Genomic DNA, 54,541 nt, shown 5'->3' on the forward strand with positions numbered 1-54,541 from the left:
AAGCGCACCTTCGGATAGAGCGGTGAGGCCTCCGGGCGAGCGTGGCGCATGCGATCCTCCGGATTATGCGTGGGAATCAGCCGCGCCATCTTACCTCATCGCGGGCCTACTGCGGAATCCGGGCTCAATGTTCCGGTGTCGCGGATAACAGGAGCCGATGACCTTCCCTTCCAGCACGTTCAGCGCCGCGAACAGGCACGTGGTGCCGTGGCGCTTGTCGTCATGGGGCATGGTTTGGCAGCGCCCCTTCTTCATCGGCAAGCCGGGCTGCGTCCGGTCCAACGCCTGAACGTGGCTCTTCTCGTCCACGCACAGCACCACCACTTTGTCCGGCGGATTCAGGTACACCCCCACCACGTCCGTCAGTTTCTCGACAAACCGCTTGTCCGTGGACAACTTGAAGGTCTCGACCCGATGGGGTTGAAGCCCGTGCGCGTCCCAGGTCCGTTGCACCGTGGATTTGCCGACCCCCTGGGCTTGGGCCATCGACCGCACGGACCACTGCGTGGCATCACGCGGCGTCGTGTGGAGCGTCGCCCCGACGATGGCGTTCACCTGGTCCGGCGGCAGCGCCTGCGGACTCGATCCGTGGGGCGCGTCCTCGGCCAAGCCCATCGGCCCCTGTTCCGCGAAACGGGTGTCTACCACGAGGGGGCAGTATTGTAAATATATCACTGGGACACTACACTAGCTATAACCAGTTACACAGTTCACTGTACAGACCTCCCCCGTCCTCTGCCGCACCAGCGGATACGCCGCGACAAGCTCCCGGCGGCCGCCGCGGGCAAAATTTGTCACCGCCTCACCCTCGGGTTACAGGTGTGACTCAGCGCTCAACCGGTGGAGGCCGCGTACGAACCGCCGAAAAGCGTGCCAGCGGGGGCATGGATATTGCGTACCACAAATAGACTTCTGTATGCCCCGTTCCGTATCAACGTCTCTCCCGAGTCGCTTGCCGTCCTGGAGTCCCTCCGTTCTGCTCCTCCTCTTGCTTTCGATTGGCGGGTGCGGCGAGAGTCTGCACGCGGAGCAGGCGGGGGTCTATGTGGACTCGACGACTCAACGGTATCTGAAAGGGGCCTTCGATGAGATGAAGGCCTGCAGCGGTTTTGAGCAGGGAAGCTTCCAGGAGATGACGGTCGTACTGATGCCACCGATCTTCCCGTGTCCGCATTATGCCGAGGGATGCAGCGGCGAGTACATCGCTCCAACCTCGATCAAGGTCGGCAGTCTGGCAGTCTGGAATCACGAAGTGCTTCATTACTTGCTATACCTGAATACCGGATCGGCTGATCCCGGCCATCAAAACCCTCTATTCGACGCCTGCACGCCGGGCGCACACCAGGCCAAGCCCCTCGCATTTTGACAACCCGTGCGGCGCTCGCCGCTGGCTTTTCCTTGAGGCGGTAATTCCGTCCGGGTAGAAAATTTCTCCCCTCCGTGTAAATTTTTCTTGACTTAAGCTAAGCCGTTACACTACTCTAGCCTTACTCTTTTATGGTCTGTCCAGGGCTCTTCCCCTCCGCCCCGGATCAACTGGGTTCCTTTCTCCTATAGTGCACGATTGGTGGGCCGATAGCGTGGGACCATTGGCTCCGTTTCCGGAGTCACTTTTCAGGCGAAGCGTTCTCTGGTTAGCTTCCCGCCGAGCCGGGACAGTGCGGCACGAGTGCTCTCGAACATGAAACGGAGACTCCGCTCTCGATCCTGTCTGTTTCTGATACTGGGTCTATGGTTCGCCATGTGTACGCCCCGTCCCTTCGCTCAAACTCCGCCGTCGGTTCCGTTTGCGACCTACGATCTCTCTCTGACCAAAGGGCTTGCCCTCCTCAACCAAAAAAATTACCAGGACGCGATCGTCGAACTGAGGCGCGCGCTGGCCGTCAAACCGCACGATGTGCCGGCCACGTACCACCTGGGGGTGGCGCTTCGGAAGGATGGGCAATTTCGCGAAGCGGAGGCGGCGCTGGAGGAGGTCGTGCGACTCGATCCCGCGTTTCAGCGCGTTCACTTCGAGTTGGGCGCGGTCAAATACGAACTGGGCGACTATAAGGCCGCTCTTCGCGAGATGGACCTAGCCGAGCAAGCCGACCCCGATTCGGCGCTCACCTATTATTATCAGGGCCTCGCGCTCCACCGCCTCGGTGAGTATGAACGGTCGTCTCCCCGCTTCCTTCGCGCCATCGGTTTAGCTCCCGAGTTGGGGCTCACGGCGCACTATTACGCCGGCCTGGGGTATTACCGGCTCAACATCTTGGATGAGGCGCGGGACGCCTTTGAGGAAGTCATCCGCATCGACCCCCACTCGCCGATCGCAGAGTCCGCACGCGACCTCTTGGCACAGATCGAACGTCGCACGCCTGCCAAGCGGTGGTGGAACCTTCTGGCCAGCGCCGCGTATCAATACGACACCAACGTCATCTTGTTGCCGGGAGGTTCGGCGCTGCCGGCGGGCATCTCGCGGGAAAGCGACAGTCGGGCGGTCTTCTACGGCCGGGGCGAGATCCGCTCGCCGGAGCGGCGTCATCTGAGGGCGGGCGCCGCCTATACCGTGTATCAGAGCCTGCACGCGGAGCTCACGGAGTTCAACGTCCAGAGCCACCAGGGCGAGGTGTACGCCTCGTACCGCCGCAAGCCGATCACGGTGCGCGTGCCCTACCAGGTCTCCTACTCCTTGGTCGACGGCGAGGAGTTTCTGCTGACCCACAGCGCCCGACCGACCCTCTCGTTGACGGAGTCCCGCTTTACCGCCACCCAGGTCGAGTACGGATTTTCCGTGAAAGATTTCAGGGAGTCCACGCGTTTTGTCGGAAACGACGACCGGGACGCCGTCAACCACGCAGCGGGGATCGCCCAAACGCTGATCCTGGGCAAGGGTAACTTGATCCGCGCGGGATACCGCTACGACACCGAGTTGACGGGGGATTCGCCGACGGAAGATGATTGGGAGTATACCGGTCATCGGATATATGGGAATGTTCGGCTCCCCGTGTACTTCGCGATCGACCTGGAGGTGGGGGCGGACTACTATCGCCAGCAGTATGAGCACCCCAACTCCCTTTCGGCCCTGGGAATCAACCGGGACGATCGCCTCCAGGCGTATAACGCAAGCCTGTCCAGAACGTTTCTCGACTGGTTGACGGTGACAATCGAGTATCTCTATACCAACAACGACTCCAACCTCCCGGAGTTTACGTACGACCGAGGGGTCTCGTCCGTCATTCTGGCGGGACGGTGGTGAACCCGCTTCACGGAAGGAATATTCGATGATGAGGAATTCGCGAGTGTGGGCGCTGGGCTTGGGTGCGTTCGTGTTCACCTGGGTCGCGGTGGCCGAGGCCCAGCCGATTTCAAACATCGGCAGCGTGACCGCCGTCCAGCGCCAGGCCAACGTCATGCGCGCCGGCCGCGTGGAGGTGGAGGTGGTCAAGCTCGGAGGCCCGGTGCTTTTTAAGGATTTCTACGAGACCAAGACCGAGTCCAAACTCAAGCTGTTATTTCAGGACGACAGCGTTTTAAGCCTGGGCCAAAATACCAGGCTCCGGATCACCGAAAACATCTATGATCCCGGCAAGAACCGACGGAGCACGGTGCTCAACCTGATCCACGGAACCACCCGGGCGCTGGTGGGCAAGGTTTTCACCGGGGCCGGCTCCAAGTTCGAGATCCATACTCCCACCGCCGCCGCCGCCGCGCGCGGCACCTATTTCATCGTCTGGACCACGATCGAGAACGGCCAGACGATCACCGGCGTGGTCAACATCGGCGAGACTGGCCGGGTGGTGGTCACCAACCTCAGTCCCAAGATCCAGGGCGAGGTGGAGTTAGGTCGGCACCAATACACGATGGTGGACGCGGACAGTCCGCCGACCCCGGCCGCTACGATGGACGCCGGACTGATGCAAAGCTTGGTGGCCTCGACGCAGGTCGACGATCAGGTGGCCGACAACATCCCCACCGGGATGGAGCTGCCGGGCGCGGACATCTCGATGGATATCGATCCTCCCCAGCAGGTCGAGCCCGGCCAGGCCCAGAAGCCGGAGCCCGACTCCGGGGACACGGCGCTTGCCGAAGTCGAGTTGCAGGGCGACGCGACCGATTTTCCATCCACCCCGCCCATCTTCGAGCAGCCCGGCGATCGGATGGGAGGGGGTGCCCCGGCCACGTCGTCGCTTTCCACCACCGTGATCTTTCCCGACGCGCCATGATCCTCATATGCAATAAACCACATACCTTAAAAGGTTTAGGCGGTACGGACTAACGCGATGTTTGGTCACAACGGCAAGAGGTGGTGGGCCCCAATTCCGATGGTGGTGCTTCTCTTGGGGTGTGGTTCGGTCGGCGGCGATCAGCCATCGACCGCACAGGTGGGGGTCACGATGACCATTCCGTCCCTCGAGACGGGCGCCCAGGCCGCCCCGACCGCAAACCGGATGGCCCCGGCGCCCCCGTCGGTGGCTACCGTCCGCCTGGTGGTCACCGATGCCGCGGGCACCGAGCTGGCTTCGGCCACCCGGACCGTCACCCCCGGCGAGACCGTGACGATCGTGCTGGAAGGAGTACCGTCCGGACCGGCGCGCCGAGTGACGGCCACCGCGAGCGACGCCCAGGGCGCCGTGCTCTTCCAGGGCCAGGGCGGGCCGGTGGATCTGGACCCCGGAGTCCTCACCGAGCTCACCATTCAGATGACCGCAGTGAGGGTCCCGACCATTACCATCACGCCCCCCGGAGCCGAGGTACCAACCGAAGCAACACAAGCCTTTACCGCTACCGTGACCGGCCTTAGTGACGTCTCGGTGAGATGGAGCGTCAACGGAGTCGAAGGCGGGTCCGACACGTTCGGACGGATCACGCAGGACAATCCTGCCACGTACACCGCGCCGGTAGAGGTGCCCGTGGAGCAACCCATTACGATCACGGCCACCGCCGTCGCGGACCAGACCGTATCCGCCACGGTCAGTCTGGTCGTGTTCTCGTCCTCGATCATCCTTGTGGCCGTCGACGGCGTGGACGGACCCGCCTGCGGCACGCCGAGCAGTCCATGCCGAACGATCACCCAGGGGATGAGCCTCGCGTTGGCCGGACAGACCGTGGTCGTAGCCCCCGGAACCTATTCGTTCGGGGGGACCGGTGGAGAGCCGGCTCCACTGTTGATGAAGGCCGAGGCGGCGCTCGTCGGTGGGGGATCTAGCATCACAACCTTGGATTTTTCAGCCGCGAGTGCGCCGGGAGGAGGCATCGTTACCGCGGACGGGGCGGCACTGGCTGGGTTCACAATCGTCGGGGCCGACAGCGTCCCCTACCTCGTCGAAATCTTGAACGGGACCCCGCTCATCGCCAGTAACGTTTTCGCCGATCTCGCGGGAGGAGGACGCAACTGCTGTGGGATTGGCATCCGCGTGGCCGGCACGGGAACGCCGGTGATTGCAAACAACACGTTCGGCCAGGGCTCAGACGTGCTCTCGACGGCCATCCTGATTGAGGAGAGCGCGGTCCCCGTCGTCGAGGCAAACATCATCCAAGGAAACACGATCGGCATCCACGCTCGCGGAAGTGCGACGCCCACCATTCAAGACAACACGATCGTTGGAAACTTCACCGGGGTTCAGATCGACGACAGCGCGCTTGCGGATCTCGGTGGAGGAGCCGGTGGAAGCGCAGGAGGCAACACCCTGAGTTGTAATACCGACGCGGATCTGGTCTACAACAGAAATACCGGAACCGTCTCGGCTCGAAACAACGTGTGGGACCACGTCCCACCCACCGAAGCGTTCATCGGCGCACCATCGCCCCCCGGCATTGATATCCTGCTCGGTGACGCCAGCGCCGACACCACGGGCGCGGCGCTCGTGACTTCTCCCTGCAACACGACCAGCACCGTCACCATTGCGCTCACCGGTCCGAGTGGGACCAGGATCGGCGGCGTGGATCTGAGCATGGACTACGACGAGAGCCTGGTGGCGTTCAGCACGGCGGTTGCAAGCGGCGCCGCAAGTGGGGTTGAACCTGTGGTCAACGATGATCCGTCACTTACCAACCGTTTGGTAGTCGTCGGGCTGGTTGCTCCCAATGGATTCACCATCGACGGAAGCCCGACGGAAATCCTCACGCTGACTTTTCAGAATGTGGCCAATGGCCTGCCCTCTGAGGCGACGTATCAACCGGTCACGTTGATTGAGGTATCCGACTTGAGTGGCGCACCCATCACGGGGGTCTCGGCCAGCCTCACCATAACGAATCGGTAGCCCCGTGTGTGCGGCGTCACATCGACCCTGTGATGGACGACCGGGACTGAACATGCCCTTTGGTGTAGCGTAACGCCTCGAACCAAGGTGTAATCGCATGACCTCTCAACCATCACAATCCGCAATGTTTCGGCGATCGAGAGGCTGGTGTGCCCTGTGGGCGGCATTGGTGCTCGGCGTCGCCGCTCTCGTTGTGGGACCTTCGAGCGCCGCGGCGGAGACGGTGATCGTCGAAGTGACCGGCGCGCCGCTGATCGGGAGCGTGGCGCTGACGGTGGGGTTTGATCAGCGCCTCGTGGCGTTTGAGGGCGCGACCGCGAGCGGGGCGGCCGCCGGCGCGCTGACAGTGGTGAACCCTCAGCCCGGACAGGGCTGGGTCAAGGTCGGCATGATCAAGGCCGATGGTTTTGGGTCGGGGGAGATCTTGCGGTTGACGTTCCGGACGCTGGGAACTGAAGCGCAGGCTGCGGGCGTCTATCCCGTCCAAGCCTTGACGGTCACCGATCTCTCGGGACGCCCCCTGCCGGCGGCCCGCGCCGTCGTGTCCGTGTCTCGCTGAAATATAGGGGCGGGTTCAGACTCGCCCTATAGGCTGTCCGACAACGCCGCAGCCCCCTTTCCTGGACAGTGGCCCGGGATTCGATCCTCGTAAAGGTGTTCATATGAAACCAGTCACGCGCATCGTGAACCTCTCCGGTTCTTCCCTGGTCGCTTTCGCGCTCGGGGCGTTGATCGGTCTTCCAAATCAGGCCTTGGGCGCTGTCCCCGGGGACATCTCCCCGGCCGGGGCGCCGGATGGCGTGATCACCATGCCCGACGCGCTCCGCGCCCTGCGCATGGTCGTGGGCCTGGAGACGCCGACTCCCGAAGAACGCGTCACCGGCGATGTGGCGCCGCTCCTGGTGAATGGTGGGCAGGTGGCGCTCGATGCCAATGGCCAGGTGCTGTCCACCCCGGATGGCCGCATCGGCATCGGTGACGCGGTGGTGCTGGCGCGCGCCGGCGTCGGGCTCATCCGTCTCCCGGAAATCAGCCCGCTCGCCGCGGCGCGGGCCGGGCACACCGCCACGCTCCTCCCCAACGGACAGGTGCTGATCACGGGAGGGGACGGCGGCGCCGGACCACTGCCCACCGTGGAGTGCTTCGATTCCGCCACGCGCGCGTTCAGCCCCACGAGCGGCGGGCTCACCACCGCGAGAACCCAGCACACCGCGACCCTGCTCCCCGATCAGAACACCCTGCTGGTGGCAGGACGGGACTCGGCCGGCCCCACGCCGTCGCTCGACCAGATTCGCTTGTGCGGCGCCCCCACCAGCCTCTCCGCCACGTTGATCGCCCGCGAGGAGCACGCCGCCGTGCTCTTGGCCGACGGCACCCTGTTGATCACCGGCGGGCACAATGCCGACGGAGCGATCCTGGCCACCGCCGAGCGCTACAACCCGCGCACCCGGACCTTCACCCCACTGGAACCGATGACCAGCGCCCGAGCCGGCCACAGCGCCACGCTGTTGTCCGACGGCATGGTCTTGATCGTTGGTGGAGTGACGTCGGACACGTCCGGCAACTCGGTTGTCGTGGCATCCGCCGAGCGGTTCGACCCGACCACCGGCGTGTTCACGCCCCTCTCGACGCCCTTGCCCACGCCCCGCGCGGGCCATACCGCGACGCTCTTGCCTGACGGCCGGGTGCTGATCCTGGGCGGTGCGGACGCCACCCCGACGGTCCTCGCCTCGGCAGACATCTTCGATCCCTCGTCGGGATCATTCAGCGCGTCGCCGTTCGTTCTCCGCGAGGCGCGGGCCGACCACAGCGCCACGTTCTTACCGGATGGGCGGCTCTTGGTCGTCGGTGGCCGGAATGCCGCGGGCCCCCTGGTCTCGACCGAGCTGATCGGGCCGCAGGCCGACGCCACGGCGCCCACCGTGCTCGCCGTCATCCCACCCGACGGCGCGACCGGCGTCGCTCCCGATTCGATGGTCGCCGTCCATTTTTCCGAGCCGCTTCGCACGACGTCGGTTTCGAATGCCACGGTGGGGCTTGTCCCGGAGGCGAGCCCCACGAGCCGAGTCGACGGGACGGTGACCCCGGCCGAGTCCGGCCTGCTGGCGTTCTTCACCCCCAGCGCGCCGCTTGAGCCCGGCACCACGTATACGCTCACGCTGGGACCCGGGATCTCGGACACGGCGGGCAAGCCGCTCGCCACCACGACCCAGAGCTTTACAACCAATCATCCGCCCGTGCTGGCGCCGATCGGCAACCGGGTAGTCAACGAGGGGCAGGTCCTGCAGGTCACGCTGAGCGCGACGGACGTCGACGGCGATGAGCTGACGGTTTCGGCCGTTGACCTTCCCCAAGGAGCGACGTTCGATCCCGCGATCCGGACCTTTAGTTGGACTCCAGGATTCTCCGTCTCGTCGCCGACTGCCAACAACTTCTTCGATGTACTCTTCACGGTGTCGGACGGCCAGGTCGGCGGAACGGACAGCGAGACCGTGCGGATAACGGTGAACGACGTGACCACGCTGACCGGAATCACCGTTACCCCGGCCAATCCGACCATCAACGTCGGCGGAAGCCAACAGTTCACCGCCACGGGCAGCTTCAATGATGGATCGACCCAAGCGCTGACCAACGTGCTCTGGTCCAGTGATTCCGCTGCGGCCACGATCACCAATGACGGCCTGGCTACAGGGCGTGTTGCGGGGAGCGCCCTGATCACCGCCACCTCGGGCAGTGTGAGCGGGAGCACCACCCTCACCGTCGCGAACCGCTCTCCCCTCGCCAACGCGGGGCCCGACCAGACCGCGGAAGCCACATCGCCTACAGGGGCGACGGTCACATTGGACGGCTCGGGATCGACGGATCCCGACGGTGATTCACTGAGCTACTCCTGGGCCGAGGCCGGCGACGTCGTCGCCACCGGCTCCACGCCCACCGTCCCGTTCTCGCTGGGCAGCCATACCATCACGCTGACCGTGGCGGATCCGACAGGGGCAACCGGCACCGACACCGTCGTCATCACCGTCCGGGATACCACGCCTCCCGTGCTCGCGAACGTCCCCACCAATCAGACGGCGACGGCGACGAGCCCGAGCGGCGCGCTGGTCGAGTACCCGTCTCCCACTGCGAGCGACGCGGTCAGCGGCACGCTCCCCGTCTCGTGCGATCCGCCGTCCGGCACCACATTCCCCCTTGGCGCTACCACGGTAACCTGCACGGCCACCGATGGGGCCGGCAATGTTGGCCGGGCGTCCTTCACCGTGACCGTGGTCACGCCCACCACCCTTGCGGTGACCGTGCTCGGGGGTGGCCCCACCGGCCACGATCCGCTGCCGGGCGTCCGCGTGCTCCGACACGATCCGGCCACCGGCGCGTTGCTCGGCGATCTCCTGACCAATGCGAGCGGCGTGGCAGACTTCGGGGACATCGGCGCCACCCGGGCCACGATCTCGATCGTGACCACGCGCGCGCAGAGCACACCTCCGAGCCACGACATCTTCACCTACGTGGATGTGCCGGCCGGCGCCCTTGTGGCCGACGCGAACGTGAACAACGGGCTCGACCGCCCGGTGCTCGCCAATGTAGACGCGACGCTGTTGAACCTGCCGCAAGGCTCGGTATTCGCCAACCTGTTTGCCGGCGGGTTCACCTCCAGCGGCGCTCTCGTGCAGAACGGCTCGGCGCAGTTCCCCGCATATCCGATCGACCAGTTCCAGAGCGACCTGAAGTTCAGCCTGCTCGGTGCGGCGATTGACGCGACGGGTGCGGTGGTGGGATGTGGCTCGTTGGTCGACCTGGATCCCCAGACCTCAGGCAGCGCCGCCGTGTCGATCGACGCCGCCGTCGCTCCCGGTCTCATCCCCTTCACCGCCTCGGAGCCGGCGATCTTCGAAGGGCTCACGATGTTACGGAGAGGCCTGGTGTGGAACCTCTTCAATTTTGGTGGTCAAGGGGGCCCGGCCACGTCGGGTACGCTGGCCGTGTGTCCGTTGCAGGACGGCGAGCGATTCGAGCTTTCGTTCCGGGCGCTCGAAACGGCGACGTCGTCGTCGCGCGGCATCAGCCTGACCTCGTCAGTCCTGCCGGAAGCACTGGACGTCACCCTGCCCGCGCTCTCGATCGATACGCTCGGGCGCAGCACGGACGGTCGCACCATTAACTGGCAAATCTCCGGTGCGGACGCCGGCCAGCTCGACGTGGCGTACACGGAGCTGAACTGGGCCGGCACGGCCGCAGAGTACCGCTGGGGCCTGGTCGCTCCCCAGACCGCAACCGAGGTCTTGCTCCCGTCGCTGCCCGCGGACCTGGCCGACCGAGTGCCGCCAGCGACCGGCACCGGACTGTTTTTGTATCTGGGTGGATTCGATACGATCACCGGGTTTGACGATCTCGTGAGCCAGGTCTCGGCCGACCGCGGTGACTTCGACGCGACCTTCCTGCGAGCCGCCCAGGAGATCAATGTCGAACGCTCAAGCCGCTTGCTCGCCGTGACGGTCGAGGGGACGGGTTCGGGCCGGGTGGTCTCCGAGCCTGCGGCAATCGACTGCGGAACGGTCTGCACCGCCAACCTCCCAGGGGACACGCTGATCACCCTGACCGCCACCCCCGACCCCGGTTCCAGCTTTATCACCTGGGAAGGCAACGTGGGCTGTGGCAGCCAGAACCCCTGCACCTTCCGCCTGCTGGATGACGTGACGAGCGTCACCGCAACATTCGAGACGATCCCCAATCGGATCCCAGTCGCCGATGCCGGACCTGATCAGGTCGTGGAAGCCACGTCGCCCGCAGGCGCCTCGGTCACGCTGGACGGCTCGGGGTCCACCGATCCAGACGGTGATCCGCTGACGTATACCTGGAGGGATGCCGCAGGCGGTACCATCGAGACCGGGGTCTCTCCCACGCTCATCCTGCCGCTCGGCAGCCATACCATCACGCTGACCGTCACCGATCCCACAGGCGCGACCGGCAATGACGAGGTCATCATCACCGTCCAAGACACCACGCCGCCGGACACGATCATCGACAGCGGCCCAGCGGATACCCTGCTTATCACTGCCACGTTCACCTTCCACTCCACTGAAACCGGAAGCACGTTCGTGTGCGAACTGGACGACGGCCTCCTTGTCGCCTGCGCCAGCCCGGTGACGTACACCGATTTGGCCGAAGGCCCGCATACCTTCATGGTCCGGGCGACCGACCCCTCGGAAAATCCGGACCCCACACCGGCCACGCACAACTGGACGGTGATTCCGTCCACGATCTTTGTCGACGGAACCACCGGGATCGACAGCTCCACCTGCGGCACGCAAGCCGAGCCCTGCAGGACCGTGACCCAAGGTCTCGTCCGCGCCGTCGCGGGGCAGACCGTTTCCGTGGCGGCTGGATCTTACAGTTTCGGCAATATCGGAGAAGAGCCCCTTCCACTTGCCGTGAAATCTGGGGTGGCCCTCGTTGGGGCCGGCGCCGACTCAACCTTCCTGGATTTCAACAGTACGCAGGGCAACAACCCCGATATCGGAATCACGATGGCGGATCAGGCCACACTCTCTGGCTTTACCTTTCGTGTAAATGATTACTTCGATTACCTCATCGACCTCGTAAATGTGAGCATCTTCGGCACCACAACGATTCGGGACAACCTTTTTGTGGACCTCAACTGTGCCCGTTGCCTGACCGTCGCGATACGCGTCCGCGGGGGGGGAGAGGTCCCGCCGTCTCCCGTGATTAGCGGCAATATTTTCGGCCGTGTTGACGAGTTTGGCAATTCCGAGGGTTTTCTCACCGCCCTGCTCGTCGAAGTCTTCGCTAATCCACGAGTGGTGGCCAATACCTTCATAGGAAACGACACGGGGATCCGTACCGACCTTGGCGCGATGCCGATCATTGAAGGCAACACGCTCATCGGAAACTATGTCGGGATCTCTCTCGACAAAGAACCCAATCTTGTGGGAGGCGGCGTCGGCGCAAGCAACGGTGGTAATACTCTTGGCTGCAACCGGGACGCCGACATGGTCAACAATACGCCCAATGCCATCTCGGCTCGGAATAACGCCTGGGATCATGTCCCACCAACCACCGGGAGTGTCTTGGGAAACGGGGTCGACATCGCCAATACCTCGCAAGGAAGCGTCGATGCCACCGGGGCCACCCAACAGACCACGTGTTTTAATCTCGTCGTGGTCACGGCAGGAAGCGGCAGCGGGTCCGTCGGCGTAGAACCCGGAGGGATCGGCTCTGGCTCAAACGGCTCCACGTTCTTCATCGCCGGGACCGCCGTTACGTTGACGGCCTTCCCCAACACCGGGTCGGTGTTCGCCGGGTTCAGCGGAGGGTGCGCCAGTACCGCCACGACCTGCACCTTCACGATTACGCAAGACACGGTGGTCACCGCCACCTTCAACAATTCCACGCCGACGATTACGAGCGTGAACCCGACCCCGGTGACGTTCGGAGTCACGCCCAGCGGTGCGGTAACGATCGATGGGGCGAACTTCGTCGTGGGGGCGACGATCACTGTGGGTGGCCTTTCTGGGCCAACTGTGGCGGGCAGCACCGCGAGCGCCTCGACGCCGTTTGTGTTCGTCGACAGCACGCGATTAAGGTTTTATTGGCCCAACACCTCCTTAACCCCGGGTAGTTATGGAGTGCGGGTCACCAACCCGACTGCCGCAGGGGGCCTGTCGACTACGTTGGCGAACGGCTTTACCGTCAACGCGGCCCAGCCGACGATTGCGAGCGTGTCGCCCTCCTCGGTAACGTTCGGCGTCGATCCGAGCCGGTCGGTGACGATCCTGGGCTCCAACTTCGTCCTGGGGGCGACGATCACCGTGGGGACTCTCACCGGCGCGACCGTCTCGGGGACAACCGCAACAGCGGGGACACCATACGTGTACGTGAGCGATAATCAAGTCCAGTTTTACTGGCACAACACCACGCTCGCCCCGGGGGTGTACGACGTGGTGGTGACCAACCCCGTTGCCTCTGGAGGGTTGGCGGCGACTCTGACGAACGGCTTTACGGTTATTCAGAGCTTTACCCTCACATTGACCAAGACAGGGCCTGGGACGGGGACGGTGTCGAGCAGCCCGCAGGGGGTCAACTGTGGGACAGCCTGCACCAGCCAGTCCTTTACCTTTAGCGGCGGCACCGTGGTCAACCTCTCCGCCAGCCCGTTAGCCGGGTCGAATCTCATGGGGTGGAGCGGCGCCTGTCTCGGAACAGGAATCTGCTCCGTAACCATGGACGCGAACAGGTCGGTGGCGGCACACTTCAACCTGCAGGCGGTCCAGATCAGCACCGGCCAAGCTCATTCCTGCGCGCTTATATCAAATGGAACGATTAAGTGCTGGGGGAGCAACTCCAGTGGCCAAGTTGGAGGCCCATCCCTTTCCACCGTGACCGGAATCACTACCGCCACGTCTGTTGAGGCTGGAGCGAGTCACACTTGCGCCCTTCTGGCGAACCGCACCGTCCAATGTTGGGGATCAAATAGTAGCGGGCAACTGGGCGACGGGACCACCGGCGGCTCTACTACCACTCCGGTGACGGTCAGCGGCATTTCAAATGCCGTAGCGATTTCCTCCGGCGGAAGTCACACCTGCGCGGTGCTATCGACGGGGGCGGTGCAATGCTGGGGCTTGGGAACCAGCGGTCAACTCGGCAACAATGCGTTCAATAATTCCGCGACCTCTGTCACGGTGTCCGGAATCACGACTGCCGTGGCCGTGTCGGCCGGAGGGGCGCACAGTTGTGCCGTTTTATCGACTGGGGCGGTGCAATGCTGGGGGAGCAACGGCTCCGGTCAATTGGGGAGTCCAACCGCCAGCAGCGGGGCATCCCCAGTACCGCTTACGGTCAGCGGCATCTCAACTGCAGTCGCGGTCTCAGCCGATAACGCCCACACCTGCGCAACCCTATCGAGTGGCGCAGTCCAATGCTGGGGATCGAACAGTAGCGGCCAGTTGGGCAACGGGACCACCGGCGGTTCCTCTACTTCGCCAGTGACGGTCAGTGGTATCTCAACTGCAGTGGCGGTCTCAGCCGGTAACGCCCACACCTGCGCATCCCTGTCGAGTGGGGCTGTATCATGCTGGGGGGACAACGATTCGGGGAAATTGGGTAACGGAGACGAAACGTTGACAGACCGCGCAAGTCCCGTTGGGGTTTCGGGCATTTTCACCGCCACTGCCGTGGCCGCTGGCGGAAGCCACAGCTGCGCCGTGAGGTCTGACGGGAGAGTTCAGTGCTGGGGCTCGGGAGGCTTCGGTCAGCTCGGCAACCAACTTGCCGGTGGCTTCTTCTTCACATCGCCCGTGGGAGTCATCAGTCTATTCGGCTTTACTCTCACCGTTGACCGGTCGGCGTCTGGGGTAACCATCACGTCGTTCCCCTTCGGGATCGGCTGCTCTGACGTGTTTGGTGGCCCGACAACCGTGACGTGCGCGGCCTCGTTCCTGAGTGGGACCAGGGTGACGCTCTATGCAAGACAGACCGCAAATCCAGCAGACAACGTGGCTTTCCGGCAATTAACCGTTGGCGGGGATACAACAGTCACCGTCACGCGGTCTGATCTTCCGTTCTAACGGAAGCGCGAAAGAATACCGGCTGCCTCCTCTAGTAGAGTGGGCGCTCACGATTTATCACGCCGCAGTGTTGGGCATTTGTCATAGTTCGGTCATCGAATCTTCACATGAGCTTGAGGAAGAATCCTTGGGAGGTTGGTCCCGACTATGGGAGGCAAGCGGCCTCGATCATCACTCGTTCACCGAAAGGAAACCTATGCGTACGATGAGGAGAATTGTCTGGCTACTCGTATTGGGGTTGATCATGAGCGCGTCCCCGGCAGCGGCGGGCGACAAGGAGAAGACCGCGCTGAAGTTTACGGCCGGCGTATTGAGCGGCGACGCGCAGGGGCATGGCCGGGTGGAATTTGAGAACGGGGCTGTGAGTGGCAAGATCTCGGCCAAGGATCTCCCTGCCCTCCCGACAGGGCAGTTCTACGTGGCCTGGTACACCAATATCGAAAACGGCAACGCCGCGTTCCTCGGCGCATTGGTGAGCCATGACTCGATTCTGTTTACTGAGGACGAATCCGAAGGCGCGCTGCGGTTCTCGGCCGACGCCTACACTGTGCACCTGCCGTTCCCAGGGACGGGCGACTTGGTCGGCCAGCCCATTTATCCCGCGTCACCGGGGGGGAATCAGATCGTCGTGTTGGTGGAGCGAGCCATCAACGGGAGGACGCCCGCGCCCATCAACCCGCCGGCGAGTTTTCCGCCCGGGCCGGTGGAATCCGCCGTGTTGGTCGTGAACTTCTAGAGTTTGACCCATAGCGAGGAGGGCACGGAGCGTGCCCTCCTCGCGGTAACCGAAGGCAACACCGCAACGACGCTACAAGCTCAAACCCGGGCTTGACAAAGCCCATTCGGTCGTAGTAAGAAGCAGTTCCATTTGTGTCACCTCATCCGGGGCACACGTGTTCCTACAATCTTCGACATTCACGATCGACCATCGCAAATCGATGGCCCCTCCCCTGCCGCTCATAAGCGGACTCAAAAATGAGTCTGACGGAACTTCCATGAAACGGTCGCTAAACCGCGTATCTGGTTGCAGAATGCTGCGTTAGTCGTATTCACCCAAACCGGACGGAGGTGCTGCCGTGGATCAGACAATCGTGAGAAGCGAGAAGTACGAAAACGGGAAGACGATTATCGAGGAAGGAACCTGGGCCTTTTCCGCGTACATTATCAAGTCCGGTAAGGTCAAACTCTGGAAAGTAGTCAATGGAAAGCAAGTCCAATTCGGCACCTTGAACGAAGGCGAGATCTTCGGAGACATGGCCTTCTTGGGCGGCTCAAAGCGCACCGCTTCGGCAACCGCTGAAGGTCCGGTGGAAGTCGGGGTGATTTATCAAGACATGTTTATGGACGCGTTGCATAATCTCCCAGAAGATCTGCGCCACAAGGCCCAGCTTCTCGTCAGCGATTTGAGTGGGCTTACCGATATCTACGCCCGGTTGACCAGCGCGCTCCAGGACGCAAAAGAGATCAAGGCGAGGATGGAAGACTTCAAATCGCTTGAAAAACAGTTCGAGAAGGCGCCCGAATATCTGCGTGCGGTGCTAGTCGCCTTGATACGGCGTCTTCATGGGGCCATCGAAGGCTGTGCAAAGCTGGCAGCCGAGATCGACTCCGGGAACAAATCGGTCGACTCACTCGCAGCCCCGCCTCGGCTGGCGGCCGTGGGGCACTGATCAACCAGGTCTCGATTCTCTTTTCCGAAGACGAAACCGCGGCACGTTGCAGTTCTCGGCAAACGCCTATGGTGTGACCTGCCATTCGCGGGACGGGCGACAAGTCCAGCCCGTTTACCGCGTCACGGGGGCGGAACCAGATCGTCGTGTTGGTGGAGCGAGCCATCAGCGGGAGGACCTCTGTGTCCATCAATCCGCCAGCGAGCTTCCACCCGGCCAGGCGGAATTTTGCTTGATCGGGATCGTGTACCGTGCTATGGTGTTCGCTCTCGGCGAGGACAACTATGTCCCGAGCCCTCCAGAAAGTCGCCTTTCTTCGCCAAACGACGTTGTTCTCCGAGCTTCCCTCGAACGACCTGGAGGCGCTCTCGCTTCGTGTCCGGGAGCGCACCTACCGAAGGCACGAAACGGTATTCCACCTCGACGATCCGGGTACCGCCCTTCTGTTGATCCGGACCGGCCGGGTCAAGGTCACGCTGACCAGTAAGGAAGGAAAAGAGATCATCCTCCGCATCGCGGGGCCGGGCGAGATCGTCGGGGAAGTGGCCCTGTTGGACGGCCAGCCCCGCTCCGCGACGGTCGTGGCGCTGGAGAAGATCGAGGTCTTTCTCCTTGACCGGGACGCCTTGATCGAATTCATCAGCCAACACCCCAATGCCGCACTCAGGCTGCTGGCGGTGTTGAGTTGGACCATTCGCCGAGCCAACGACCGGATCGGCACGCTCGCGTTCGCCGACGCATATGGAAAGGTGGCTCAGGTCCTGCTCGATCTCGTCAAAAAACACGGGCAGGCGAACGGGACCGGTATCGAGGTCGCCGTCGATCTCACCAGGCAGGAGATGGCGTCGCTGGCCGGCGTCTCGAGGGAAACCTTTACGCGCATCCTGAAACTCTACGAACAGGCCGGATTACTCAAGGTCGACCGGCGTTGTCTCCACATCCTTTCCAAGGACCGCTTGAGCCTCGAGGTGCTCTGACCGAGCGCGTCGCGATTGCCCCTTCGAGGGACGGGCCGTGATTCGGGTCACAGCCCTGCTGTGAGCGGCGATGCCGTTTTCCCCCTCGCGTCGCGATACAAGGGAGGAGGGCAACCGTGCTACTCGGAAAGCGCATCGTTTCTGGCCTTAAGGAGGAGAACATGACGACGGGGGGGTTGTGGGGCGTGGTGTTGGCGGGGGGCGAGGGCACCCGGGTTCGCCCGCTGGTCGATCGACTCGGGGGTGGACGCTGTCCCAAGCAGTATTTCGCGTTCACGGGCACGCGCTCGATGCTCCAGCACACGTTGGACCGAATCGATCCGTTGATCCCCATGGATCGCGTCTTCACGGTCGTCCTTCCCACGCACCTGGATTACGTGCGCGCCCAGTTGACCGACCGTCCCGCCGACCGCATCGTGGTGCAGCCCGAAAATCGCGAGACCGCGCCCGGCATCCTCCTCCCGCTCACCCACATCCTGGCGCGAGATCCCGATCCAGTGGTCGCGGTCTTTCCCTCCGACCACTTCGTACTCGAGGTGGATACGCTCCTGCGCTATATCCGAGCCGCCGAGCGCGTGCTGCGTGATCACCCCGACCACCTCCTCCTCCTCGGCGTCGGCGGCGATGGGCCCGAGGCTGATTATGGGTGGATCAGCCCCGGAAGGCTGGTCGCGTGTGCGGACGGCGTGGAGGCCCGAGCGGTCGGCGGATTCGTCGAGAAGCCGCCGCCCGCGAGGGCTCGTCGGCTCTTCGTCGCGGGAGCGCTGTGGAACACGATGATCGTCGTCACGCGGGGCCAGACCCTGCTTGAGATGGCCCGCCGCTCGTTCCCTCGTCTGTACGCCCAATTCGGACGTATCCGCCGCGCGATGGGAACCGCCGATGAGACCGCGGTGATCCGGGCGGTCTACCGCCGGATGGACACCGTCAACTTCTCACGTGACCTCCTGGAGCGTCACCCCGACCGGACGCTCGTCATCCCGATGCGCGGGGTCTCGTGGAGCGACTGGGGCAGCGAACGCCGCATTCTCGACACATTGGCGCGGACCGGCCTGCGTCTGGCCGGCGCGATCCCGGGCATGGCGGCGACGCCATCTCCCACCCTGACCGCCTCCCTGTGACGCTGATCGGTCAATAGGGATCCATCTGCCGCGTTGTGACGGCGGATTTGACAGCGGCCGTTTATTCCCGCTACCATGGCCTTCTACACCAACACGCCGGTGTTCCGTGAGTCGTGGGTTCGGCCCGCGGCAACCGCCGGCGCTCGCAGAGGTCATGCCATGACGGGTGAAGACCAGAGCGCCGAGACCAGGAAACTCGGGAGCTACCTTGACTGCCCGCCGGAGGCCATCGACCGAGTCATCTCCTACCAACAACAGCTCGCTGCGGAGGGCGTGAATAAACCCTTGGGACGTTTGCTCGTGGAGTGTCGGACGGTCTCCACCCAATCGATCGAGACCGCCCTCCGCGACCAACGGGTGGACCGCCTCCGAGGCTGCTGGCTCTTCTCCGAACTGGACGACGACGAACTGCGGGCGCTCGCACCCCTCGTGCATGAACAGAGCATTCCCCCAGGCGAGGAGTTTCTGAGCCAAGACCGGCTCGGTGACGGCTTGTACGTCCTGGCATCGGGCCGCGCCCTGGTGTTTCGGCGGGAGGACGATGGGCAAGACCTCACGCTCGATACGATCGGCCCGGGCGAGAGCGTGGGTGAAATGGGGTACTTCTCCAGCGGCCGGCGGTCGGCCTCGGCCCGCGCCATCGAGGAGCTCCAGGTCCTTCGGATGGCCTACACCGAGCTTGATCAGGCCATCGATGCTGCTCCTCGCCTCGCTCGACGCCTGCTCGAGCTGGTAACCGGCCGGTTGCGTCGGCTCAACCTCCGCTTCCAGGACGTCACCCACACCAGCCGGGACGCCGAACACTCGCTCAAGGGCCTCCAGAGTTTCCTCGACCTCTCAGAGGTCTTGGCCCTTCGGATGGATATCGAGGGCCTGATCGACCGGGTCGTCCGGACCGCCAGCCAGGTCATGCACGCCGAGCGAGCCTCGCTCTTTTTGATCGACGCGGCAACCGGCGAGTTGTGGTCCAAGGTCGCCGAGGGCGAGGAGCGGCGCGAAATCCGCTTCCCCATCGGCGCCGGGGTGGCCGGCTGGGTCGCCCAGCACGACCAGGTGTTGAATATCGCCGACGCGTATGAGGACGCCCGCTTTAACCAGGCGGTGGACCTCGCCACAGGGTATCGCACGCGCTCGATCCTCTGCGGGCCGGTGAAGAACCTCCAGGGGGAGCCGATCGGGGTCATCCAGGTCATCAACAAGCAGGGGGGGGGATTCGGACCGGACGACGAGCTGCTGTTTCGGGCATTCGCCTACCAGACCACGATTGCACTGGAAAACTTCTCGCTCTACCGCAAAATGCGCGCCAGCCATGAGAAGATGGCGATCCTGCTCGACGTGGCCACCTCCGTGGCCCAGACCCTCGACCTCGATGTCCTGGTGGCCAAGATCATCCACAAGGTCTCGGACCTCTTGGACGCCGAGCGCAGCACGCTGTTTTTGGTCGACCCCGAAACCGACGAGCTGTGGTCGAAGGTCGCCGAGGGCAGCGGCGAGTCCGAGATCCGGTTCCCCCGCTCCCTTGGCCTGGCGGGAACCGTGGCCACCACCGGTGAGATCGTCAACATCGAGGACGCCCACCGCGATCCGCGGTTTAACGCCGCGATCGACAAGCAGACGGGGTTTCGGACTCGCTCGGTGTTGTCGGTGCCGGTGCGCAACCGCGAGGGGACGATCATCGGCGTGACCCAGGCCATCAACAAACGCCGGGGCGTGTTCGACCGTCACGACGAAGATCTCCTCCAGGCCCTGGCGTCGCAGATCGCAGTCGCCATCGAGAACTCCCAGCTCTACCAGCGCACCGTCGGCATGAAGCGGTACCTGGAGAGCGTGCAAGAGAGCATCTCCAACAGCATCCTCACGCTCGACAACGCCTATCGCGTGGTGACCGCCAACCGCGCGGCGCTGAAGATGCTCGGAGAACCGACGGAGACTATCCTTAAACAGGATATTCGGCAGTTACTGTGCATGGGGAACGACTATCTCATCCGCCTCATCGACCAGGTCTACGCCACCCGCCGAGCCCTGGTCGAGTATGACGTCGACCTCAACTTTCTGGGGGGACGCGTGGCCTCGTCGAATCTCAACTTCCTTCCCCTTCTCGATCATCAAGGTCAACACCAGGGCGTGATTCTGATTTTCGAGGACATCAGCCGCGAAAAACGCGTGAAGTCCACGTTGATCCGGTACATGGCCAAGGACATCGCCGAGCGGGTGCTCGATGATCCCAACCAATCCGCCTTGGGCGGCACCCGCAACAAGGCCACGATTCTGTTCTCGGATATTCGAGGGTTCACCACGCTGGCGGAAGGATTGACCGCCGAGCAAACGGTTGAACTACTCAACGAGTATTTCGGCCGAATGGTCGACGTCGTCTTCCGCCAACGGGGCGTGCTGGACAAGTACATCGGCGACGCCTTGATGGCGGTTTTCGGCGTGCCTTACCAGCATCCGGATGACCCCGAGCGCGCCGTCCAGGCCGCGATCGAGATGCTCGGCGCGCTCGACGAGCTGAACACGCAACGGAGAGCCGCGGACCTGGAGCCGATCGAGATCGGCATCGGCATCAACACCGATGAGGTCGTCTCGGGCAACATCGGATCCCAGAAACGGATGGACTTCACCGTCATCGGCGACGGAGTCAATCTTGCCTCGAGGCTGGAGGGTTTAAACAAACTGTACGGGACGCGGATCTTGCTCAGCGAATCCACTCATCGCGAAATGGGGAAGCGATTTGTGGTCCGCCCCATCGACCACGTGCTGGTCAAGGGCAAACACCAACCGACACAGATCTTCGAGGTGCTCGGCGAACGCGGCTATCATCTGTCTCGGTCGGAGGAGCTGTTCTGCGAGGGACTCACCGCCTACCGTCGACGGAACTTCGCGAAGGCACGGTCGCTGTTTGAGCAGGGCGCCAAGAACGACCCGCCATGCTCGGTCTTCGCGGCCCGGTGCGAGCACCTTCTCCGCGAGCCTCAACCGCCGGATTGGGACTTGGTATGGGTGTGCGAGGCGAAATAGACCTCGCCGGTCCATGAGCGGTCGTCTGCGGCGTTGCCGCTGCGGGAATCCCTCGTCACGTAGAACCCAGTACGCTCCGGAGGGAGCCCTTGCGGCGTCTTGCATCCGGCCGCCCCTGAACAGACTCGAACGGCCCAATACCGGGGAAGATTCCTAACCGTCCTCTTCCCCGCCCATCGGCCGACCAGGATACCCGTCAGTGAATCTCCTTAAACCGGTACGACACACGACGTCACGTGACCGACGGGTTGCGCGATGGGCCTGGGGCTTGAGCGCTGCTATCACGCTCGTGTTTGCCCTCGTCGAGGTGGCTCGTCCTCCGGTGATTCGTGACGTGGCCGATCTGCTCGAGATGAAGACGCTCGACATTCGGTTCCGTCTCCGATACGCCCATCGCGGCGCCGAGCAGCGCCCCGACGACGTGGTCATTGTAGGGATCGATGAGGCCAGCTTGGCCGCCGTCGGCCGCTGGCCGTGGCCGCGCGCCGAGATGGCGCGTCTGGTCGATGCCATCGCCGCCGGCCATCCCCGGGCCGTCGCCCTTGACATTCTGTTCGCCGAGCCCGAGGTCTCCGAGTCGGCGCGAACGATCGAGGCGGTGCGGCGCGACTACGCGGCGCTCGGCTCGCCGGATCCCCGATTGCTCGACGTCATCGGCCGTCGCGCGATCGAAGGAGATGCCGACCTCCGGTTCGCCGACGCGCTGGGCCGCGCGGGCCGCACGGTGTTGCCGGTGGCCCTGGTGGTCCCTCCCACATACCAGACCGATCCCGCGGGCCCTCCACCGGACGCGCCCCCGGTCGTGGTCGAGTCATCGTTCGGTCTGGTCAAGGCGGCGAGCCGGGCCTCGCTGTTCCGGCCAATCGAGGCCGAAGCGATGATCGCGCCGATCGAGCCGCTGGCTCGGGCGGCCAGCGCGCTGGGGCACGTGTACTACCAGCCAGACCTCGACGGCGTGCTGCGTTGGGAATACCTGATGCTGCAATACGGCGACGAGTACTACCCGTCGTTCGGGCTCCAGATTGCTCGCGCAGCGCTGGGACTTCCCCGCGAGGCGATGCGGCTGGTGGTCGGGGAGGCCATCGAGCTGGGGGCGATCCGGATCCCGACCGACGAACGCGGCAGGGTGCTGATCAACTACGAAGGCCGCGAGGGCGAGTTTCTCACCATCCCGGCGATCGAGGTTCTCAGCCGACCCGAGGCGGCCGAACAGTTTCGGGACCGAATCGTCCTGGTCGGCGCGACCGCGCTCGGCACGCACGACATCAAAGTGACGCCGCTGTCGGCCAACCTCCCCGGCGTGGAGAAGAATGCCACGGTGGTGCACAACCTCCTGCATGGGAACGTCCTGCGCCGGACCGACGCCATGAAACTGCTGGACGCGGGCTTCGTGCTGATCTTCGGCGCCTCCCTAGGCATGATCCTGCCGCGAGTCAGCGCGTTGCGTGGGGTCTCGGTCGCCGCGGGACTGCTGCTCGGTTACGGCCTGATCGCCCAGGCGTTCTTTGAACTTGGCGGGCTCTGGATCAATGTCCTCTATCCGTCCATGACGATCGTGCTCTGCTACACCGGGCTGACCGTCCTCCGCTTTATGACCGAGGAACGGCGCGCGCAGGAGATCCGCCGCCTCTTCGCAAGCTACGTCAGCCCCAAGATGGTCGCGGAGTTGGTCAAGGATCCGGATAAGGCGAAGCTCGGCGGCCAGCGAAAGGAACTGACCGTGATGTTCTCGGACGTGCGCGGGTTCACCAACTTCTCGGAACAGAACCCGCCGGAGCGGGTGGTGGCGATCCTCAACGAATACCTCACCGCCATGACCGAGGTCGTCTTCCGTTGGGACGGCACGCTGGACAAGTTCATCGGGGACGCGATCATGGCATTTTGGGGAGCGCCGGTCGACCAACCCGATCACGCGGAGCTCGCCGTCCGGTGCGCCCTGGACATGCGGCGGCGCCTGGCCGAACTCCAAGCCGCGTGGCGCGCCGCCGGCACGCCCCAGCTTAACGCCGGTATCGGGATCAACACCGGCGAGATGGTCGTCGGCAACACCGGCGCGGAGGGGAAGAAAATGGACTACACGGTCATCGGCGACCACGTGAATCTGGCCGCCCGGGTCGAATCGCTCACCAGAAAATACAATGCCGGAATCCTCGTCAGCGACTCGACCTACCGGAAGATCAAGGACCTCGTGCTCATCGCGGAACGCCATCAGCCCGAGCGGCGACGGCTCGCCCAGCCGATTATCCACCCGAACCGAAGAACCGGGCCCATGGCCGTCGGGCACGTCACCTTCACCCCGTTGGGAGAGGTGGAAGTGAAGGGCCGAGCCCAGCCGGTGGGGCTGTACGAGGTCATCGACGCACGGAAGGAGCCATCGTGAACATACGGGTTTTGGGGTGCCACGGGGCCGAGCTCGCGCACCGCGACACATGCGGGTTTCTCATCAATGACACGGTCTTGCTCGACGCGGGAACGATCTGCTCCGCGCTGACGCTGACCGAGCAACGGAACATTCGGGCGATCTTGATCTCGCACATCCACGCCGACCACATCAAGGGACTGCCGTTTCTGTCCGAAAACGTGATCGGCGAGCCGGGGCCCCCGATCGTGATCTATGGCCTCGAGCCCGTGCTCGAGGGCCTGCACCGCTACCTGTTCAACGACCACCTCTGGCCCGACTTCACCCGCATTCCGGCCTCGAACCCGCTGTTTCGGTTGCAGCCGATGGCCGAGGGCGAGACGGTCCAGATCGAAGGGCTGGCCGTGCAGGCGTTCGCGGTCAACCACACCATACCGTGCGCCGGGTTTGTGATTCGCCGCTCCAGGACCGCGTTCCTCTACAGCGGGGACACGTACCAGACCGAGCGGATCTGGCACGTCGCGGCCCAGACACCGGACCTCAAGGCCGCGATGATCGAGACCTCGTTCCCCAACGCGCTCGACGATCTGGCTCGGCGCAGCAAGCACCTCACCCCCGCCCTGCTCGCGCAGGAATTCGCGAAGCTGGGCCGTCCCGAGCTGCCGTTGTACATCTATCACATGAAGCCCCGGTACCTGGACACGATCCGCCGCGAGCTCGACGCGCTGGGGATCAAGAATCTGGAGGTTTTGGCAGATGGCCAAGTCTTCGAAATCGCCTGACCCCCTCGGCGACCCCGCGCAGATCGAAATCGGGCCCGAGGTGTTGGGCGACTATGAGGCCGCCTCGCGCCGGGAGTGGCTCGTCACCAACGGGATCGGAGGCTATGCCTCGGGCTCCCTCGCCGGATCCAACACCCGCCGCTACCACGGGCTGCTGGTGGCCGCGCTCACGCCCCCGACCGGGCGCGTCGTGACCTTGAGCAAGCTGGAGGAGACCCTCTCGGTCGGCGGGGAGTCGTTCGCGCTGAGCACGAATCAATATCCGGGAACGATCTGGCCCCAGGGCTATCGCCTGCTGGCGGCGTTCCGGCGGTTTCCCGCGCCCACCTTCGTGTACCGGCCGCGCGAGGGCGTGGAGCTGGAGAAGGCGATCTGGATGATCCCTGGAAGGAATACGACCGTGGTTCGGTATACCCTGCGAGCCGCCCCGTGGCCGGTCGCGATCAGCTTCGTGCCGCTGGTCGCGTGGATCGACTACCACGCCCAGTTTCACCGGCGCGAGGGCTTCCCCTTTGCCTGGTCCTGGCAGGAGCCCGAGTGTTGTCTCGTCGCCTATCAAGGCACCCCGCCGTTGCGGATCGTGGCGCCACGCGCTCGCTTCATCGCCGGCGCGGCGTGGTATGACAACGTCGAGCACTTGCGCGAGCTGGAGCGAGGGCTTGACTTTCGGGGCGACCTCTACGCCCCGGGTTCGTTCGAGGCGCGGCTCTCGCCCGGCGAGAGCCTGACCGTCACCGCCACGATCGAGACGACAGCCGCTCCTCTCACCGAGGCCGAGTTGGCCGAGCGCCAACGCCGGTTGATCGCTCTGGCTGGCCTCTCCGATCCGTTCGGCCAACAGCTCGTGCTTGCCGCCGACCAGTTCGTGGTCCACGTTCCCGAGACACCGGCGATCCGCTCCACGATCATCGCGGGGTATCCCTGGTTCACCGACTGGGGGCGCGATACCATGATCTCGCTCCCAGGCCTGTGCTTGGCCACCGGCCGACCCGAGGTGGCGCGCGATATCCTGGCGGCGTTCGCGGGCTTTGTGAGCCGTGGCATGCTGCCCAACCGCTTTCCGGACGTCGGCTCCGAGCCCGAATACAACACCGTGGACGCCACCCTCTGGTACGTCCACGCGGTCTACCGCTACCTCGAGGTCACGGGTGATGCCGTTTTCGTTCGCACCCTGATGCCGACGCTGGACGCCATTATCGAGCATCACCTCGCGGGCACGCGCTACCACATCAAGGGGGATGCCGATGGCCTGCTCGCGTCGGGGGCCGACGGTGTTCAACTGACGTGGATGGATGCCAAGGTGGGTGATTACGTCGTCACGCCACGACGCGGCAAGGCGGTGGAAATCTGCGCCCTCTGGTACAACGCGCGCTGCATCATGGCCGAGCTAGCGGAGCGGTTCGGGCAGCGCGACATCTCCCACGGCCGCGCGGCGGCCCAGACCCGCGCTTCGTTCGCCCAATTTATCAGGCCGGACGGCCACGGCCTCTTCGACGTGATCGAAGGCTCCACGGAGACCGATGACTCGATCCGGCCCAACCAGATCTTCGCGGTCAGTCTGCCCTTCTCGCCACTGGACGACGAGGTGGCTCGCCGCGTGGTCGACACCGTGGCACGCCACCTGCTCACCCCCTACGGGCTGCGCACGCTCTCGCCAAAGGACCCCCACTACCGCGGCCGCTGCGAGGGCGACGCGTGGCAGCGGGACTGCGCCTACCACCAGGGCACGGTCTGGCCGTGGCTCCTGGGTCCGTTCATCGACGCCCACCTGCGCGTGTACCGCGATCCGAAGGCTGCGCGCGAGTTGCTCACTCCCCTCCGCGAGCACCTGAGGCAGGCCGGGATCGGGACCATCTCCGAGATCTTCAACGGAGCTGCCCCATTCGCGCCGGGCGGCTGCATCGCCCAGGCGTGGAGCGTGGCCGAGATCCTGCGTGTCTGGAAGCGACTGGCCCTACCCGATCCTCAAGACAACGGTAACGACGGCTAATCGTCTCTCCCGGCATGTCTTGAGCACGCGCCTCGGGTCGGTCAGATCCCCGCATACCACTCGTAGCCTTGGTCCTCCCAGTACCCGCCCTTGCCGCCGGCGATGTGGTCGAAGCGGTCCGTCAATTCGATGCGCATCACGTACTTGGCCATCTTGTAGCCAAGCTGGCGCTCGACGCGCAGCCGAACCGGCGCGCCGTTGGGGATCGGCAGGGGCGCGTCGTTGAGTTCGTAGGCGAGGATCGTCTGCGGGTGGAACGCGTCGTCGAAGTCGATGCTCTCGTAATAGTAGTGCCCGTCTTCGTCGGGGTCGGCGCACGAGAACACGACGTAGCGCGCCGCCGGGAGCGGTTTGGCGCGGACGAGCACCTCGCTGAGCGTGACGCCCTTCCACTTCGCGATGGCGCTCCACCCCTCCACGCAGTCGTGCCGGGTGATCTGGGTGCGCGACGGTAGGCCGCGCAGCTCGGCCAGCGAAAACTCGGTCGGTCGCTCGACCAGACCGCCGATGGTCAGCCGCCAGTCCGCGAAGTCGTTCGCCGCCAGCGCCCGGTACACCGGATCTTCGGGATCGGTGTTGCCGTTCGTGGGGAAGACCGGCGACCGATCGGCTTCGGTGTATTCCTTGGCCATCGCCCGCCGTGGCGTGATCGCGCGCTGGACGCCACGGGTGAGGGTCTCGGCCCGGCCGAGCAGCCTCGGGAACCAGTCGGCTCGGGACAAGCTGTCGCAGCCAGCAAGCAGCATGACGGTTGCGGCCTGAGCGGCGCGGACGACAAATCGGCGGCGTGATAGGTCACCGTTGGTCATGAGACTCCTCCTCGGGCGCGCGATACCACCCGACCACCATCGATCGCAGATTGTTCCACAGGCCCGTCGTCGCCACCATCAGCACGTGGACCAGGGTGTATCCGATGAACGCGAAACAGGCGATGAAGTGGATCGTGCGGGCGGATTGGCGCCCGCCGAAGAGCGTCAGCAACGCCGGAAACGCCGCGTCCATCCGGGGCGACATCGCCAGGCCGGTCAGCACGATCAACACCCCCAGCCCGAAGACCACGCCGCTGTAGGCTAGCTTCTGCAGGACATTGTAGCCGGCCGTGACGTCGTCCGGGGCATGTCGAAACAGCACATGGTCCTTGAGCGAGCGGCCGAGTCCGCGGAGGTCTCGCCAACGCGGGAGGAGGTCCTTGGTCAGGTGCCGGCTGAGCAGCGCATAGGCCACGAATATGACGCCGTTGAGCACGAAGAGCCAGGCGAAAAACAGGTGCCAGCGCCGGCCCATGGCGAGCCACTGGCTGCTGGGCAGCGTGAGCCACGAGGGAAATCCCCGACGCCTGATCTCGCCGGAGCCGTCTTCCGAGACGCCGAAGAGGCCGGTGGTGTCGAACTCGCGCCCAAGAATCGTCGTGATACCTCTGAGTTCCCCGTCGCGCACCGCCCGCATCGAGAGGACGGCTTGCTCGGGATCCGAGCGGTCCCCCCAGTACAGCGCCGGGTGGGCATTGAAGATCTGAAAACCGCTCATGATCAGGATGGGCAGGCAGAGGACGTTGATCCAGTGGCCGAGGCGAATCGGCAGGGAGTGCCGGTAGACCATCCCACCCAGGCTTGTTTTCTTAGATCCGAAGGGCATAGTGGGCCGCGCCAAGGAGCGGGGCTTTGGTATTAAGGACCACAGTGACGGGGATCGACCGCAGCAGCTCGGTGTACCGACCCTTGGCCAGGTACGACCGGGTGAACGTCCCGTCCGCTAACTTATCGAGCAACTTGGGCGCGATCCCTCCGCCCAGGTAAACTCCACCGCGCGCCAGGACCTTGAGGGCGAGGTTGCCGGCCTCGGCGCCGTAGATCGAGGCGAACAGGTCGAGGGCTTCGACGCACAGCGCGTGGCCGCGCGCCAACCCCACGTCCCCAATGACCGCACCGGGATTTCCCGCGTCCACCCGTTCGCGGAGCCATGCGGGCTCGGGGACGCCCGAGGTTTCGCGGAGGAACCTGTAGATATTGAAGAGGCCGGGGCCTGAGAGCACCCGCTCGTAGCTCACGTGGCCGAACTCAGCTCGGAGGAAGCGCAACAGCTCGATCTCGCGATCGGTCTGGGGCGCGAAGTCGGCATGCCCGCCCTCGGAGGCGATCGGCGCGTATTCCTTCCCATCCCAGTGGAGCACGGCTTCACCTAACCCCGTGCCGGCCGCCAGCACGGCGATGTGACCGCAGGGCCGTGTCGGTGCTCCTTCGTGAAGCACGGCCATGTCTGGTTTCTCGAGGAAGAGCATGCCGAACGCCGCGGCTTCAAGGTCGTTAAGGAGCTTGACCTTGGGCACGGCAAGGTCTTTGGCAAGCTGGCGCTCATCCAGGAACCAGGGGAGGTTGGTGGTCCGACACTGTCCGTCGCGCACGGGTCCGGCCACGCCAAAGCAGGCCGCGGTGAGCTCACCGGAAGCCACGGCGCCAAACACGAACTGGCCGAGGAGGTCTTCAAATCGGCCCGCCTCCCGGCTGGGAAACACGGCCTCGCGTACCACCTCCAAGCGGTCCCTCTCACTCCGGTAGAGCGCCAGCACGGTCTTGGTACCGCCGATGTCACCCGCTAAGATCACGGCGTCCCGGCCTCACGCCGCCGCATCGGCGTAGATCTTCATCATCTCGGTCAGCAATCGGATCGCGTCGCCCCGGGGTCGCTGGAAGGCGTTGCGCCCAATGATCGACCCGAAGCCGCCGCCGCCGCGGATCGCCCGCGCCTCATCGAGCACCGCCGCATCGCTCTCTTTGGTCGCCCCGCCGGAAAAGATGACGACGCGCCGGCCGTCGAACGTGCTCTGGACCACGTGGCGCACCCGATCGGCCAACGTCGCCACCGGGATCTTGGTTCGCTCGTAGACTTTCTTGGCCTCCGGCTGCTCGAGGTGCGCGGACGGGAGTTTGACCTTGACGATGTGAGCGCCCAATTGCGCCGCGATCTGGGCGGCGTACGCGATTACATCGATTGCCGTCTCGCCTTCCTTGCTCAGCGTCGAGCCGCGCGCATAGGACCAGACCACCGCCACCAGCCCCGCGGCCTTGGCCTCCGCGACGATCTCGCGGAGCTGCTGGTACATCTCGGTGCGGTGCGCCGAGCCAGGGTAAATCGTGAACCCCACCCCCACGCAGCCCAGTCGCTGGGCGTCCCGCACCGAGGCGGTGACCGCCGAAATGGGATCATTCTCGTCTTGGAGCACGTCGTGGTTGTTGAGCTTTAAGATCAAGGGGATCTCGCCGGGAAATTCGGCGGCGACCGCTTCGATGAAGCCGAGCGGCGCGGCGTAGGCGTTGCATCCCGACTCGATCGCGAGCTCGAAATGGTAGCGGGGGTCGTACGCGGGGGGGTTGACGGCGAAGCTGCGGGCCGGACCGTGCTCGAAGCCCTGATCCACCGGCAGGATCAGCAACCGGCCGGTCCCGGCCAGCCGCCCGTGATTGAGCAACCGAGCCAGGTTGGTGAGCGTTCCGGGACTATCGCTGCCGTACCATCCCAAAATTTCTCGAACAGGTTTCTTCATCGGAACCTCCTTTCCTCGCTTGCGAAGCGCAACGTAGGCGCGCTGTGTGCGCCGAGGCTGCGAGACGGTGTTGATTGGTATCCGACTAACGGCGTCCTTGGTAAAAGTCCTCCGCCAGCGTGACGTCATCGGCGCTCCCGACAATCAAGGGCACGCGCTGATGGTAGGTCGACGGCTGAATATCCAGGGTTCGCATGTCCCCCGTGCTGGCTCGCCCTCCGGCGGTCTCGGTGATCAACGCCATCGGCGCCGCTTCATAGAGCAGCCTTAATTTTCCGGTCGGCCGTTTGGGATCGTCCGCGTCGGCCGGGTAGAGGTAGATGCCTCCCTCCAACAGCGTCCGGTGAAAATCGGCGACCAGCGACCCGGCGTAGCGCAGTGAGTAGGGCCGTCCCGACGGCTGATCCACCGCCCGCAGATAATCGACCACCCGCCGCGTCTGCGGGTGCCATCGATGGTAGTGCCCCTCGTTCACGCTGTAGGTGTCGCCGCGCTTGGGAATCCGAATCGCCCGGTGCGAGAGGAGAAACTCCCGCGTGTGGGGGTCCAAAATGAAGGCATCGACGGTACGACCGGTGGTATAGACGAGCACGGTGCTGGGTCCGTACATCACGTATCCCGCGGCGATCTGTTCGGTGCCCTTGCGCAACACGTCCGACGGGATATGCCTGCTCTCTCGGCCCCGCCGGCTGCGCACGGAGAAGATAGTGCCGACGATCCCGTTGACGTCGATGTTCGAGGAACCATCGATCGGGTCGAAGCAGACCACGTACCGTCCCCGCTCGCAGGATTCGGCGAAGTGGAGCGGCTCCTCCATCTCCTCCGACACCAGGGTACAGGCGGCTCCGCTCTCTTGGAGCATCTCCACGAAGACGTCGTTGGACCACTGGTCGAGCTTCTTGACCTGCTCTCCTTGCACGTTCACCAATCCGGTCGAGCCCAGCCGGTTGACCAACCCCGCCTGGTTGAGCTCCCGCGCGATGACGTTGGCCGCCAAGCTGATCTGAGTCATGAGCGCGGTGAACTCACCGGTCGCCGAGGTGAAGGCCTCCTGCTCGGACAAGACATGGCGAACGAACGTCATCTTGGCATGCCCCATCGTTTATCCCCCTCGCACCGGTCGTAAACCGGCCGCGGCATCCCGATCCACCAGCCAGAGCATCTTCCCCGTCGTCGGGCGAATCGACTGGGCCGGAAGCCGCTCCGGATCCCACGGGCCTTCGAGGACCTGCGCCAAGGTCTGGGCTTTCTCGGCTCCGGCCGCCAGCACGATCACCCACGAGGCCCGGTTGATGATTGGAATGGTCAGGGTCAGCCGATGGGCTCCGAGCTTGAACACGGGATTGGCGACCACCCATCGGACGGTTTCCATCAGAGCCGGGGTCTCCGGGAAGAGCGAGGCGGTGTGCCCGTCCGACCCCATCCCGAGCAATACCAGGTCGAAAGACGGGGGAACGGTCCGAGTTCCCCAGTTGAAATGCCGCCGGATATCAGCCTCGTACTCGCGGGCCGCGGCATCGGGATCGCTCGACTCGCCGCGCATCCGGTGGACGTGGGTCTCGATGATGCCCAGCGGGGCGAGCAAGGTCTCGCGAGCCGTTCGATAGTTACTGTCGGGATCATCCGGACCGACGCACCGCTCGTCCCCCCAGAAGAAATGGACGCGGTTCCAGAACCCATCGGACCGAACCCCATCGCGCGCCGGGATGTCGTACAGTCGCTTGGGCGTCGATCCCCCCGACGGCACCAGCCGAAACTCCCTTCCCGTTCCCAACACCTCCTCGGCGATCTTCGTGATTTGGACGGCCGCCTCGCGGGCCACGTCTTCGGGCCCGGAGAGCACGAGTCGGTCCGACGGGCGTATCATGGGTTCGGTCTGTATGGATCGTCGTGCAACGGGAGAGACATCATCCCGTTACAGCATCCTCCACCGGCTCCCGTCCTGCTCGATCAATCGATCGGCCTCCACCGGCCCCCAGCTTCCGGCGCTGTACTCGGGAAGCCATTTGGACCCTTGTTGTCGCCACCCCTCCAAGATATCGGTCACCCATCCCCACGCGGCTTCCACCGCGTCTCGCCGCATGAAGAGCGTGGCATCCCCGGCCATCACGTCGAGCAACAGGCGCTCGTACGCCTCGGGCGAGGCGGCCCCGTAGGCCGTGCCGTATTGGAAATCCATGTCCACCGGATGGATCCGCATCTTCGATCCGGGGAGTTTCGACGTGATCCGCAGCGAGAATCCCTCCTCGGGTTGAATGCGCAGCGCCAACACGTTGGGTTCCAGCGGCGCGGACGGGCTCGCGTTGAACAGGATTTTCGGAATGTTCTTGAGCTGCACCGCGATTTCGGTGGCGCGTTTGGGCATGCGCTTGCCGGTGCGCAGATAAAACGGGACGCCCGCCCACCGCCAATTCTCGACGAACACTTTCAGCGCGACGTACGTCTCGGTGGTGGATTCCGGTTTGACGCCGGCCTCGCGTCGGTATCCCGGAACCTCTGTTCCGTTGAGCAGCGCCGGGCTGTATTGGGCCCGGACCGTGTACTGGTTGACCAGGCTCCCGGTAATGGGGCGGAGCGACCGGAGCACCTCCAACCTCGCGTTGCGCACCACGTCGGGGTCGAGCGACCACGGCGGCTCCATGGCCACCAGACAGAGCAGTTGCAGAATATGATTCTGGACCATGTCCCGAAGCGCCCCCGCCTCCTCGTAGTAGAGGGATCGGGTTCCCACCCCCTCCTCTTCGCTCACCGTGATCTGGACGTGATCGATGTATTTGTGGTTCCACAACGGCTCGAAAATCCCGTTCGCGAATCGCAGCACCAAGAGGTTCTGCACCGTTTCTTTCCCGAGATAATGGTCGATCCGAAAGACCTGCGTTTCGTCGAACGCCTTGCCCAGAATGGCGTTGATATCCTGGGCGGACGCGAGGTCGCGGCCGATGGGTTTTTCCACGATCACCCGAGAGAAAGGGCTCGCGCCGTCGACGGGTTGCACCAGTCCCGCCTGCTGGAGGCCCTGCGACGCCGCGCCGATCAACGTCGGGGGAATGGCGAGGTAGAAGATCCGGTGGCCGGGGAGCGCGAACTCTTGCTCGATCTTCTCAGCGCGGGTTTTGAGCTCCTGGTAGGTCTTGGGATCTTGGAATGCGCCCGCGAGGTAGAACAGGCGTCGCTCGAATTCGGCCCACCTCTTCTCGTCGATACCCTGCCGGGAATGCTTGACGATTCCCTCCCGCGAGACCGATCGAAACTCCTGATCGCTCAGCGGACTATGGCCGATGCCCAACACCGCGTAATTCGCGGGGAGCACCCCGTCCAGCAACAGGTTGTAGACCGCCGGGATGAGTTTGCGGCGGGCCAGGTCGCCGGATCCGCCGAAGATGACGAGGAGACAGGGTTGCGCCGCGTTCCCCCGCTTCGAATCCCCGCCAGCCGCCTCACGGCCATCCATCTCTGCCATCATCTTCTCCCCGATCCGAGTGTTATTTTCTGACCGCATGTCCCCCGAAGGCGTTCCGCAGCGCCGCCAGCATCTTTTCGGCGAATGACTCCTCCTGGCGAGAGCGAAACCTGGTGAACAGCGCTGCGGTGAGAGTGGGCACCGGCACATCTTTGTCGAGCGCGTCGAGGATGGTCCAGCGCCCTTCGCCGGAATCCTGCACGTATCCCTTCAGCTTCTCCAAGCGCGGGTCTTGCGCGAGCGCGCCGGCCGCCAGTTCCAGCAGCCACGACCGCACCACGCTCCCCTGCATCCAGAGGTTGGCGATCTTGGCCAGGTCCAAGCCGTACTCGCTCTTGGACATCAGCTCGAACCCCTCGGCGTAGCCCTGCATCATGCTGTACTCGATCCCGTTGTGGACCATCTTCACATAGTGTCCCGCCCCATGGCCCCCCATATACGCCCATCCGTTCTCGGGCGCCAGGGTCGCAAAGATCGGCTCGAAGCGCCTGACGGTCGCCTCCTCCCCGCCCACCATCATGCAGTAGCCCAGCTTGAGGCCCCAGACGCCGCCGCTGGTCCCGACATCCACGTAATGAATGCCCTTCTTCTTGAGTTCAGGGGCCCGCCGCACATCGTCGTGGAATTTGGTATTGCCGCCGTCGATGATCGCGTCACCGGGCTGGAGCAGCGCCGCCACGGCCTGCACCGTCTCCTCGGTCGGCGCGCCCGATGGGACCATGACCCACACCGCGCGGGGCGCGGCGAGCTTCGAGATCATGTCGGCGAGCGACGACGCTGCGACGCATCCCGTCCCTTCCGCCTGCTTGACCAGATCCGTCGTCCGGTCGTACACCACGACGCGGTGCGCGCCGCGCTGCAACCGCGTGACCATGTTCATGCCCATCTTTCCGAGGCCGACAAATCCGAGTTCCATCGCCGATCCTTTCTTTGAGCGCGAGGGTTCGACCCTCGGCTACTTCGACCAGTCGTGCTCCAGTTTCTTCACCTTCTCCAGCCGCCGAACGTGTCGCTCCTCCCCGGTGAAGGTCGCTGCCAGAAAGACCCGCACCAGTTCCGCAACCAGTTCCGGCCCGACGATACGCGCACCGAGCGTCAACACGTTCATGTCATCGTGCTCCACGCCCTGATGCGCGGAGTACGTGTCGTGGCACAGTCCGGCTCGGACGCCCCTTATTTTATTGGCCGCCACGCAGGCGCCCACCCCGCTGCCGCACAGGAGCACCGCCCGATCGGCCTTTCGCAAGGAAATCGCCTCTCCCACCGCCTTGGCGTAATCCGGGTAATCCACCGGCTCGGTCGAGTGGGTACCGAGGTCGAGCGCCTCGTATCCCGTGTTCCGGATGACTTCGATGACCACGGCCTTGTGGGGATACCCCCCATGGTCGCATGCGACGGCGATCTTCACCGGTCCTTCACCGGCGGTGGGGTCGTTCCGGCCCGCACTTAGAGCGCCTTGTCCAGGGCCTGTCGGAGGCGCCGCAGTCCGGCGTCGACGTCCGCACCCAGATGGACCCGAATGGCTCGGCGGTCGCGCTTGCTCAGGCTGACGAAATCCCCCAGGGCCTGAGCCGCCTTGAGCACGCCGAAGGTATACGGTTCGCCCGGGATCGGCAGATCCTCCGCGTCATCCGCGGTGATCTGGATGAACACGCCCGAGTTCGGACCGCCCTTGTGGAGCTGCCCCGTCGAATGGAGGAAGCGCGGGCCGTACCCCAGGGTCGTGGCCACCTTCTTCTTTTCGCGGATCTTCAGCCGCATCTCCTGAAGCGCGCGATGCGCGGCGTCGGTCCGCTCCACGTACGCGGTCAGCGCGACGTAATCGCCCGTCGTGACCCGCGTCAAATGGGCCGCGAGCGCCGCTTCCAGAGTCGACGTCCCGTCGAGCGCCTTCCGATTGGCGGCGTCGCCGTAGATTCGAACACCGTCGGCGGTGAGAATCGGCTTCTCCTCGAGCAGCGTGCCGGTCTTCTTGAACTCTTCCAAGAAGCTCTTGGTGTAGTCCTTGCTCTCCTGGACGTTGGGTTGATCGAAGGCATTGATGCCGAGGACCGCCCCGGCGACCGCGGTCGCCATCTCCCAGAGGAAGAACTCCTCGCCCAGGTTGATCAACTCCGAAAGATCGATGCGGATCACCGGGAAGCCGGCGCGTTCCAGCGCAGCCACATCCTTGTCCTGTTGAGCGTCCACGCCGGCCGCATACCGGATATACACGAAGAGCCGGTCCATCCCGTAGACGTCCGGGGCCCCGAGCGGCTCGTCATCGATGGGAACGATCCCCTTGCCTTCCTTGCCGGTGCTCTCGGCGATCAACTGTTCGAACCAGGCGCCCAGGTCGCTGATCGCGGGGGAGGTGACGAACGTCACCTTGTCCCGCCCCTGCTTGGCCAGTTCACCCAAGGTGACGCCGAGCACCACGCCTGGGTTGTCCTCCGGCGGGACGCAGGAATCGCAGCTATGGCGCATCCGCTCGGCCCGATAGAGTAAGTGCTCGACGTTCACGCCCATGAGAGCGGCCGGCACGATTCCGAAATTGGAGAGCGCGGAGTATCGTCCCCCGATCTCGGGAACCCCCGGCAGAATTTCCCGAAATTTGCTTTCCCGGGCCAGATTCTCCAACAGCGAATGGGGGTCGGTGATGGCGATGAAATGGTCACCGGCCTGCTCGCCCTTGATCCGCCGCATCCGGTCGAAAAAGTGCTGATAGAAGACGATCGGCTCGGTGGTCGACCCGGACTTGCTGGAGACGATGCAGAGCGTTTTCGCCAGATCCACCCGCCGCTCGAAGCTCTTGACCTGCGACGGCACGGTGCTGTCCAGCACGTGGAGTTGGGGATAGCCGGGAATCACGCCGAACGTCATGCGAAAGACTTCCGGACAGAGGCTGCTCCCCCCCATCCCCAGGAGCAAGAGGTGCTCGAAACCCTCGGCGCGAACCGACTCGACCAATCGCTTGATCGGCGCCAGCTGGTGCACCTGTTGTTCGGTGATGTGCAACCAGCCCAGGGCGTTGCGGATGATCCGATGGTGCACGGGGTCGCGGTGCCAGAGGCTGGGGTCTTTGGCCCACAACCGCCGGACGAACCCTTGCTGTCGAAGCTCCTTGAGCTTCTCCGGGATGCCCTTGCCGAACCCGCCCAGCGCGTAGGTCTGCTGATTGAGCTTGGCGCCGAGCAGCTCTCTCCGCTTCTGACTGACGGTGCTCATGAGCTGGTCGAAGGATTCGACGAAGATTCGGACCCCGTCCGCCAGCAGCTTGTGCGTGACCTGGGTAAAGTCGATCCCGCACTCGGCCAGGAGACTCATAGTCTCCTTGGCCTCGTCGAGCCCGGTCAGCAGCGTGCCGCTCACCGTGCCGTGGTCGCGGAAAGCGCTGAACGTCGCCGCGGGGATCGTGTTGACGGTGTCGGGGCCGATCAGCGCGTCGACGTAGTAGGTATCGGAGTAGCGGGGATTTTTGGTGCCGGTGCTCGCCCAGAGCAGGCGCTGAACCTTGGCGCCCCTGTTCTGCAGGGCCGCAAATCGCGGGCCGGCGACGATCGCCTCGAATGCGAGGCGGGCCAGCTTGGCGTTGGCGATGGCCACCTTTCCGATCAGGCTCTGCAACGCCGCCCGCTTCCGGGGATCGGTGGTCCCCTTGATCTTGGCCTCGAGTTGACTATCGACCAGGCTGTCGATTCGGCTAATAAAGAAGCTGGCGACCGACGCCACCTTGCGCACGTCCCCGCCCTTGGCGGCGAGCTGTTCGAGCCCCGCGATGTAGGCCCAGGCGACCTGTTCGTAGGCCTCGACGCTGAACAGCAGCGTGACGTTGAGATTGATCCCACGACTCAGCAAGGGTTCGATGGCGAGAATCCCTTCGGGGGTTGCGGGGACCTTGATCATGACGTTGTCCCGGCCGACGGCCTTGTGCAGCCGCACCGCCTCTTCGATCGTCCCGGCCGTATTGTGGGCCAAATCGGGCGAGACCTCCAAGCTGACGTACCCGTCGCGGGTCTCGGTCTTCTGGTAGACCGGATACATCAGGTCGGCCGCGTCCTGGATATCGCGCACCGCCAACGTCTCGTAAATCTGTTTGACCCCGGTGACGTCGGCGGCGATCTGCTTGAGGGCTTGATTGTAATCGGTGCTGCCGCCGATGGCCTTTTCGAAAATCGAGGGATTGGAGGTCACCCCGAGCAACCCGTCCTGATCGATCATCGCCTGCAGTTCGCCCGACGTGATCAAGCCCCGGCGGATGTAGTCGTACCAGGGGCTCTGCCCGAATGCTTGAAGTCGGACCAGCGGATTCATGGCGCGCTCCTTGTGAGGTCTTTACGTTCTCACGTTTTCGCGTGGTGTTTCAACTGCTCCTTGGCCGCCGCGACGACCCGGTCCGGGGTAAAGCCGAACTTCTTGACCAGTTCTTTCAGCGGGGCCGACGCCCCGAAGGTCTTCATGCCGATCGTCTGGCCGGTCGTCCCCACGTACCGGGCCCATCCGAAGGTGGACGCCTGCTCCACCGAGACCCGTGCGGTGATCGAAGGAGGAATGACGCTGTCACGATAATCTTGGGATTGCTGTTCGAAGAGTTCCCACGACGGCATACTCACCACCCGCGCCTTGATCCCTTCGGATTTGAGCTGCTCGTACGCCTCGACGCAGAGCGAGACCTCGCTGCCGCTGGCCAGGAGCAAGACGCCGGGTCGTCCGTCGGCGGCGTCCGCCAACACGTAGGCGCCCTTCTCCACCCCCTTGGCCGGGGCGTACACCGAACGATCCAGGGTCGGCAGCGCCTGGCGGGAGAGAATCAGTGCGACCGGTTCGTGCCGCAATTGCATGATCACCCGCCAGGCCTCGGCCACCTCGTTGGCGTCCGCCGGCCGCAGCGTGATCAGGCCGGGGATGGCCCGCAGCGAGGCGAGCTGTTCGATCGGCTGGTGGGTCGGCCCGTCTTCGCCCACCCCGATCGAGTCGTGCGTGAAGATATAGATCACCGGGATTTCCATGATCGCGCTCAGCCGAATCGCCGGCCGCGAGTAGTCGCTGAAGATCAGAAATCCCGACCCGTAGGGGCGAATCTTCGACAGCGACAGCCCGTTGAGGATCGAACCCATCGCGTGTTCCCGAATCCCGAAGTGCAGGTTGCGTCCCGCGGGATTCTCGGCCGTGAAATCCCCCGCCCCGTCGAACGTCAGCCGGGTCTTGGTCGAGGGGGCCAGATCGGCGGATCCCCCGACCAACCATGGCACGCGTTTGGCGACGGCATTGAGGACCTTGGCCGACGCGTCGCGCCCCGCCACCCCCTTCGCGTCCGCCGGAAACGGCGCGATCTCCTGGTCCCAGCCGTCGGGAAGCCGCCGGTGTTGCATCTTGTCGAGCTGGTCGGCCAGCTGCGGGTTCGCGACCGAGTACTCCTTGAACAGGGCCATCCACGCCTCGCGCAGCTTACGCCCGCGTGTCCCAACCCCGTCCCGGAAATGCTCCCGCACCCCATCGGGCACCAGGAACTTCGCGTCCTCGGGCCACCCGTAATTGCGCTTGGTCAGTCGAATCTCTTCCTCGCCCAAGGGCTCGCCGTGGGCGGCGTGCGTGTCCTGCTTATTGGGCGACCCGAACGCGATGTGGCTGTCGACGATGATCAGCGTTGGCCGGTCGGGCGTGTTCTTGAAGGTGGTGAACGCCCGTTCGAGCATGGCGAGATCGTTGGCGTCGCCCACGCGCGTGACGTTCCAACCGTAGCCGATGAAGCGGGTGGCCACGTCTTCGCTGAACGCCCACTGGGTGTGGCCTTCGATCGTGATCTTGTTGTTGTCGTAGATCCAGCAGAGGTTGGCGAGCTTGAGGTGGCCGGCGAGCGACGCCGCCTCGCTTGATACCCCCTCCATCATGCAGCCGTCGCCGCACAAGGCGTACACGTCGTAGTCGAACATCTCGAAGCCCGGACGGTTGAAGTAGCGAGCCATCCACCGCTGGGCCGTGGCCATCCCGACGCTGGTCGCCACCCCCTGCCCGAGCGGACCGGTGGTGGTCTCGATGCCGGAGGTCCAGCGGTACTCGGGGTGGCCGGGGCACTTGCTCTCGAGCTGGCGAAATCGCTTGATGTCATCCAGCGGCACCGACAGCTCGCCGAGTCGCTCGTACTTGCCGTTGACCGCCTTGACCCCGCACAGATGAAGGATCGAGTAGAGCAGCATCGAGGCGTGGCCGATCGACAGCACGAAGCGATCGCGGTTGGGCCAGATCGGATCGTCCGGGTCGAACCGCAAAAACCGATTCCAGAGACAGTACACCACCGGTGCCAAGCCCATCGCGGTGCCGGGGTGGCCCGAGTTGGCCGCCTGCACCGCGTCCATCGCCAGCGTTCGAATGGTGTTGACGGATTGCCGCTCGAGATCCCCTGTTTGGTTCATGGTTGTTTCCCCTTTCGACGCCCGCCGCTCTTGGCCCGTCCCTTCGGAGCCTCGAACGACCGGTACCTGCTGGCATAGATCAGGGCGGTTTCGACGTACGCGGCGTGGCTCCAGGTCAGCGGCGAGATCGAAACCGGCTCCCCGCTATAGGGATGAAGCTGTTCGGCCAACACGCCGCTGGGCAGGGCGTGGTTGGCCACCCACTCCAGAATGTCCTTCGGCCGTCGTAAATCATCCCTCGTCTTGGCGGTCTCGATGAACCACAGCGCGAGCCACAACGTGCAGATTGGCCAGGGGTTGCCCGCCACGCGACCGATATCGCCGCTCTTCTGATGGTAATAATCGTTTTCATACCGGGCCACCCCGCCCACCTCGGTCTGAATCCAGAGGCGCTGTTCGATGGCCCGCATGGTATCGACCACTTCCGCCTGATCGGCCGGAAGGACGCCGAACGCAAAGACCCCGTAGAGGCTACTGTCGATCGTCGGATCCACCGAATACTCATCGCCGGACGTGAAGGTGATCATTCGGGCGAATCGGCCCAGATCCGGCCGGTAGAGGTGCGTGAGCGCGGCCGCCTTCATCCGCTGCGCGCCCTCGGCACACTGTTTCTCGAGCTCCGCGTCGCCGAACAGGGCGGCGAACCGCGTTCCCGCTTCGAGGCCGGCGCAGACCGCCGCGGTGGTGAAGGTCAGCACCCCGTACCGTTCCTCCCACAGATCGTAGGATTCCAGCGGCAAACCGGTCCCCCCGTGCCGGTAGGTCAGCATGAACTTCGACGCCGGACGGATCATCCGGTCATACATCGATTTCGCGAAGGCTCGGTCTCCGGACAGCTCGTAATGCGACCACAGCGCCCAGAGCACGAGCGCGGTCTCATCTTCCTGGATCGGCAGCTTGGGCACCCCCCCGCGGATCCAGGGATGCCAGGAGCTGCCGAGCGAGCCGTCGGGGTTGTACTTGTGGAGCAGGTAGCCCTCGGGATAATAGGTGGGCTTGGGCATGAGGCCCGCGCAGAACTCGAAGAACTTCGCGGTCAGATCGTGGTGCCCGGCCAGATCGAGCGCGTGGGCCACCAGAGCGCCGTCGCGGGGCCACATGTAACTGTAGGTATCCCGGTTGAACATCGACGAATCGCCGTCGTTGGCGGCCAGGATGGCGCCCCCGTTGTCGATTTGGGTGCGGATGATCAACAGACTCCTGCGGTAGAGCTCCCGCGCCCGGTCGGAGAGGTCGTAGAGTTCCTCCGGGCGTTTGGTCACCCAGATCCGCCAATGGGTCTCGGTGGAACGCAAGAGCGACGCCGGATCTTGCTGGAGCACCCACGTATTGAGTTCTTTGACTTCGAAATAACCCTGCTCGGCCGCGATCCAAAACCGGAACCGCACCGTCTCCCCGGCCGGAATCGTCTGGCGAAGGCTGACGGTCGAATCCACCGAGCCCTGAGCGATCGGGTTCATGCCGAGCTCGCCATCCTCGGCGTCCCGCCAGGTCCCCTCCGCGCCACCGTTTTCCTTCGTCCCGATGGCATACTGGTAGATTCCCTTCCCGTCCTCGCTTCGCCCGTTGACCAGAAAATAGCGCTTGCCCTTGTAATGAATCAGCACGTCGTTGACGGGCTCGTAATAGGCGGTGTCTCCGCTCTCGGTCTCTCCAATGTGAAAATCCTGCGAGAAGAGCAAGCGGACGTCTCGGGGGTGATCCCAGTGATTGGTCACCGCGATCGACCGCAGGAAGATGGTTCGTTCGGAGTCGACCCAGTCGTGGCAGTGGAGCGAGAGCCCGAGATCGCGGTGGCTCAGGTGGACGTCGGTGACCAGCGTATCGGGGAGGTAGGTCATCTTCCGCTCCCACCCCGGGTCGTGAAACCACGAGAACCGGCCGTTCACCCAGATGCCCACCCGACTGGGATGGCCCACCGTGTTATTGTCGCGCCCCACGCGCGGGAAATAAAAATCCCGCACGCAGTAGGCGCCGTCGAAGTTCACCAGCAGCGACCCATTCCCAATCGCCAGATCCCGAGGCATCCGCGCCCTCTCTTACAGCGCCTTCAGGAAGTTGACCACGTCCTGCTGCTGCGCCTGGGTCAACGCGCGCCACCGGACCATCACGTTTCGCGCTTCGCCCCGGTTCGCGCTGGCCGCCGCCGGGCAGACGTCGGCAGCCACCGCGCCCGAATAGGTCGGCGTCGGGCACCCGGCTCCCGACGGCGGCAAGTCGTGCAGTTCGATCGCTGCCTCCAACGCCGCGTCGAAGCTGTCCACCACCAACGGCACATTCGTTCCTCCATCGCTGCTGGACTCCACCGTTCTCGCCCGGACTCCCCCCCGAGAAAAACTCGAGAGAAAGACTCGAGCATCGTGCAGGAAGGGAGGGCCGATCACGCCGATCCCCATCAGGGGCGGGGTCCGCCATTCGGTCCCGAACGCCAGCCCCTGGCCGGGAATGGAGAAATCAGCCAGGTTGCGCTGGATCTCCACGGTGCCCGCCTGAAGCGAGAAGGGCGGCGGAGGAACCGGGTTCGACTTGCCCTGCGGAATTTGCCCCATGTCATGAAGGAGAAGATCCGAGAAAATCGGGAACCACTTATTCGAGAGATGGCGTCCCCCCACCGCGGCCGGTGACTCCCCCGTCCTCATGATCGGAATATGGCAGCCGACGCAGTTGACCTTCCGATCGGTCTGATTGATCCCGTGATCGTCCCCGGTCGGCGTCAGGTCCGATCTGAGCCGGCTCCGAAAGGCGGCGAGGTCGACCCCGAAGAGATCGGCTCCGGTCTCGATGCTCGTGGCCTTTGCGGCGTCGGTGCAGTTGACGCCGTCATTGCCGAAGAGCAGGCACGGATCCAGATCCGGAAGCGAGATCATGCGGATCAGCGAGCGGAGATTCAGCACCTCCTCGGCCGTCAGCTCCGGATCAGCCGCCTTGTCGCAGTTGCGGCCGACGTTCTGGTTGTTGTTCTGCTCGATCGGCGCAAAGGGACTGGTGACCCCGATCTCTCCCTGGGTCCCCCCGATCATGAACTGGAAGAGCGTCGGCCCCGCCGCCCGCAGACCGAACCGGGACACGCGAATGACCGGGTCCCCTCCCGTGAAGGCGATGTCGGCGCGATTTTCGTTGTGTCGCCCGGAGATGCAGTCGCCGACGCACTCCGGATTGGTGACCGAGGGGGCACCAAGGGTCGAGTTATGCCCCTGGACGTCGCTCGGGTCGTCGTTGGCCGCGATATCCCCCGCGTAGATCGCTTCCATGAGCCCGCGCCCGATGTACGGCGGCGCCGCTCGTTCCCCGATCGCCCTTCGGCCGCCGAGCGCGCTGAGCCCCGTGGTCGGGTTGATCCCTCCCTGAAGGAACGGATCGATCGATTCCGGGGGGATGACGTCGGGCTCGCAGTCCCCCGTGGCCCGGACGTGCTGGATCGGCCCTCCGAATTCGGCTAGGGGATTGAACGCGCCGGCCGCCGGGAAGAAATCCCCAAACAGGGTGAAGGCGGCTGTGGGGGGATGCTCCGGATCGTGCTTGCCCGGGCGGGCCGGATTGCTGTTGTTGGCGGTCGCTTTCGTAATCAGCGAGTGATCCGTCACCCCGGAGCGGGCCGCGCGGGAAGGAGGGGTCGGCTTGGTCCGAAGGGGCGCACCGGAGTTGGAGAGCGTCGGGTCGTCCGTCGCGAAATCGAGCTGTTCCGCGCTCCGGTGACAACCCAGACAGATGTTCTGGTTGAACACCGGACCCACGCCGTTCTCCTCCGTCCGATCGGTGATAAAGAAGGTAAGCGCCTTCTGAAACACGGACCGTTCCTCCCCGCTCACACTAGGATAGGCGAGCGCCTCGACGGTGTTGTCCGTCGCGAAGGTCGCACGGGGAACCCGTTCGACCGGCGCGAGCTTGGAGGTATCCGCGGGCCCCGCGATCCCGGAGAGATCCCGGTCATCCGCAACGCCGACGGTCTCGGTCAGGTTTCCGCCGGCGTCGCAGCGCACTAAAGCAAAGGTAAAAAGAAGTCCACCCAGTAACCACAGCCCGCTCGAAAACACATCGCGTACACGTTTCATGCTTCCTCCGCGTCAGATATCGTCAGCCGATTGTGTGAGTTCGATTCGCACCCGATCCCGTCCGTCAAAACGTCCTCACCAGGTCGACAAACCACCGAGTGACCCCATTGTCCTTCCGGGGAAAGCCTTCGAAATCCAAATACACGGCTTGGAGGATGAGATCGGGCTGGAAGCGATAATTCGCCCCCACCTCGTAGCCTTTATAGGCGGTTCCCCCGCCGAGGTCCGAGTCGGTAAACGTGGACAGGGTGGCGTCGGCATCGACGTCGCGATAGGTGTACCAGAGGTTGAACGCGCCTACGCTCCCCTGCCCTCCGCCGCGCAGGCCGGCGGTGATGCCGTACCCCTCGTCATCTTGGCCGACGCTCAGGTTCTGCACATAATCCCCCAACACAAACACTTCGGGCGCTAGACCGGTAAACGGAAGGCCGATGTGAACCTGGGCCGTCAAATTCACCGGCGTGAACCGGTCGTCGGGGAACCCATCCGCCCCCGGGCCGAAGTTCACGCGATTATTGGTCCGCTGCAGGCCTTCACGAACGAGCAGCGCGCTCGTCCCCGGCGCCACAAAACCGCCCGACCCGGGCGTAAAATTCGGCGCACGCAGTCCGGCGTTCAAATCGTTGTAGTCATAGATAGCGGCGGCCAGCGTGGCCCCAATGGCCTCGGCGTTGACCCGGAGGCGCAGCTGATCGGCCAAGAGGGTGGTATCTCCGGTCAAACCCGCGAATCGATCGTCGGTGACCTCGTTGACGATGAAGTATCCCGCCGTATTCTCGATCTGTAGCAAGGAAGACCCGCCAGGGATGGTGATCTGAAAGATGGCGCCCTCCGGATTGACGTCGTCGTCCCAAACGAGTTCGGAGCGCCAGGAGCCACGGTCACCGCGCCAGAACGGCAGGGGCATCTTCCCGAGCGTCACGGAGAGCGGGTCAAAAGCCGGGAGAGGTCTGACCACGATATAGGCCTGGTCGAGATTGAACGACTTGGAGCGGAAGGCGTCGCCCAGGCGGATGAAGGGAGAGGTGGGGTTGGGATTTTCTCCGGTGCTGATCCGGACGCCCGCGGCGACCCGCTGGTGCGGGCTGTATTCCACCGAAAGGCGGACGCGGGTGCGAAGCCCCTCGATCTCGCCATCCTCCAGCAACAGGTCGGTCTGGTCCTCCAACTCGGTACTGTCGTAGCGCACGGTGACGCTTGCGCCGACTTTGACCGGCGATTTCTGGGGCTCCTGGGCGGGCGGAGGCGCCGCCTGCTCGTCCTTTTGGATCTCTTGGACGGCCTGCCGGAGTCGTCCCTGTTCCTCCCGCACCTTGGCCAGCTCTTCTTCAAGCTGCCGGATGCGCTCGGTATCGGCGGTCGTTTCTTCAGTCGCCTCAACGGCTTCTGTACCTTCAGGGGGCTCCTGGCTCCATCCCGGGGCGGTTTGTAGAGACACGCTGAACACCACAGCCACCGCAGTTGCGACACAAGATCTGGTCATTAAGCCTCCTCTCCTGCGTGCACCCACATCTTGGACTCCGTTCATTTGGCGCTCACCCACGCTTAGACAACCCCGCTCTTCATTCGATCCGCCGCGATCAGCTCAGGTCCGTCGTCGCCTCCACCGTCACCGGACGTTTGACCTCCGATATCCGCCCCGCCATCCTCGCTTTAAGGGCGCTCCCCAGATCGCGGTACCCCTCGGCCAGGGTCAGGAATTGATCGCGGGGGAGCACCACCACGTCCACCGGCGTCAGACACTTGACGGTTGCGGTCCGCGGAGTGTCGGCGAGCAAGGCGATTTCTCCAAAACAGTCCCCGGACTGCAGTTTCGCGATGTGTTCGGGTCGTCCGTTGGTCTGCCGAAGCACCTCCACCTCGCCCGCGACCAACAGGTAGGCGCAGTCCCCGCGTTCGCCTTCCCGCACGATCTCGTCGCCGACCTCGTAGTGAGCCCGGCTGAGTTTTTGGGTCCGCTGCGGGGCCAGCACCACGATGTCATTGCGAAACGGAATGTCGAGGATCCAGTCGAGTAGGACCCGGACGTTTCGTTCCAGACCCGGGAGGGTGAGCAGACACAGTAAGCGCGACAGGAACCAAGCCGGGAGCCCGGCTAGACGAAGCCCGAGGAAACGCCCGACCGTGGCGTAGCGGCCCAAGGCGGCCGCATACAGCAAGGGCCTCCGCTCGGACCACCGAAAGAGTGGGTACCCCCGGAGCGTCGCCAGGGCATTGTAGGCGGCCAGGCGCCCCATCCTGATTTCTCGTCGCGCCAAGAAGGGAGCCGGCTGTGGTGTCCGTGCGCACTCGCCGATCACCGTCACATCCCTGAGGTCCCGACCGCGCAAAAATTCGTCGACCGGCACCCGGCCATCGGGACTCGCGCCGGGGAGCGCGACCACGACTCGGGGTCTGGTCGTCAACGCGCCCACCACTAAGCGGCAAGGAATCCGTCGGCCCGACGCCACCACCACCTCCTCGGGCGTTACCGCCGTCACCTTCGTCCCCGTGAAGACCTCGACCCCGATTTTCTCCAGCCGCCGCTGGGCGGCCGCCCCGATCGCGGCATCGAATTGCGGGATGAGCCGCTCGCTCGCTTCGAAGAGCAGGACCCGCGGTTCACGGCGATCGATTCGTGGATACGAGACCAGCGCGCAGTTGATCAGCTCGCGAATCTCGGCGGCGGTCGCGGAACCGCGGAGCCCACCGCCCACCACGCCGAAAACCAGCAAGGCTCGGCGCTTGGCCGGATCCTCGATGGTCTCGGCCTGTTCCAATCGTTCCAACACCTGCTGGCGAAGAAAGAGCCCATCCCCAATCGTCATCATGGGCAGCGCGTGTTCGAGGAGGCCAGGTATCCCGGCAAAATTCGCCTCGGCGTCGAGGGCGACGATCAATTGATCATAGTTCAGCGCGACGGGCTCCCCCGACACCAGCGTGACCCGCACCGCTTTGCCCGAGTGATCGATCGCGACGACTTCCCCTTGGAGAAACCGCGAACGCGGACAGAGCCGACGGATCGGATTGACGATATTCCCCGCTTGGACAGCCCCCCCCACCACCTCCGGGAGGAGCGGCTGAAAGAGAAAATAGCTTTCGCGATGGACCAGGGTAAGTGTGACGTTGGTGAACTCCCCGAGGAGACGCTCCAATCGCATCGCGCAATGGACCCCGGCGAACCCGCCCCCCAAGATGACGACCCGCGCGGGTTTGTCGGTGGCGACCGGCCGGCGCCATCGGCCGGCGCCATTGGTGATGAACGACACCAGGAGGCCGTAAAAGATGATGTGCGCAAAGACGCTCTCACCCAGGATGGCGCTGAAAAAGACAAAGGCGCAGAACAGGACGACGGAAAGCGGGCGCATCAGCACGCCGGCCATGATGAGGAGGCCCGCCAGCGTCTCGACTAGGGCCATCCAAAGCACGAACGTGCCCGGATCGAGCCCCAGGGTCGGCACGTGGTGCAGCTCAATGATGCCCATCATGAGATTGGGTTGGTGATACTTGTACTCCCACCCGAGGTAGGCGAGGTTGATGCCGGCCATCATGCGCAAAAGCCACTGGGCCCTTCCGCGGGGTTGGTCCGCGAGCCACGCCGCGATCTTTGTGGTTCCGGGAATCGACGGCATCGGGATCGCATACGAACCCGCTCCCTGCAAGAGGAGGTACACCGCCGCCCCCCCCACCAACCCGATGTACGCGAGCATCTCCTGGCCGAAGTATCCAAGACCCAAGAGACCCAGGACCAAGAGCGCCGCCGCCGCGGCGCGAACATACACCCCCAAGAGCATGCTGAACGCGATGGCCGCCTCGATCCAGGCGATCCATCCGAAATTAGGCCCCAAGAGCCGGAGTTCGAGGTCCGGCGCCGCCAAGGTGGGCGCCTCCAACAAACCCGTGCCGTGCCGGGGACCCAGCCCGAACGCCCCCATCCCCAACATCACGAAGAGTGCGATCCGCAGGGCCAGCGACGTATACCCGCCGTACGAGGCCAGCCGAACCTGAAGGTCAGGGAACAGCTCCCGCGCACCGGTGTAGTTGAGCAGAATCCACCCCACCAGGAAGAGGGCGGTGAAGGTGAACATGGCGATGTTGGTGGCGCTGAGCTGGGTAAAGATTTCGGGCGGCGGCTTGGCGTTCCACTCGGCCATCTCTTGCGGAGTCAAGACCCAGCTTTCGTGGGCCGTCGCCGCGACCGGAATGGCCAGCAAGAAACATACGAGCACGACCCCCAACAACGATGACACGGTTTGGTATTGGGAACGGAGTGGTGAGGTCATTGGTGTCCTCTCTCTGGTGGGGAACCCGCGCGTGAGAGCTCCCTCCGCTGCTGGGCGAGCCGCTCGAAACGCTGGGACAGTTCCGGAAAATACGAGAGCAACGCGGCGAAGTCTCCCCGCCGGACGCTGACGAGGCTCCCATTGGTGCGGCCGCGCACCGTCGCCGATCGCGACTGCTGCCACAGCAGGGCCATTTCGCCGAAATATTCGCCGGGCCCTAGGGTCGCCAATCGGGCCTCCTGTCCCTGGTCGTCTTCTTTGAACACGTCCACCTCGCCGTCGGTGATGAGATACATCCGATCCCCAAGCTCGCCCTGCCGGACGATCGTCTCGCCCGCCTCGAACCGCTCGGTGGCGAAACTTTGGGAGGGTTGGACCTTGAGCTGAACGATATCCGGCGGCATGAGGAGGTCGAGCGCCCAGTCCAGCCCCACGCGCAGTTTTCGTTCGAGGCCGGGGAGCTTCATGAGGTAGACCGCCCTCCAGATCAGCCATGCGAAAAATCCGGAGAACTTGATCCCGAACACCTCCGCCACCGCGGAGTAATGACCCAGCGAACCCAGCTTGCCCAAGCCCGAAAAGACAAACGGGACCTTGTCACCGCCGTGAATGGCGGCGTAAATATTCCGGGCCGCGCACTCCGCCTCTCGCACCGCAAATTGAGCCGTCGCCGGGGAACGGCCGCCCTTGACGCGATCGGGAATCCAGGCACAGTCCCCCAACGCCCAGACCCCGGGTTGGCCTCTAACCTCGAGGAATTCGTCCACCATCACCCGGCCCCGCTTGTCCTTTTCGATCGGCAATCCCATGATCAACGGATGGACCCCGGGGGGCACCGTCGACACCAGGGTACGGGCCGGGATCTTGCTCCCGTCGGTGAGAAACACTCCTTCAGCGGTAGCCCCCTTGGCTCGGCGGTTCAGCTGAAGCTCGACCCCGCGACGCCGCAAGAGCCGCTCGGCGTAGGCGGCCAATCCCTCGCTCATTTCTTCGAGGATCCGGGCCCCCTTGTCGATCAACACCACCCGAATGTCCTGGGGCCTCAGGTGTGTGTAGCTGCGGCCAGCCTCCCGGAGAAAATCGTTCATGGCGGCCGCCACCTCCACCCCAGAAAACCCCCCTCCCACCACGATGTAGGTCAACAGCTGCTGCCGCAGGCAAGGGTCTTCCTCGATCGCGGCCTCCTCCAGGGTGTGGAGCAGATGATTACGAAGGGCCAGGGCATCGCCGAGGTTCTTGAAGGGAAAGGCATACTCCTGAAAACCAGGCGATCCGGAAAAGTCGGTGGTGGTCCCGGGCGCCAGAACGAGGTAGTCGTAGCGGATGGATGTCGGCTTGGGGCGAACCCCGGGGCTGGTGACGATGATTTTTTCATCGAGGTTGATGCTTTGGACCTCACGGGTATAGAGGGTCACCCGCGGGCACAGCTTCCTGATCGGGATCACCACGTGGGTGAGACCCACGCTGCCGGAAATCACCTCCGGGAGCATGGGTTGAAACACAAAATAGTTCTCCCGATTGATCAGGGCGATCTCCACCCGTTCCCCTCGGCGGTGCCGGCGCCACAACCGGTCGAGCGCCATGGCGGTATAGACGCCCGAGAATCCTCCTCCGATGATGACGATGCGTCGAGCGGCGGCCTGAGTCGACACCCAATAACCTTCTTTCTCTCGGAAGAGGCCTCTTAAGAGGCCGTCACCGGACGAGAATGTATCTCAGATGAACTCGAGATACTGCGCCGGTGGTCACGCGCAGGCCGTGAGGAAGATCACTCTTGCGGCGGCGGTCATGCTCTGGTTGAGCGCGATACGTTGTCTTTCGATTGCCGTGTGCCGATGGAGCCATCGATTTGAGTTAGCCGATCGTGAACGTCGAAGATTCGTGGGAAACATGCGTGTCATCCCAGACAAGGTGACACAAAGAGGTTATTCCTTACTACGACCGAAACACTTTGTCAAGCACTTGCTAACAACAGCACTTGCTAGCAACAGCACGCGCTTGAACGTGAGTTTTGAACTTGAGGACGAATGGGCAACTGCGCGAGTGGAACACTTCGGCCGAAACTCCGAGGCGATCGTGGGACCGAAGTCAGCGCGATGACGGCCGCGGCAAAACGGATGTGGCGCCTCCTGGTTCCAGGAGGCGCCACATCGCCAAACGATATCGCGCCTTATTTGCTCATCCCGTCCTGTTTCATCATCCCGTCGCCCTTCATTTCATCCTTCTTCATACCATCCTTCATCATTTCATCCTTTTTCATGCCATCCTTCATCATGCCGTCGCCCTTCATGACTTTGATCCAGTTCGCGTGGCTGCTTGGCGTTACATTGGCTGTAACGTGTGCACCGACCTTGACCTCACCCTCTTTCTTGGTGCCCTTCGGATCAACGTGGATCGTCTTCATCGACCCATCGCCCATTTTGACAGTGACCATCTCGCCTTCCATCTTCGTGACTTCGCCCGTGATGTCGTCCATACCCGCCGCAGCCACGCCGCCCCAGATCAACAACACCATCCCCGCCACTATCATCGACTGCTTCATCGCTTGTTCACCTCCTTTTTCGCCGCCGACCGCAGCGTGGGTCCAGCATATCCAAGTCGATGAGCAAAAGCAAACGGGTGTACTGGCCACGAGCGAACTCAAGGGCTACTGGAAAACTGCCGAAACCCAGCCCGCTACGCCGCTCCACGTACCAGCCCAGGGAGGTCAGCTGAGATGCTTGGGCCGTTCCTTTTGAGAGAGGCCGCCCGGACCAATTCCTGTCGGTATTTGTTACCACCCTGCTACCAACTTCCGTTGATCCACCATGGTTTACGCTGAATGGGTTGGCGAAATTGCTCGCCTGCGCCCACCCTTCTCTTTCCACCACTTTTCAATCTTTAAACAACGTCCCTATCACCGCCTAAAAACGCGGTCAGAGCCGTTCGTCCCCCGACCGCTCAATCAGAAATAAAACACTCATTTCAGCCGACGTGACCTGAACTGGAATCACCTCCAACACGGTATCCTGAAACTCCGCTTGTTGGACGGCAAACCTTCCTACCCCATGAGCCTTTGCCCGAAACGTGATCGAGACGAGCGTTCCGGCACCCGTGATCCCACCGATCAGCCCGAGGCGGGAGAGGCCGATCATGACTCGGCCCATTTCCTGGTGATCGACGTGAAAACACTTCCTCTCTTGATCACCGCCATCCTAGCGAGCGGGCTCCGCACCAAATCCTTCGGTCTCGGCCAGGACCATCAAGAATCTGGCACGACAGCGTGGCCGCTCTATCGGCCACCGTCGACGTCCTCCTGGCTGCGCTGATGGGGTGGGGTCCAGGGGCCGGTGCCCCTGCCGCACGGACTTGGAGATCGTTTTTCGGGGTTAGAACGGGACCAACAATGCGTCGGCCGCTGCCTCAGGATTCCTGGGACAGCGGCCGGTATGGGAGCGGAACGACGAGGTGGTTCGGATCAGCCCAGCGGATGACGACGGCCGAGTCGCCGGCTGGAAACGTCTACATTCGGATTCGGATGCGGTGCGGCTCGGCCAGCAGGAGCTTGCCCTTGTAGTGCGACATGTCAGGGTGGCTCGCCACATAGGCCATCACACGCGCCATGATCTTTGGGATCGTCTCCGGATGGTTGTGGACCTGGATCGCCAGGATGCCGTGGTAGCGCTCGGGCGGGTAGGTCACGATGTCGGAAAAGTCGCCATTGAGCGAGACCAGGATCGCGTCCAGCCGCACGGCCGTGGCGATGACGAGGGGATCCGGAGAGTCTGCAGGGACATGATCTTTGAGCCGGTGCACGTCATGCCCCGCATCCCGCAATGTCTGCATGATGTAGTTGGAGACGCAGTGATCCGCCAGGAACCTCACACTCATGAGGCGACGACTTCGAATTCGGCGAGGTCGCGCGCATAATCCAGGCACGCCGCGATGTGCTGCGTCGTCAGGTCGGGAAATTCCCGGATAATCTCCTCCGCCGTCTGCCCAGCGGCTAAATAGCCTAAAATCAAACTGACCGGAATGCGCGTGCCTTTGATGCGGGGCTTGCCCCGGAGCACATCCGGCGTGCTCTCGATATGCTCTTTCCAGTCGATCGGCATGGTGTCGCCTCCTCGGACGGTGCGCCACGCCCGGCGGGTGCTGTACGCTCGGCCGGGCGATGTGTTACAACCTAGCACGGCAGGCGGCCTCCGGTCAAAACGAGCGCGACTGCCGCACTCAGAACGGCACGTCCGCGTCGTCCACATCCTCCGAACTCTCCGGCGACGCCTTTCCGCCTCCATTGCCGTTGCCCTTCCCCAGATAGATGATCCGCTGTGCCGCCACGTACAGCCGCTGGCGTTTCTCTCCGTTCTCTTTGTCCGTCCACTCGTCCCGCCGCAGTTCGCCATCGACCAGGACCTGCCGTCCCTTGTACAGGTACTGGCCCGCGTGCTCGCCCGGCTTGCCGAAGGAGCGGACAGACACGAAGGTCACGGCCTCGATAAGTTCTTCGCTCTCCGCTTTGCGGTACTTGCGATTGACCGCCACGCTGAAACTCGCCACGGCGGTTCCCGAGGGCGTGTATCGGACCTCCGGGTCCTGCGTCAGCCGGCCGAGCATGGTGATTCGACAGTAGTCCATGACCAATCCTCCTCTTGGTTAGGATTAGAAGGCGGACGCCTTCTCCACGTCATCTGGCGCTCGTTTTTCGGGAGCCGCGGTGTCCGGCGCATCGGTGAGGGCCACGCCCAGCCGGCCAGTCTGGCAGCTCCGCGATGGTCCGTACCGCTCCTCCAACCGTGCGAGGACCATCTCGAGGAATGCCTCGAACGTCATCTGGAACGCGTACTTCTGGTAGAGATCGCCTGAGCGATCGAGGAGCTCATCGCTGACGCACACGGTTCGATCTCCTGGACTTCCAACACCCACGACAGCCTCCTTTTCGCGAGCCAACTCACCTCACCGTCGTCCCAGCGGACCTGGAACTCGTTTTCGACCAGTTCGCCATCGATCCCGAGCCGTCCGGCCAGCACGGTCCCGGTTCGGCCTTCGCCATCGTGGACCCGATCCCCACCCTGGAACGTCACCGACCGCAAGCACCGATCCATCGCCAGTAACCCAGCTACCACGTCCATTCGCACGTCCTCCTCCGAGGGATTGAGAGGCTGGTGCGACGCCTTGGTACGCTCGAAGCAGCCAAGACGGCCGAGTCCATGCCCATTGATTGGGCCACAACGGATTGCACGAGAGGACCTCCGGGTGGGAGAGGGGTTTTGCACTTATGGTTCAGGGGGAAGCGTGGGTCGGAATCCTTGCACAGGGGGCTAAGACCATGAGGACATCGAAGCTGTCGCAGGACGTCATCGACGTGTTGACCCAGCGCGGCTTTGCCGGACGCCGTGTCTACGTACCGGTCGCTGAGTCGAACCGTCCGCCAAACTTGGTAACGATTTTCCTGCCCAAACTGCTCGCCGAGGTCGAAGCGGACTACGAGCGCCGGGGCGTGACGTTTTTCTCCGAGGGCTCACCCCGGAAGGTCTTCTCCGGGAACTACGGCAAGGGACGAATCGGAGCGCGGTTCAACCTAACGCCCCGGACGGCGCCAAGTGTGTCCTCCGCAGCCTGGAAACGCTGGCGGAGTGGTTCTCCCGGTCAGAACGGCTCCGCCACGACGAGCTCCGTGACCTGGCGGACGTATCTGGAAATCCGGCAACGCCTGCGAGCCGGGGAGGCGGTCGGCCTCGAGGAGTACGTGCGGTACCACAACGCGCCTGAGGCGCTCCTCGAGCGGGTGAAAGACCTCGCGCAGGCGTCGATCCAGAGCTGTCCGTGGCGGGCTTCCTGAACAGGTTTCATGAAATTTTTCATGAAAACAGGCCCCAAAAATCCGATCGGAGAGGAAGTTTCATGAACATGTTCATGAAAGTCGGGCTCACGCAGACGGAAATCCACGATAGTTCATGAACATGTTCATGAACCCGTGAGCCGTCTCCTCACTCTTCCCTGACAGAGGGCTCCACCAAGCGCACCCCGTCATGGTCTGGTCCGCGTCGCAAGGGGGCGGGTCAACGGGTATGGCATCTGACACGGTGTCGAATGCCATGCCCGTTGACC

General features: G+C 63.8%; 38 protein-coding genes and 1 pseudogene. 15 read left to right on the plus strand and 24 right to left on the minus strand.

Translation table 11 applies throughout. The features are described from left to right. Positions 1 to 123: 123 nt before the first annotated feature. Positions 124 to 675: pseudogene (locus AB1451_12340) on the minus strand (IS630 family transposase). Between the two features lie 370 nt (positions 676 to 1,045). Between AB1451_12340 and AB1451_12345 the strand changes: the two are divergent. The 14 genes from AB1451_12345 (at position 1,046) to AB1451_12410 (ending at position 26,744) form a co-directional block, all read left to right on the plus strand. After that, a complete protein-coding gene (locus AB1451_12345) occupies positions 1,046 to 1,366 on the plus strand; it encodes a hypothetical protein (protein MEW6683693.1) in 321 nt (106 codons plus the stop codon). 375 nt (positions 1,367 to 1,741) lie between these two features. Beyond that, positions 1,742 to 3,241 carry a tetratricopeptide repeat protein gene (locus tag AB1451_12350; protein MEW6683694.1) on the plus strand — a complete coding sequence of 500 codons (1,500 nt, stop codon included), beginning with the start codon at positions 1,742 to 1,744 and terminating at the stop codon, positions 3,239 to 3,241. Between the two features lie 28 nt (positions 3,242 to 3,269). Then, complete coding sequence (locus AB1451_12355) at positions 3,270 to 4,208, plus strand: FecR family protein (GenBank protein ID MEW6683695.1); 939 nt, start codon at positions 3,270 to 3,272, stop codon at positions 4,206 to 4,208. A 57-nt stretch (positions 4,209 to 4,265) separates the two neighbouring features. After that, positions 4,266 to 6,245: a DUF1565 domain-containing protein gene (locus AB1451_12360; GenBank protein ID MEW6683696.1), complete on the plus strand. Its 1,980-nt coding sequence runs from the start codon at positions 4,266 to 4,268 to the stop codon at positions 6,243 to 6,245. Between the two features lie 97 nt (positions 6,246 to 6,342). Continuing rightward, positions 6,343 to 6,804, plus strand: a complete 462-nt coding sequence (locus AB1451_12365) for a hypothetical protein (GenBank protein ID MEW6683697.1) — start codon at positions 6,343 to 6,345, stop codon at positions 6,802 to 6,804. 103 nt (positions 6,805 to 6,907) lie between these two features. Continuing rightward, positions 6,908 to 14,827, plus strand: a complete 7,920-nt coding sequence (locus AB1451_12370; GenBank protein MEW6683698.1) for a kelch repeat-containing protein — start codon at positions 6,908 to 6,910, stop codon at positions 14,825 to 14,827. Positions 14,828 to 15,032: 205 nt separating this feature from the next. Continuing rightward, positions 15,033 to 15,563, plus strand: coding sequence for a hypothetical protein (locus tag AB1451_12375; protein MEW6683699.1), 531 nt, complete (start codon positions 15,033 to 15,035; stop codon positions 15,561 to 15,563). 340 nt (positions 15,564 to 15,903) lie between these two features. Next, complete coding sequence (locus AB1451_12380) at positions 15,904 to 16,497, plus strand: cyclic nucleotide-binding domain-containing protein (protein MEW6683700.1); 594 nt, start codon at positions 15,904 to 15,906, stop codon at positions 16,495 to 16,497. A gap of 284 nt (positions 16,498 to 16,781) precedes the next feature. Continuing rightward, entirely contained in the window at positions 16,782 to 17,474 is a 693-nt protein-coding gene (locus AB1451_12385) for a Crp/Fnr family transcriptional regulator (GenBank protein MEW6683701.1), read from the plus strand. Between the two features lie 161 nt (positions 17,475 to 17,635). Next, complete coding sequence (locus AB1451_12390) at positions 17,636 to 18,595, plus strand: sugar phosphate nucleotidyltransferase (protein ID MEW6683702.1); 960 nt, start codon at positions 17,636 to 17,638, stop codon at positions 18,593 to 18,595. Between the two features lie 159 nt (positions 18,596 to 18,754). After that, positions 18,755 to 21,613: a GAF domain-containing protein gene (locus tag AB1451_12395; GenBank protein MEW6683703.1), complete on the plus strand. Its 2,859-nt coding sequence runs from the start codon at positions 18,755 to 18,757 to the stop codon at positions 21,611 to 21,613. A 268-nt stretch (positions 21,614 to 21,881) separates the two neighbouring features. Further along, a complete protein-coding gene (locus AB1451_12400; protein ID MEW6683704.1) occupies positions 21,882 to 23,993 on the plus strand; it encodes an adenylate/guanylate cyclase domain-containing protein in 2,112 nt (703 codons plus the stop codon). Next, a complete protein-coding gene (locus tag AB1451_12405; GenBank protein MEW6683705.1) occupies positions 23,990 to 24,754 on the plus strand; it encodes a 3',5'-cyclic-nucleotide phosphodiesterase in 765 nt (254 codons plus the stop codon). The genes AB1451_12400 and AB1451_12405 overlap by 4 nt, the downstream gene beginning before the upstream one ends. Beyond that, positions 24,729 to 26,744 (plus strand): amylo-alpha-1,6-glucosidase, encoded by a 2,016-nt coding sequence (locus AB1451_12410; protein ID MEW6683706.1) that lies wholly within the window; start codon positions 24,729 to 24,731, stop codon positions 26,742 to 26,744. Before AB1451_12405 ends, AB1451_12410 begins: the two co-directional genes overlap by 26 nt. Positions 26,745 to 26,785: 41 nt before the next feature. On the opposite strand, the gene AB1451_12415 is transcribed toward AB1451_12410, so the two are convergent. The 23 genes from AB1451_12415 to AB1451_12525 all read right to left on the minus strand — a co-directional run bounded on the left by AB1451_12415 (position 26,786) and on the right by AB1451_12525 (position 53,562). After that, the gene (locus tag AB1451_12415) at positions 26,786 to 27,553 is read right to left on the minus strand and encodes a molybdopterin-binding protein (GenBank protein MEW6683707.1); all 768 of its coding nucleotides are present in this window, start codon (positions 27,551 to 27,553) and stop codon (positions 26,786 to 26,788) included. Further along, a complete protein-coding gene (locus AB1451_12420; protein MEW6683708.1) occupies positions 27,540 to 28,343 on the minus strand; it encodes a cytochrome b/b6 domain-containing protein in 804 nt (267 codons plus the stop codon). Before AB1451_12420 ends, AB1451_12415 begins: the two co-directional genes overlap by 14 nt. Before the next feature lie 19 nt (positions 28,344 to 28,362). Next, complete coding sequence (gene glk / locus AB1451_12425) at positions 28,363 to 29,346, minus strand: glucokinase (protein MEW6683709.1); 984 nt, start codon at positions 29,344 to 29,346, stop codon at positions 28,363 to 28,365. 12 nt (positions 29,347 to 29,358) lie between these two features. Beyond that, positions 29,359 to 30,285, minus strand: a complete 927-nt coding sequence (locus AB1451_12430) for a class I fructose-bisphosphate aldolase (protein ID MEW6683710.1) — start codon at positions 30,283 to 30,285, stop codon at positions 29,359 to 29,361. 85 nt (positions 30,286 to 30,370) lie between these two features. Then, a complete protein-coding gene (gene fbp, locus AB1451_12435; protein MEW6683711.1) occupies positions 30,371 to 31,384 on the minus strand; it encodes a class 1 fructose-bisphosphatase in 1,014 nt (337 codons plus the stop codon). Positions 31,385 to 31,387: 3 nt separating this feature from the next. Next, positions 31,388 to 32,152: a 6-phosphogluconolactonase gene (pgl, locus tag AB1451_12440; GenBank protein MEW6683712.1), complete on the minus strand. Its 765-nt coding sequence runs from the start codon at positions 32,150 to 32,152 to the stop codon at positions 31,388 to 31,390. Positions 32,153 to 32,200: 48 nt separating this feature from the next. Further along, the gene (gene zwf / locus AB1451_12445) at positions 32,201 to 33,745 is read right to left on the minus strand and encodes a glucose-6-phosphate dehydrogenase (protein ID MEW6683713.1); all 1,545 of its coding nucleotides are present in this window, start codon (positions 33,743 to 33,745) and stop codon (positions 32,201 to 32,203) included. A 22-nt stretch (positions 33,746 to 33,767) separates the two neighbouring features. Further along, positions 33,768 to 34,661 (minus strand): phosphogluconate dehydrogenase (NAD(+)-dependent, decarboxylating), encoded by an 894-nt coding sequence (gnd, locus tag AB1451_12450; GenBank protein MEW6683714.1) that lies wholly within the window; start codon positions 34,659 to 34,661, stop codon positions 33,768 to 33,770. Between the two features lie 39 nt (positions 34,662 to 34,700). Then, complete coding sequence (gene rpiB / locus AB1451_12455; GenBank protein MEW6683715.1) at positions 34,701 to 35,153, minus strand: ribose 5-phosphate isomerase B; 453 nt, start codon at positions 35,151 to 35,153, stop codon at positions 34,701 to 34,703. Positions 35,154 to 35,191: 38 nt separating this feature from the next. Further along, the gene (locus AB1451_12460) at positions 35,192 to 38,038 is read right to left on the minus strand and encodes a bifunctional transaldolase/phosoglucose isomerase (protein ID MEW6683716.1); all 2,847 of its coding nucleotides are present in this window, start codon (positions 38,036 to 38,038) and stop codon (positions 35,192 to 35,194) included. Between the two features lie 29 nt (positions 38,039 to 38,067). Beyond that, positions 38,068 to 40,137, minus strand: coding sequence for a transketolase (gene tkt, locus AB1451_12465; protein ID MEW6683717.1), 2,070 nt, complete (start codon positions 40,135 to 40,137; stop codon positions 38,068 to 38,070). Next, positions 40,134 to 42,164 (minus strand): glycoside hydrolase family 15 protein, encoded by a 2,031-nt coding sequence (locus AB1451_12470; protein ID MEW6683718.1) that lies wholly within the window; start codon positions 42,162 to 42,164, stop codon positions 40,134 to 40,136. The genes tkt and AB1451_12470 overlap by 4 nt, the downstream gene beginning before the upstream one ends. Positions 42,165 to 42,176: 12 nt before the next feature. Beyond that, positions 42,177 to 44,189, minus strand: a complete 2,013-nt coding sequence (locus AB1451_12475) for a di-heme oxidoredictase family protein (GenBank protein ID MEW6683719.1) — start codon at positions 44,187 to 44,189, stop codon at positions 42,177 to 42,179. Between the two features lie 64 nt (positions 44,190 to 44,253). Continuing rightward, positions 44,254 to 45,672 (minus strand): putative porin, encoded by a 1,419-nt coding sequence (locus AB1451_12480; GenBank protein MEW6683720.1) that lies wholly within the window; start codon positions 45,670 to 45,672, stop codon positions 44,254 to 44,256. Positions 45,673 to 45,769: 97 nt separating this feature from the next. Next, complete coding sequence (locus AB1451_12485; GenBank protein ID MEW6683721.1) at positions 45,770 to 48,451, minus strand: FAD-dependent oxidoreductase; 2,682 nt, start codon at positions 48,449 to 48,451, stop codon at positions 45,770 to 45,772. Beyond that, positions 48,448 to 50,103 (minus strand): FAD-dependent oxidoreductase, encoded by a 1,656-nt coding sequence (locus tag AB1451_12490; protein MEW6683722.1) that lies wholly within the window; start codon positions 50,101 to 50,103, stop codon positions 48,448 to 48,450. Before AB1451_12490 ends, AB1451_12485 begins: the two co-directional genes overlap by 4 nt. Before the next feature lie 518 nt (positions 50,104 to 50,621). Then, positions 50,622 to 50,993, minus strand: coding sequence for a hypothetical protein (locus tag AB1451_12495; protein MEW6683723.1), 372 nt, complete (start codon positions 50,991 to 50,993; stop codon positions 50,622 to 50,624). 373 nt (positions 50,994 to 51,366) lie between these two features. Continuing rightward, positions 51,367 to 51,585 carry a hypothetical protein gene (locus tag AB1451_12500; GenBank protein ID MEW6683724.1) on the minus strand — a complete coding sequence of 73 codons (219 nt, stop codon included), beginning with the start codon at positions 51,583 to 51,585 and terminating at the stop codon, positions 51,367 to 51,369. A gap of 367 nt (positions 51,586 to 51,952) precedes the next feature. Further along, positions 51,953 to 52,321, minus strand: a complete 369-nt coding sequence (locus tag AB1451_12505) for a DUF5615 family PIN-like protein (protein ID MEW6683725.1) — start codon at positions 52,319 to 52,321, stop codon at positions 51,953 to 51,955. After that, positions 52,318 to 52,545 (minus strand): DUF433 domain-containing protein, encoded by a 228-nt coding sequence (locus AB1451_12510; GenBank protein MEW6683726.1) that lies wholly within the window; start codon positions 52,543 to 52,545, stop codon positions 52,318 to 52,320. The genes AB1451_12505 and AB1451_12510 overlap by 4 nt, the downstream gene beginning before the upstream one ends. Positions 52,546 to 52,663: 118 nt before the next feature. Beyond that, on the minus strand, positions 52,664 to 53,068 hold the full coding sequence (locus AB1451_12515; protein ID MEW6683727.1) for a single-stranded DNA-binding protein: 405 nt from the start codon (positions 53,066 to 53,068) through the stop codon (positions 52,664 to 52,666). A gap of 24 nt (positions 53,069 to 53,092) precedes the next feature. Continuing rightward, on the minus strand, positions 53,093 to 53,263 hold the full coding sequence (locus AB1451_12520; GenBank protein MEW6683728.1) for a hypothetical protein: 171 nt from the start codon (positions 53,261 to 53,263) through the stop codon (positions 53,093 to 53,095). Beyond that, positions 53,260 to 53,562: a hypothetical protein gene (locus tag AB1451_12525; protein ID MEW6683729.1), complete on the minus strand. Its 303-nt coding sequence runs from the start codon at positions 53,560 to 53,562 to the stop codon at positions 53,260 to 53,262. The genes AB1451_12520 and AB1451_12525 overlap by 4 nt, the downstream gene beginning before the upstream one ends. Before the next feature lie 197 nt (positions 53,563 to 53,759). On the opposite strand from AB1451_12525, the gene AB1451_12530 reads away from it, so the two are divergent. Continuing rightward, positions 53,760 to 54,272 carry a hypothetical protein gene (locus AB1451_12530; GenBank protein MEW6683730.1) on the plus strand — a complete coding sequence of 171 codons (513 nt, stop codon included), beginning with the start codon at positions 53,760 to 53,762 and terminating at the stop codon, positions 54,270 to 54,272. Positions 54,273 to 54,541 lie beyond the last annotated feature (269 nt).

The sequence above is a fragment of the Nitrospirota bacterium genome, assembly GCA_040757335.1.
GTDB lineage: Bacteria > Nitrospirota > Nitrospiria > 2-01-FULL-66-17 > 2-01-FULL-66-17 > JBFLXB01.

Coding starts and splice junctions, on each gene's coding strand:
- AB1451_12510 (MEW6683726.1), bottom strand. CDS start 52,545: ATGCCGATCGACTGGAAAGAGCATATCGAGAGCACGCCGGATGTGCTC.
- AB1451_12360 (MEW6683696.1), top strand. CDS start 4,266: ATGTTTGGTCACAACGGCAAGAGGTGGTGGGCCCCAATTCCGATGGTG.
- AB1451_12470 (MEW6683718.1), bottom strand. CDS start 42,164: ATGCCTCGGGATCTGGCGATTGGGAATGGGTCGCTGCTGGTGAACTTC.
- AB1451_12495 (MEW6683723.1), bottom strand. CDS start 50,993: ATGAAGCAGTCGATGATAGTGGCGGGGATGGTGTTGTTGATCTGGGGC.
- AB1451_12395 (MEW6683703.1), top strand. CDS start 18,755: ATGACGGGTGAAGACCAGAGCGCCGAGACCAGGAAACTCGGGAGCTAC.
- pgl (MEW6683712.1), bottom strand. CDS start 32,152: ATGATACGCCCGTCGGACCGACTCGTGCTCTCCGGGCCCGAAGACGTG.
- zwf (MEW6683713.1), bottom strand. CDS start 33,745: ATGGCAGAGATGGATGGCCGTGAGGCGGCTGGCGGGGATTCGAAGCGG.
- AB1451_12525 (MEW6683729.1), bottom strand. CDS start 53,562: ATGGACGTGGTAGCTGGGTTACTGGCGATGGATCGGTGCTTGCGGTCG.
- AB1451_12530 (MEW6683730.1), top strand. CDS start 53,760: ATGAGGACATCGAAGCTGTCGCAGGACGTCATCGACGTGTTGACCCAG.
- AB1451_12505 (MEW6683725.1), bottom strand. CDS start 52,321: ATGAGTGTGAGGTTCCTGGCGGATCACTGCGTCTCCAACTACATCATG.
- AB1451_12415 (MEW6683707.1), bottom strand. CDS start 27,553: ATGACCAACGGTGACCTATCACGCCGCCGATTTGTCGTCCGCGCCGCT.
- AB1451_12500 (MEW6683724.1), bottom strand. CDS start 51,585: ATGATCGGCCTCTCCCGCCTCGGGCTGATCGGTGGGATCACGGGTGCC.
- gnd (MEW6683714.1), bottom strand. CDS start 34,661: ATGGAACTCGGATTTGTCGGCCTCGGAAAGATGGGCATGAACATGGTC.
- AB1451_12385 (MEW6683701.1), top strand. CDS start 16,782: ATGTCCCGAGCCCTCCAGAAAGTCGCCTTTCTTCGCCAAACGACGTTG.
- AB1451_12365 (MEW6683697.1), top strand. CDS start 6,343: ATGACCTCTCAACCATCACAATCCGCAATGTTTCGGCGATCGAGAGGC.
- AB1451_12355 (MEW6683695.1), top strand. CDS start 3,270: ATGAGGAATTCGCGAGTGTGGGCGCTGGGCTTGGGTGCGTTCGTGTTC.
- AB1451_12515 (MEW6683727.1), bottom strand. CDS start 53,068: ATGGACTACTGTCGAATCACCATGCTCGGCCGGCTGACGCAGGACCCG.
- AB1451_12475 (MEW6683719.1), bottom strand. CDS start 44,189: ATGAAACGTGTACGCGATGTGTTTTCGAGCGGGCTGTGGTTACTGGGT.
- AB1451_12460 (MEW6683716.1), bottom strand. CDS start 38,038: ATGAATCCGCTGGTCCGACTTCAAGCATTCGGGCAGAGCCCCTGGTAC.
- tkt (MEW6683717.1), bottom strand. CDS start 40,137: ATGAACCAAACAGGGGATCTCGAGCGGCAATCCGTCAACACCATTCGA.
- AB1451_12375 (MEW6683699.1), top strand. CDS start 15,033: ATGAGGAGAATTGTCTGGCTACTCGTATTGGGGTTGATCATGAGCGCG.
- fbp (MEW6683711.1), bottom strand. CDS start 31,384: ATGGGGCATGCCAAGATGACGTTCGTTCGCCATGTCTTGTCCGAGCAG.
- AB1451_12410 (MEW6683706.1), top strand. CDS start 24,729: ATGGCCAAGTCTTCGAAATCGCCTGACCCCCTCGGCGACCCCGCGCAG.
- AB1451_12420 (MEW6683708.1), bottom strand. CDS start 28,343: ATGGTCTACCGGCACTCCCTGCCGATTCGCCTCGGCCACTGGATCAAC.
- AB1451_12520 (MEW6683728.1), bottom strand. CDS start 53,263: ATGACGTTCGAGGCATTCCTCGAGATGGTCCTCGCACGGTTGGAGGAG.
- AB1451_12485 (MEW6683721.1), bottom strand. CDS start 48,451: ATGACCTCACCACTCCGTTCCCAATACCAAACCGTGTCATCGTTGTTG.
- AB1451_12370 (MEW6683698.1), top strand. CDS start 6,908: ATGAAACCAGTCACGCGCATCGTGAACCTCTCCGGTTCTTCCCTGGTC.
- AB1451_12350 (MEW6683694.1), top strand. CDS start 1,742: ATGTGTACGCCCCGTCCCTTCGCTCAAACTCCGCCGTCGGTTCCGTTT.
- AB1451_12480 (MEW6683720.1), bottom strand. CDS start 45,672: ATGACCAGATCTTGTGTCGCAACTGCGGTGGCTGTGGTGTTCAGCGTG.
- AB1451_12430 (MEW6683710.1), bottom strand. CDS start 30,285: ATGAAGAAACCTGTTCGAGAAATTTTGGGATGGTACGGCAGCGATAGT.
- AB1451_12390 (MEW6683702.1), top strand. CDS start 17,636: ATGACGACGGGGGGGTTGTGGGGCGTGGTGTTGGCGGGGGGCGAGGGC.